The organism is Vibrio sp. NC2 (genome assembly GCF_025195005.1).
GTDB lineage: Bacteria > Pseudomonadota > Gammaproteobacteria > Enterobacterales > Vibrionaceae > Vibrio > Vibrio splendidus.
This window is the reverse complement of record NZ_JANVFC010000003.1, coordinates 1-57,671: the sequence shown is the minus strand read 5'-3', so window position 1 is coordinate 57,671 and position 57,671 is coordinate 1. Positions and strand designations below refer to the sequence as shown.

Genomic DNA, 57,671 nt, shown 5'->3' with positions numbered 1-57,671 from the left:
TGTCGGTTGGCCAAATCATGCGCCCGAAGTTGCTGCAAGCAGGGTACAAAGACAGCTTTGTGATGGCGCTGATCATCAATGCCAGTGACATCGCGTTTCTTATTCCGCCAAGTATTGGTTTGATTCTTTACGGCACCTTAGCCAACGCCAGTGTGGGCGAATTGTTCATTGCTGGTATTGGCCCAGGTTTAGTGCTCGCGAGCCTGTTCTCGTTATACAGCTATGCCTACAGTGTGAAGCACAGCGATACCATCACTTTGGTTGAAAAAGCCAACACAGCAGAACGCATTGAAGCGATCAAGAAAGCGATTCTTCCTCTCGGTTTCCCTGCTTTAATTATCGGCGGTATCTACTCTGGGGTCGTGACGCCAACAGAAGCCGCTTCGTTTGCGGTGCTGTATGCGATCATCGTTGAGTGCATTTTCTATCGCAAACTTGGCGTTAAAGACATCTGCGATGCGGCGTTAAATACTGGCTTGATTACCGCAGTTGTATTTGTGCTGGTGGGTGTTGGTCAGGCTTTTTCTTGGTACATATCTTTCGAACAAATCCCTCAAGAACTGTTAGCACCTTTGGACTTAGAGAGTGCCTCTCCAGAGTACATCTTGTTTGTCATCGCACTGACTTTCTTTGTCGGCTGTATGTTTGTGGATTCGTTAGTGGTTTTGCTGATCTTGACGCCGATTTTCATGCCGATTGTTGATGCAGCAGGCATCGACCCGATATTGGTGGGTGTGATGGTGACATTGCAAATGGCTATTGGCTCAGCGACGCCACCTTTTGGGTGCGACATCTTTACTGCTATCGCCATCTTTGAAAAGCCTTATATGGAAGTGATTCGCGGGACGCTGCCGTTCTTCCTGATTTTGGTGTTGATGTCTGCGTTGCTGATTTTCTTCCCAAGCATCGCTCTGTTACCAAGAGACATTTTATTCAATTAATCCGTCGAGTTACCCTTATTCAATCAAGGATAGAGATATGAGTATATTGCCATTAACACCTCCGCAGAGAGGGTTTGAATCAGCAGAACTAGAGCAACGTACTGTCGAGTTGCAACAACGTCTTCGCGCTCAAAACATCGATGCTGCGTTTTTCACAACGGAGCCTGAATTCCGTTATTTCAGTGGCTTTAAATCGCAGTTTTGGGAAAGCCCAACGCGTCCGTGGTTTTTGGTGGTGCCAGCGGTTGGTAAGCCCATAGCGGTAGTACCAGAGATCGGTGTGGCTGGTTTCGACGATACATGGATTGAAGATGTGCGCAGTTGGCCGTCGCCAAGGCCAGAAGATGACGGTATCTCTTTGTTAGCTTCTACGCTATCTGAAGTCTCCAAAGGTTCTCGCAGAATCGGTTCGATGATTGGCCCGGAAACACATCTGCGTATGCCTGCCACTAACTATGCGTTGTTACAGCAGAAGTTGAGCCAACATAGTGTGGTTGATGTGTCATTTATGGTTCGCGATCTGCGCAGTGTTAAGTCTCAAGCGGAGATCGATAAAGTACGCTTCGCTTGCCAAGTCACGGCGGCGGGCTTTGAGTATCTTCGCCAAAATTTAGCAATAGGCATGACAGAGCGACAGGCGTGTAAAGCCATGCATTTAGAAATGCTGCGTTTGGGTGCCGATGCGTGTCCTTACTTGATTTCGGCATCCGGCCAAGGTGGCTATGACAACATCATCATGGGGCCAACCGATCGTGTGCTCTCTGAAGGAGATGTGTTGATCATCGATACTGGCGCTAACTTTGATGGCTACTTCAGTGACTTTGACCGGAATTATGCGTTTGGGCATGCGCAGCCAGATACGATAGCGGCTTATGACGCGGTATATCAATCGACAGAGGCAGGGCTCGCGATTGCTGAACCGGGACGAACAACCGGAGATGTGTGGCAAGCCATGTGGTCGGTACTGGAGAAGAGTGGTGCGCTTGGCAACGATGTGGGTCGTATGGGGCATGGTTTAGGTATGCAGCTAACAGAGTGGCCATCACATGTGCCTAACGGTGATGTGATCTTAAAACCGGGTATGGTGTTAACGCTTGAGCCGGGTATGGCGTTTGCGAAAAACCGCATGATGGTACACGAGGAAAACATCGTCATCACCGAATCTGGCTGCGAAATGCTGCATCAAAGAGCTTGGCAGTCGATGCCGATTATTGGCTAATTGCGCTTAGAATCTAGTCATAATGTTGAATCCTGGTAGAGGAGGGCGTTCAAGCACTTTGTTGGACGCTCGGTTTTCTTTTTCCTTCGCTATACCTCGTCATCTTTTACACCCAAAGACCTCTAATTGCCGAATTCCTCTTTGTTTCAAGAATCTCTTTTTCTGTTCAAATATTGTCCTTGTTGAGCAAAAACATTTGACCAATAACTATCACACCTCAAATCTTTAATTGTTTTCGTTAGTGCTCTAAATGATATTTAAGCTGTTGTTCCATAATGATTTTTGTTGTTTTGAATGCTGTATTGTTACGAGTTTGTTTTAAATAATCATTTGAACCCTAACTAAATTTCTGTCATTTTATATTTAACTGAACGTTCAATATAAAATAAAAGGACTGAGAAATGCCGAAGGTTGGGATGCCTGATATACGTAAACCACAGCTTGTTCAAGCCACCATGACGGTGATTGATCGAGTGGGTTTGCATGCCGCGAGTATTGCGTTGATCAGCAAAGAAGCGGGAGTCTCCACTGGCATTATTAATCACTATTTTGGTGGAAAGCATGGGCTGCTCGAAGAGACCATGCGTGAAATCCTTCGCCAACTTTCCAATACCATCACCACGTCACTAAAAGCACTTCCTGTTGATGCTCACCAACAGAGAATTAACGCGATCATCGATGGTAACTTCGAAGGTTACCAAGCAGAAAATAAGGTCGCGAAGGCGTGGTTGGCATTTTGGTCATATTCAATGCATGACGAGCAGCTGAAAAGACTGCAACGTGTGAATGAAAAACGTTTGATTTCACACTTACGTCTTGAGTTGAAAGGTATTTTGAATCATGAACAAGCGGATCTCGTTGCTCACGGGATTGCGTCTCTGATTGATGGTTTGTGGCTGAGAGGCACACTAAACCCAGATGGTATCGATGCTCAAAAGGCGCGTGCCATTATCAATGATTATCTAGATAAACAACTTACGTTCTACTCGTGTCATAGCAAATAGATCGCAGTGGTAGCGTTAGACCTTGAGCTAGACCTAGAGCAAGAGCTAGAACGACCAATACTTACACCCAAAATTCAAACTAGACCAGTAGAGTCTAATAACAATAATTAAGTCAGAATCTCAAATGGAAATGAACTCGTTATACATCGATGGCGCAGCGGTTAAAGCAACCTCTGGTGAAACCTTTGATAGCATTAACCCTGCCAACGGTGAACCTATCGCGACCTTAGGCCAAGCATCTTCAGCAGATGTCGACAGTGCTATTGAATCTGCGAAACGCGGGTTTGCGGTATGGTCTGCAATGACCGCTGTGGAACGCAGCCGCATTCTGTTGAAGGCAGTGGAAATACTTAGAGCTCGAAATGATGACCTTGCAAACCTTGAGGTTGTCGACACGGGCAAGCCGTTACAAGAAGCGATCGAAGTCGATGTGGCTTCTGGTGCCGACGTTATTGAGTATTTCGCAGGGCTAGCGCCTACGCTGCAAGGCGATCAACAACCTCTTAGTGATTCCCAATTTTTCTACACACGCCGCGAACCGCTAGGTATTTGTGCGGGCATTGGCGCGTGGAATTACCCTATCCAAATCGCAATGTGGAAATCGGCTCCAGCACTCGCTGCGGGTAACGCGATGATTTTCAAGCCTTCAGAAGAAACGCCGCTAACGGCACTGAAACTTGCTGAGATCTTCACAGAAGCTGGCCTTCCTGATGGAGTATTCAACGTAGTTCAAGGTGATTACCGAGTGGGCCAAATGCTAACGGCGCACCCAGACATCGCTAAAGTGTCGTTCACGGGTGAAACCGGTACCGGTAAAGCGGTAATGGCAGACAGCGCTAAGACGCTGAAATCAGTCACCATGGAACTTGGCGGCAAGTCACCGATGATCGTGTTTGATGATGCGAAATTGGATGATGCAGTTTCCGCTTCGATGGTTGCTAACTTCTACACCCAAGGCGAAGTGTGTACTAACGGTACCCGTGTTTATGTACACGAAAACATCTACAACGCATTCATCGACCAACTTAAAACACGCACTGAGAAGCTGATCATTGGTGATCCAATGGACATGGAGACTCAGATCGGCGCGTTGATTTCTAAAGAACACCTTTCAAAAGTCCTTGAAGCCATTGAGCTAGCTAAGCAGTCGGGCGCAACTCTGCTGACGGGCGGCTATCAAGTGACAGACAACGGCCTCGAAAACGGCAACTTTGTTATCCCTACCGTGTTTGTGGATTGCGAAGACAACATGCCTCACGTTCAACAAGAGATCTTCGGCCCTGTAATGTCAGTGTTGAAGTTTACGGACGAAGACGACGTGATTCGCCGCGCTAACGACACCAAATATGGCCTAGCGGCTGGTGTGTTCACGCAAAACCTTTCTCGTGCGCACCGTGTTATTCACCAAATGCAGGCAGGTATTTGTTGGGTGAACACGTGGGGCGACTCACCAGCAGAAATGCCTGTTGGTGGTTACAAGCTTTCGGGTGTTGGCCGTGAAAATGGACCAGAAACCCTACTTCACTATACGCAGACTAAGAGCATTCTTATTGAACTTGGCGACTACGCCAGCCCTTATGCCTAACGCGTAACACTCAATTTTATGGGCTAGTTTAACAGAGCTAGCCCCACTGACTTATCTCAGGGAAATCAAAACATGGAACAACGCTACGATTATATTATCGTCGGCGCGGGTTCGGCCGGCTGTGTGTTAGCGGATAGGCTAACGGAAAGCGGTGAACATAGCGTTTTATTACTGGAAGCTGGTGGTACGGACAAGAGTATTTTTATCCAAATGCCAACCGCGCTTTCTTACCCAATGAATACTGAAAAGTACGCTTGGCAATTTGAAACAGAGCAAGAACCGGGCCTTGATGGACGTGAACTGCACTGCCCACGTGGCAAAGTGTTAGGCGGCAGCTCATCGATCAACGGTATGGTTTATGTTCGTGGCCACGCGTGTGATTTTGACCAATGGGAAGAAGAGGGCGCTGCGGGTTGGAACTACCAAGCATGTCTGCCTTATTTCCGCCGTGCTGAATCATGGAACAAAGGCGGTGATGAATACCGTGGAGACAATGGCCCTGTCGGCACTTGTAATGGTAACGATATGGAGCTTAACCCACTTTACCAAGCGTTTATCGATGCGGGTAAAGACGCCGGTTACCCAGAAACCAACGACTACAACGGCTACCAGCAAGAAGGCTTCGGCACTATGCATATGACGGTAGACAAGGGTGTTAGAGCCTCAACCTCTAACGCTTATCTACGTCGAGCATTGAAGCGTTCAAACCTGACCTTGAAGAAAGGTATCGTGGCGCGTCGTTTCTTACTTGAAGCACAAGACGCACAAGACACAAAAGGCCAATCAGGCCTGAAAGCCGTCGGTGTCGAGTTTGAAAAGTCAGGCAATACTCAAGTGGCTGTGGCGAACAAAGAAGTGATCTCTTCTGCGGGTTCTATCGGTTCTGTTCAACTGCTGCAGCTTTCTGGTATCGGCCCGAAAGCCGTGCTTGAAAAGGCAGGCGTTGAGCTTAAACACGAGCTGAATGGCGTAGGTGAAAACCTTCAAGATCACCTAGAAGTGTACTTCCAATATCACTGCAACGAACCCATCACGCTCAACAGCAAGCTTGGTTTAGTCAGCAAAGGCATGATTGGCGCAGAATGGATTCTGACTCGTAAAGGCCTTGGTGCCACTAACCACTTTGAATCGTGCGCGTTCATTCGTTCTCGCAAAGGATTAAAGTGGCCAAACATTCAATATCACTTCCTGCCAGCAGCGATGCGTTACGACGGGCAAGCGGCCTTTGATGGTCACGGTTTCCAAGTACACGTTGGGCCTAACAAGCCAGAGAGTCGCGGTACGGTAGCGATCACTTCTGCTGATCCGCATGCCAAGCCAGAGATCATTTTCAACTACATCTCGACTGAACAAGATCGCCAAGATTGGCGCGATTGTATTCGTCTGACGCGTGAGATTTTGTCTCAACCTGCGATGGATGTGTACCGAGGCAAAGAGATTCAGCCGGGTCTAAATATTACTTCCGATGAAGCGATTGATGAATGGGTTAAGCAGAACGTTGAAAGTGCTTATCACCCTTCATGTGGCTGCAAAATGGGTTCAGATGATGATCCAATGGCAGTGCTTGATGAAGAGTGTCGCGTTCGCGGTGTCGATAATTTACGTGTTGTCGACTCATCGGTTTTCCCAATCATTCCAAACGGTAATTTGAACGCCCCGACCATTATGGTTGCCGAGCGTGCTTCCGATTTGATTTTGGGTAAGCCAATGCTCAAAGCGCAGGACGTTCCAGTGTGGATTGCACCTGAGTGGCAAGAGAAGCAAAGAATAAATAAACCAGTAAGAGAAGCGTAAGCCTCTGTTATTAGTTTAAAAAATAGAAAGTAGTTCAAAAATAGAAAAAGCAAAAAGTAACAACAAAAATTAGTCAAAAGTCAGAAGAACTGCTCTCTATCGGTGTTGATATCGAGCAGAAAAAGGAAAGATAAAAAGGAACCATTATGACGACTCTAAATATTCAGAACATGACCACGAAAACGTTAACAGCACTAGCCATTAGTTCATTTGCATTTGGTGCTAACGCTTCTATTGAACCACAGCAATGTGAAAACGTTCGCTTCGCTGATGTAGGCTGGACTGACATTACCGCAACAACCGCCGTTACTTCTGAACTATTAAAAGGCCTTGGTTACAAAACCAAAACCGACCTACTTTCAGTACCGGTGACTTACTCTTCAATGGCGAACGGCGATATTGATGTATTCCTAGGTAACTGGATGCCAACCATGGAAGGCGATATTGCTAAGTACCGTGAAGCGGGCACGGTTGAAACCGTTCGTGCCAACCTTGAAGGCGCAAAATACACACTAGCTGTACCAAAATATGTGTACGACTCTGGCGTAAAAAGCTTCGCAGACCTAGCAAAACATGCCGACAAATTTAAAGACCGCATCTACGGCATCGAACCGGGTAACGACGGTAACCGACTAATCCAATCAATGATTGATTCAGACGCGTTTGGCTTGAAAGATTTCAGCCTAGTGGAATCAAGTGAAGCGGGCATGGTATCGCAAGTATCACGTGCAGCACGTCGTAGCCAATGGATTGTTTACCTTGGTTGGGCTCCGCACCCAATGAACAGCAATGTTGAAATGGAATACCTTTCTGGCGGTGACGACTTCTTCGGCCCTAACTACGGCGGCGCGAATGTTTACACCAACGTTCGTTCAAACTACCTGTCTGAGTGTGCAAACGTCGGTCAACTTCTACAAAACCTAGAATTTACTCTAGAGATGGAAAACCAGTTGATGGAAGAGATTCTTAACCAAAAAGTGAAGCCAGAAAAAGCGGCTCAACAATGGTTGAACAAGAACCCTCAACAAGTTGAAGCTTGGTTAGACAACGTAAAAACGCATAAAGGTGAATCAGCGACTCAAGCCGTTACTGAATACCTAAAGCAAGTTAAAGCTTAGTTCTACCTATCTCAACAGCTACATAAATAATAAAGGTGGGCTTGCCAATTTATCGATTGGTTTGAAGTAGCCCACCCATAATAAAAGGCAATATTGTGAATTTTATTACGGAAAACAAAATCCCTGTCGGACAATGGATGGAAGCGGGTGTTGATTGGCTAACAATCAATGCAGCAGGATTCTTTGACGCTATTTCGATTTTTCTAGAAACCGTCATTATGTTTTTAGTCGATGTATTTAAGTGGATGCCGCCTGCACTGCCAATCGTGATGACTGCTGCGATTGCATGGTACTTACACCGTAAACCTTCGCTAGTGATCTTTGTGGTCGCGGCACTGCTGACTATTCTTAACCTCGGCTATTGGCAAGAAATGCTGGAAACCTTTGTTCTCGTCTTTGCGGCGACAACGATTTCCGTATTAATTGGCGTACCGGTTGGCATCATGGCTGCCCACCGTCCTTGGCTCTATACAGTTTTGCGTCCAATCCTTGATTTGATGCAGACAGTCCCAACTTTCGTTTATCTGATTCCAACTCTGGTTCTATTCGGCTTGGGTATTGTTCCTGGCTTAATCTCTACCATTATTTTCGCGATAGCTGCACCGATTCGTTTAACCTACTTAGGGGTAACTAAAGTGCCTGAAGAGTTGATTGAAGCGGGTAAAGCGTTTGGTGCAAGCCGCATGAAATTGCTGATGAAGGTCGAATTACCGGCGGCTCTACCAAGCATCATGGCGGGTGTAACCCAATGTATTATGTTGTCGCTTTCGATGGTGGTTATCGCCGCTCTTGTCGGTGCTGACGGACTTGGTAAACCTGTTGTTCGTGCATTGAACACAGTGAACATCTCACAAGGTTTTGAAGCTGGATTAGCGATTGTATTAGTCGCAATCATCCTTGACCGCTTGTGCAAAACACCAAACCAGAAGGAAGCTTAATCATGTCTAACTCTCAGGAAAAAAAGACAATGGACGCGATTACCATTAAGAATCTCGATGTTGTGTTTGGTAATAAATCGAAACAAGCGCTTGAGCTACTCGACCAAGGTAAAACTCGCCAAGAGATCATTGATGAGACTGGCCAAGTGGTTGGCGTAGATAATGTGTCGCTGACCGTTGAAGAAGGCGAGATTTGTGTGCTGATGGGGTTGTCTGGTTCTGGTAAATCATCTTTGCTTCGCGCAGTTAACGGCCTGAATGAGATCAGCCGTGGCTCATTGGCGATCAAAGATGGAGACAAGCAGGTTGATTTAGGTGAACAGTGCGACGAAGCGACCTTGCGTCATCTTCGTACTCACCGCGTTTCTATGGTGTTCCAAAAATTTGCCCTAATGCCTTGGTTAAACGTGTTAGATAACGTGGCGTTTGGTCTAGAAATGCAAGGCGTAGCCAAAGATGTTCGTCGTGCTAAAGCGCGTGAACAACTTGAAATGGTGGGTTTGGCAGAGTGGGAAACCAAATTTCCACATGAGCTTTCTGGCGGCATGCAGCAACGTGTTGGTTTGGCGCGTGCGTTTGCAATGGACACCGACATTCTGTTGATGGATGAACCGTTTTCGGCGCTTGATCCACTGATTCGTGCTCAGCTGCAAGATGAACTGATCACGCTGCAAAACAAACTCAATAAAACAATTCTGTTCGTGAGCCACGACCTAGATGAAGCTTTGAAGATTGGTAATAACATTGCGATCATGGAGTCAGGCAAACTGATTCAACACGGTAAGCCTGAAGAGATCGTGTTGACGCCAAAAACCGAATACGTAAAAGATTTCGTTGCTCACACCAATCCATTGAATGTGCTAAAAGGTCGCTCTTTAATGCAGCCTCTTGATTCACTGACGCAAGAAAATGAAAGCTGGAAGATCTGCGATTCTAAAGATCTCTGGATTGAACAGAGTGAAGGTGCTTTATCAGTGAAAGGTGAATCTACTTTGGCGCTTGTTGAGTGGAGCGAGTCTGACGACCTAACCGCGATTAACGCGTCGAGTGTGGTAGTGGCAAGCCCAGAGATTGGTATGCGTGATGCGATTAAGCTTAAGCAGATCAGTAACCACCCAATTCTGTTGGTTGAAAACAATCAATTGGTAGGGATTTTGGATAACAGCGAGTTTTACAACGCGCTAACGGGTAACTTTCAGATGAATACCGCTGCGTAAAATTTCGTTTTTCAGCTTAGCTATTGAGGCTGGTTTTTTATTGGGTGGAGAGGATTAAATCTCTCTACCTCTATGATTACTAAAATATATTATTCTTTGAGTTTGTATTCTCTGGTTCATTATTTTTGTCTTCATTGAAGCTTTCATTCCCCCTTCATTAAGCAAAAGTGCCGCACCACGCAAGTTTAGTGGTATAGAAAAGATTGAGAATAGTATGAACATCAGTACAATGCGGAAAAATCAATGAAGTAATTTATCAATTTACAGTGTAATTCGAGCGCGCGTGACGTAATCACTCGAGATATTTCATCGCTTCGACGCTGTAAAACCATTCACAGTATATTAGTACAAAGGTCTGCATCTTGGACAAACATGACGAAATCCTGGTCGCTATTCGCCAAATTATTCGCGCTATCGATTTACACTCGAAGAAGCTGAGTAAAGAGTATGGTTTGACTGGCCCTCAATTAATCTTAATGAGAGCAATCCAAGAAATGGGTAATGTGACGATCAAAGAATTGTCTAATCAGACCAATGTAAGCCAAGCAACGACGACGACGATCATCGACCGTCTTGAGTTAAATGGCTATGTACAACGAGTACGCAGTTCATCGGACCGCCGCAAAGTACACGCGAACCTGACTGAAAAAGGTCAAGAGTTGCTAAACAATGCGCCCCCGCCGCTGCAAGATAACTTCGTGCAAAAATTCCAAAACCTAGAGACGTGGGAGCAAAGCTTACTGCTTTCTTCGATGCAGCGTGTATCAGCAATGATGAACGCAGAAGACATCGACGCTGCTCCAGTGCTTCAGCTTGAAGGCATTGCAAACGTAGCCAAAAGCTAACGTTAGTTTTAAATTATCTATTTAAAACAAAAACTTAAAGAGTTATCAAATGGTCGCATTAAGCGGCCATTTTTGATCTCACCATGTGAGATTTCTCGTTATACCGCCTGTTCGTTACACCCTCCTATTTCAAATCGCCCTGGGTTTTAACCCTACGTTGTAATCACCCTATTTATTTGTATTCAAAAATGCACTGACGATTCTCTGACAATAAAGATGTAGACCGACCGGTCTGATTTGTATTATTGTGTGCTCATCTTAACCACGAGGTGATGTATGAAATACGAATTGACGCCAACACAAATGACCATGACGTTGAACAACATGCAGGGAGCTTTTGCACAGAACCCGATGCCAGCGGTATCGGTGAGAATTGAGCAGTTGCTTGCACTTAAATCTGCGCTTATCGACTACACAGATCGTTTGTGTTCAGCCGTGAGTGAGGACTATGGTCACCGCAGTCGACAAGACACTTTGATGGCTGACATATTGCCTTGCATCGGAAATATTGATCACAGCATTGAGTGTTTACCTCATTGGTCGACATCTTCGATTCGTCATTCCGGCCCTTTACTTTCAACCTCTCGTGTTGAAGTGGTTTATCAACCCAAAGGCGTTGTCGGGATCATTGCTCCGTGGAACTTCCCGATCATGTTATCCGTCGGCCCGCTTATTTCGGCGTTGGCAGCGGGCAATCGTGCCATGATCAAGATGAGTGAATTTACCCCAGCGACGAACCAAGTATTAAGATCGCTATTGGCGGAAGTCTTCCAATCTGATGAGGTGTGCTTGGTTGAAGGTGAGGTAGAGATCGCAGCCGCATTTTCGGCGTTGCCGTTTGATCATCTTCTGTTTACGGGGTCAACCCAAGTAGGTCGCCAAGTGATGAGGTCAGCGGCTGACACGCTAACTCCAGTTACGCTAGAGCTAGGCGGTAAGTCACCGGTTATCGTTGCAGAAGACATGCCAATTGATATCGCGGTTGAGCGAATCATTTATGGTAAGAGCCTCAATAACGGGCAGGTGTGTGTGGCTCCTGACTATGTATTGCTACCTGAAGGGAAAGTTGAATCTTTCATTCAAGAGTATAAAAAACAGTACCAATTGCTGTTCGATGAAGGGGTCTATTCCGAGAGTTTGACGTCCCTAATCAATCCTCGTCAATGCGATCGTATTGTCGGCTTGTTGAATGAAGAGCAACAAGCAGGAACGCGAACCGTCGCTTGCCATGACGAAGCGATGGACTTAGATAACCATCGTTTGGTGACGCACCTAATTGTTGAACCAAGCCTGTCATCCAAGGTGATGAACGAAGAGATTTTCGGCCCACTATTACCCTTGATTACGTATCGCAATATCGAAGAGGCGTTCCAAGTCATCAATAGCAAACCAAGGCCGTTAGCGCTCTATCTAATGAGCTTTGATTTGAGCTTACAAGCTCAGGTTAAACACCAAGTTCATTCCGGCGGAATGTGTATCAATGACTGTGTTTTCCATTTAGCGGTTGATGACGCGCCGTTTGGTGGCATTGGTGAATCTGGTCAGGGCAACTATCACGGCAAAGAAGGTTTCCTTACTTTCTCCCATGCCAAAACCGTCTTGGAAACAGGCTTAGATCATCGAGTTAAGCATCTGTTTTCAAAAGAAGACAACGAATTAAAGACCGCAGTGATGAGCATGCTTGGCAAGTAAATCATTTCTGTCATTACTCAATTTATCTACAAGAAGCTATTTATAAGAAATTATTTTTACGACGTTATTTTAAGAGGTTATTTTTATGTTGGAACGATTTTTTGAACGAACGATGAAAGCGTATTTGATGGTTACAGGATTCTTAACCGCAACCGCTTTCTCTACTTTCCTTGCGCCTGATTGGAGTATGCAAACGCTGTTCTCGTACAACGATACGATGATGGTGAACAAAGAGTATCTTATGGGTACCTATCAACACTGGGGAGTCATGGTTGGCTGTATTGGTGTGTTGTTGATGTTCTCGGCGAAGTACAAATCGCTGCGTACTTCGACCATGATTTACAGTGCATTTGAGAAGTCGATGTTTGTGGGCATATTCTTATACAACGTGTGTATCAACGATTATGAGTGGTTTTATGGTTGGAGCGGTGTATTTGCGCTCGATGGATTTGTGACTGTCTACTCTTTAGTTTACCTGTATTACTACCTCACTAGAGACAAAAGCAAGGTGCCAGCTCATCTTCGTTAATAGTTAATGAGTTGCTCATGGTGAATCAATGACACTTATTCAATGATCACTCACTAGCTTACTTATCACTACAGCCCGCATTTGCGGGCTTTTTTCGTTTTGGGGCAATGATCCATAAAGATCTTAATTGACATATCTTTGACATTAACACTCTAGACCGACCGGTTTGTATTGGTTATTGTTTAGTCATCAACTAGAAATGAGGTAAATACCATGACAACCAATAATTTTAATTTTCAACTTAAAACCATTGTTCATGCTCAAGAGAATGGCATTGAAAATATCCCTTCTCTTTTTGGTCGCTTAGGTGCGCAAAGAGTCGTGCTCTTTTCTGATAAAGGCTTGGAGTCTCTTGGTTTTGTTGAGCAGTTCTCGGCGTTGTTTGTAAACGAAAAGGTGAACCAGCCAGGCAATGAACAAGCGGTTCAGCTTGTTGGTGTGTACACCGATATCGCGCCAGACGCGACTTGCGACAACATCAACGCTGCCATTGAGTTTGCAAACAGCGTCAATGCTGATGCGATCTTGTCTGTTGGCGGCGGCAGCGTAATTGATGCTTCTAAAGGTGTGAAATACGCATTTCATAAGAAGATAGATGACATTCGCACCGTGATTGCGGGTGGCGGTCATATGGATGTGTGGCCAAACAATGAAGATATTCGAGTGCCCCACATTGCGGTTCCGACAACGGCTGGTACGGGCGCAGAAGCCTCTCCGATTGCTGTTTTTTACAATGAACATGAAAACATCAAAGCAAGTCTAGTCGCGTCTGGATTGGAAGCCGATATCGCGATCCTTGATCCAACGGTGACCACTAAGCTGCCTGCTCACCTTACTCGTTCTACAGCCATGGATGCGTTAACACACGCTGTTGAAGCGATTGTGTCACCGATGAGTAATGCATTCACTGACGCTTACGGCATTCAGGCAGCAAAACTGATTATTGAAAACTTACCCTTGGCATTGAAAGAGCCAGAAAACCTAACCGCACGTGGCAATCTTCTTCAAGCAAGCACCATGGCGATCTCTGCATTTTATTCGTCTTTGGGCGGTATTCCGATTCACAACTGTGCTCATGCCTTTGGTGCGATTAGCCACATTCCACATGGCGATGCCAACACGGTGCTGATGCCGGTTGTGATTGAAGCGCTGCCTGAATTCTATATGCCGAATGCGGCGAAGTTAGCTCAAGCTTTCTCTGTCGACACTACGGGAACCGATGAGATGGTTTACCAGAGAGTGTTGGATTTCTTAAACAACTTCCAAACCAGTGTGGGTGCGATGAAGCGTTTCAACAGCTGGGACTTTGATGCGCAAGAGAAGAGCAACATTGCAGAAGCGATTGAAAAAGACATCTGTTTTCAGTTCTACCCAATCTCGAAACAGACGATTGAAACCATCATAGAGAAAGCGATTTAGGTCTTTGTCTTAATCGACTGAATTTTATGACCATTTAGTTCAGTCCCTGATTCACTCACAACTATTACTCGAGAGCCAATTATGAAAATTGAAAACGTATTGCTATCAAGCTTGTGCATCATCGCGCCATTCCTACTTTTCACCTAACTCATTCAACAGGGACGTTGTGACCTTTATTCCCGAGGAGGAAATAAATGATCAATAAACGTTTAACTACCGTGATTCTGACTGGTGTTTTAGCTGCACTGTTTTTTGCTAAAGCAAGCGTTGGAAGCGAAAGCTCTAAGAACCACACCACCATGGACCAATCGCAGCAGCATCAAGATGTCGTGCAATTGTTGGATGAGGCTTACCAAGGGCAATTGGATGCCCAACTCTCTGTCGCTTACTTATATCTGAGCGGAGATGGCGTAGATCAGAATGATGAAAAAGCCGCGGAGTGGTTCGTCACCGCAGCCAATAACGGTAGCCCTGAAGCTCAAACACAGCTTGGGTTGATGTATATCTCTGGAAGTGGCGTTCAAGCCAGCCAAGCGGAAGCTGTCACCTGGATCGGCATGGCAGCAGCTCAAGAGTATGACCCTGCGCTCGACTTATTACATTGGATGTCGCAAGCCGCGCACTAATTCAGATTCTAACCAAAGTTAGTCACAGAAAAGGTTAATCACAGAGAAAGTTACTCGCAGAAAAGTTAATTACTGAAAAAGTTAATCACAGAAATTGGAGAACGTCTTATGCAGACATTCAAGAAATCTTTAGTCTTCACTGCAATGGCCGCGGCAAGCAGTGCTGCTCTGGCCGCAGAATCAGAAAAACCGAATATTGTTGTCATTGTTGGCGATGATGTGGGCTTTGCCGATACTCAGCCTTATGGCTCAGAAGCCAATACACCAAACCTAATGGCGCTGGCTGAAGAGGGGGTTAAGTTTACTAACTTTCACGCGTCACCAACCTCATCGGTAACGCGCTCTATGATGTTAACCGGAGCAAATAGCCACGAGGTTGGGCTAGGCACCTTCGACTATGCCGTCTATCCGGGTGCGATTGGCAAGCCGGGTTATGAAGGTTACCTCACCAAGAAAGGGGTTACGGTCGCAACGCTGCTTAAAGAGAGTGGCTATAACACTTACCTCTCTGGTAAATGGCACTTGGGGCACGAGGATGGCTTCTTACCTGACGATCGAGGTTTTGAAGAGAGTTACGGTATATTAGCGGGCGGCTCTAATCACTTTAATCGAGATATGATGTTCCCGGCCAAAAATGCCGCGACAGCGGATGCGCTGCAAAAAGGGGATATTCCCGGTGTTGAAGTTGAGCCAACTTACCGCAACGGTGAAGTGGTTGAGGATAAGTACAAAGGCGAGTACTCAGACCAAGTTTACACCAACGAGATCATCAAGATGATCGACAGCAAGAAAGACGACGGCAAGCCTTTCTTTGCCTACGTCCCATTCACCGGTATTCATCTACCACTGCAAGCGCCTGAGTCTGCCTATCAAGATAAAGTCGATTACTACGTTGAACATGGTTGGGACTCGGTTCGAGAAGATCGTTTCCAACGCATGAAAGAGATGGGCGTGATTCCAAAAGACGCCGATATTTCAGATCGTAACGCATTAAGCCGCCCTTGGGACTCGCTCTCTGAAAAAGAACAAAAGTGGTACGGCAAGAAAATGGCTGTCGCGATGGGCATGATGGAAATGCAGGACCAACAAGTCGGTCAGATAGTCGATTACCTGAAAGAAATCGGGGAATACGATAATACTTACATCATGTACCTAGCGGATAACGGCCCAGAAGCGGCGGATATTACCGGTGAAAATATCAGTGATTTGATCCGAACATGGACTGCTCATCATTTCGATAATTCGACTGAAAATTTGGGTAAGGCGAACTCCAGTGTGTCACTTGGACCTGAGTGGGCAAGCGCTTCAACCGGTGGCCTATCTTGGTACAAAGCTTACACAGCAGAGGGTGGTATCCGTGTGCCATTTATCGTTAAGCCAGCCAAAGCACTTTTAGACGGTGAAGATGCGTTGCAACCGGGAACTCAGACAGACGACTTATCCCAAGTGAAGGACATTGCAGCCACGATTCTTGAGATTGCAGAGGTTGATCATCCAGGAACCGAATATCAAGGTCGAGAAGTGGCGCCGATGAGTGGTGTGAGCTTGTTGCCTTACTTCAAAGGGGAAACGGCAGACGTGCACAGTGCCAACAATGCGATTCCATTTGAATTGTTTGGTAGCGGAATTCTGCTTAAAGGTGATCATAAGATCATCCGAATTTCTACGGGAATGGGCGGCGACAGTGAGTGGCACTTATACAACACCAAGAAAGATCCAGCTGAGCAACATGACTTGAGAAACCAAATGCCAGATCTGTTCCTTGAAATGGTCGCTGAATATCAAGAATACGAAAAAGCGCAAAATATCGTCCCAGTTGACGAAGCGTGGAACCCGTTTGAAAACGTGAAATAGAGGAAAAAAACCACTCGGCCAACCTAATGCCATCAAGCTTGGTTGGCCGATGAACACCGTGTAAAGGAATTACGAATTGTTTTGGCTAATACAATAACTTTTACATCGAGGCACTCTTCATGACGACATTATCGCTATCAAATTTGAGTTCAGTTCCGCAGTTCAATGGCAAAGCACACAGCAAACTTCAGGCGTTAGCAAAACCAATTGGGGCGGTGTGTAATATCAGTTGCACCTACTGTTATTATTTAGAAAAACAACAGCTGCTTGATTACCCAAAAGGCTCTCAATATACGATGGATGAAGTTCTGTTAGAGCGTTATATCAAGCAATATATAGAAGGGCAGAATACGCCTGAAATCATCTTTTCTTGGCATGGTGGAGAGCCTACCTTGTTGGGGATTGAGTACTTTCAAAAGGTCGTCGAGCTGCAGAAAAAATATTGTCCTAGCTACAGTAAGATCAGCAATGACCTTCAAACCAACGGCACGTTACTGAATGATGCGTGGTGTGAGTTCTTCAAAAAGAATGACTTTATCATTGGTGTGAGCATTGATGGCCCAGAGCACTTACATAATCACTACCGAACTAACCGTGCAGGCAAAGGCACTTTTTCTCAAACAATGCGTGGCATTCGCTACTTGAAGCAACATAACGTCGAGTTCGCGACCCTAAGCTGCGTGAATGATGTGACAGGTAAATATCCACTAGAGGTTTATCGCTTTCTACGCGATGAAGTGGGTTCGAAGCAATTGCAGTTTATTCCTGTGGTCGATAAGCGCGAAGCTCACACCAACAATAAATGGTTGAGCAACCAACAAGCGATCATTCCCGTATCAGGCGAGGTTGAAGCTTGGAGTGTCGATTCAGTGCAATGGGGAGAATTCCTCACTACCATTTTTGACGAGTGGATTGAGCACGATTTTGGTCGGGTATTAGTGCCGTACTTTGAAAATTTTGTCGGAGTGTGGATGGGCAGAGAAAGCACCATGTGCACTTTGAGTGAAATCTGCGGCAAAGGGTTAGCGGTTGAGCCCAATGGCGATGTGTATTCATGTGACCATTATGTCTTTCCTGAATTTCAGCTGGGTAATATTCAGGAACAAGCACTTTCAACTTTAGCCTTCTCGCCAAAGCAGCAGCGTTTTGGGTTCGCCAAACAGAAGTCTCTGCCGAAACAATGCCAAGCCTGTGAGTTTAAATTTGCATGCCATGGCGAGTGCCCTAAAAACCGCATCATCAAAAGCCGAGATGGTGAGGCTGGGTTAAATTATCTCTGTGAAGGATGGCTAAGCTTCTTCAAGCATGTCGACCCTGTTATTAAGGGCTTACTCAAAGCCAATAATATTCCGTCTCGTCTGGGGTAACGGAGTAGGCGTGAGTCAATTTAATCAAAATTTACAGTAAGATAGAAGGCTCGCTAAATTGTGCGAGCCTCTTGGTATTTGGTTTTTGGTAACGGGTATATCTAGTCAGCCGATTCTTGTGCCGAGCTCATGGCAAGAATAGTTTCATCCATGGCATTGTTTAGAATCGAACGGTTACGCTGCATAGCGGCCATGAGCGTTGAGCCAAGCCATAAACCATAAAGCGTTCGAGACAGCGATTCTGGCTCTGCGATAGTGAAATCACCGGCCTCATTACCTTCTTCAAACAGTTTTGCCATACGCAGGATGATCTTTTCAGCGCCTTCTGCCATAGTCGATTGCAACGGGTTTTCAGACCCAGCTACTTCTCCCGCCAGTTTTACGACAAGACATTGAATATTGAAGTCTTCAGTCAGTTTCGATGCACACCAAAACTCGAAATAGGCTTTAACGCGATCACGACGAGAAAGCGACTCATCACTTAAAAAGTCGTCTAGCTTAGCGAGATGCTCATCAAAGTAGTTAGTAAGAAGGATCTCACCAAAGTGTTCTTTGGATTTGAAGTAATGGTAAAAAGAACCCTTCGTGCCTTCCGCTTGGTTGATGATTTTCATCAGGCCAACACCAGCAAACCCGTGTTCATTAATAAGGCTAAACCCTGCATCGAGCATAGCTTGTCGCATGTCTTTCATTGTTCTTACTCTTTATGCTGAGAATGAGGAATAGTGTAACGAGCAACATACCAACCGTCCAGTCTAGCGCGTTAGGACGCGGTCAATAATTGACTCGTTTCGTCAAAGTGACTTTTTCTCTTATTGGCACTTCTAAGCGACAAAACTTTTTTCAAGATAAGCACATCCTATAAATCGAAAGTAACAACCTTAAAGGGCTTGTTTGGTGCCTTAAAATGGCTAAATTAGGGTGTTTTAAGTTACTGTTTTTGTTGGTTTTTAATTTGGTGTTTTCTTAAGATCGCAATGGTAGTCTTAGCTTAATTTCTTTAGGGGGCTAAATGGACACCAATAACAGCACTTATCATCACCACAGTTTTGCTCAGCAAGACTTATCAGAGCTTACATTTACAGCCTGCACGTTTATCCGTTGTGATTTCAGACGTTCGAACTTACGTGATGCAACGTTTGTTAACTGTAAGTTTATCGAACAAGGCGATATTGAGGGATGCCACTTTGATATTGCCGACTTACGAGATGCAAGCTTCCAGAATTGCCAGTTGGCGATGGCGAATTTTAGTAACGCGAATTGCTATGGTATTGAGCTACGTGAATGCGACTTGAAAGGGGCGAACTTCACTCGTGCTAACTTTGCCAATCAGGTGAGCAATCGCATGTATTTTTGCTCGGCATACATCACGGGTTGCAACCTGTCTTACGCTAATTTTGAACAGGCTTGTTTAGAGAAGTGCGAACTGTTTGAGAACCGTTGGATAGGCACTTACCTTGGCGGCGCATCACTGAAAGAGTCTGATCTCAGCCGAGGTGTGTTCTCGGAGGAAGTATGGGGGCAATTCAGTATGCAAGGTGCTAATTTATGTCATGCTGAATTAGAAGGGTTAGACCCTCGCAAGGTAGACACGTCGGGGATTAAAATTGTCGCTTGGCAACAAGAGCAACTGCTTGAAACCATGGGTATTGTGGTCATGCCCGATTGAGAGCTGTAATTTCCAACGGCAGGCTATTTGGAATATGTAAGATTTCGCTGTAGAAGAAAAGCCCAAAGCTAATAACTTTGGGCTTTTCCGTATTTGGTCGCATGCATTTTATAATGAAGTTTAGAAAAGAGAATGCTTGGCGAATATTGATCTAATTAGTGCATACCTGAGCGCATTTTATCGGCAAGCGCAAAGAAGACAAACAGCACAAAACATACTAGAGCAATACCCAGTGAGACTAAGATTGTTGTTGCATCTTTTGACATCAATGGGATAACGATAGAGGCTAATGCTACTAGCATAACAAGGATATGAACGATTCGTCCGACGATTGGATTCTTATGACAAAATGAAGCCCATAGGTAACGCATTTTTAACACCAGTATAAAATTAGTGGTTTTATTCTATTTTCTTAATGAGTGTTTTGTAAATAAGTTTTGATTGCAGGTGACTGTAAATATGATCTAGGTCGTTCTAGTATAAAACTGATTAAATAACAGAGATTTATTTGTATTTTATAGAATTTTCGCATCTAAATGACAATCATAGTATTCCGTATTCTTTGGAATGATAAGTCAAAAATTGTTCGACTTTTGGTTTCTTGACTGAAGATCTCATTTACTGAGTGTTCTATTAAGAGACCGTTTGCTTATCATTATTTGTCTCGTCAATGTCTATATAATTAGAATCAGTTTTTAGTCTGTGATGCGTTTTATGTTATTTATCAAAGAGATTTTTTGATTTGAGATCGCGGTAATCTTGTTCGCAAATCTGTTTGATATACTCATCATTCGTTCGAAAAAAATGATGGAGATGATATGTCGAAAACCGCGAAGATCATTAATGAAGATAAGCTGGTAAAAAAAGCAGTTGAGGTCGGTTTTAAGATGGCAAAACTACAAGGTTTTGATTTGCCACATTCATCCCAACCGATAAAGGTTAAAGCGGTGTATTTGTTCCTTGTAGAGGTAAATCAGATCACACCGTTACCTGATGATAAGCTTGATGGTGCCAACATTAAAAAGCGTTTGGCGCTATGGATTCACAAAGCACTGCCTGATAATGACCCATTGAAGTAAACCTTTTCCAAGTGAATATTTCTGATCTCGTTTCATCTGAGTTCATTATTCATCGATATGTTAGATAAGAAACCTAGCGAGCTCTCGCTAGGTTTTTTGTTTTTGGATACGTCATTTTTAGTTTTAGTGTATTCAATAAAGCAGAAATAGCCCTTGATACCCCCCAAGCTTAACTTCTTTCACATACTCACCAACCTTGCCATTCATATTGACGGGCCTCATTGGCTTGTTTAATGGAATACTGAGTTTCGGTGCCGAATAGAAGTCACGATTTTTACCATAGAAATCGGTTCGATAAAGTACGCGCCCATGCTCAAACTCTCTTGCGAGCACCATCTCTTGTGGGCCTCCCTCTACGATGTTTGTTTCCGAACGATAAAGAAAATAGGTATAGGTTGGTAACAGCTGAACCTTACCGTTTGGCAGATCAGCATGCACAACTTGATGCTTGGTTGAATCGCCGACAATAGTGTAGTCACTGGGTGTCGAGTGTGTGGTCGAAAGCATCAACGGAATGGGCTCTAATTTATTCGGAATCCGGTTGGCTGGAAAGCCTAGGTCGACCTTGAGCAGTTGTGTCGGTCGGTAAGCCATGTTTTTCGGCACACCACTCTTCCAAAAATTCTCTTCGGTAGTATTGCCGCTGCCATACACATAACTGCTATTCCACTGGTTAAAATAACTATGTTGTGGTTGGTAGCTGAGGTAATAAATAGCGAGAGTTGAATACTGATCTTGTTGCCAGTTATCTTGGCTGTTACCTAGGTATTGAACGCGCCCATAGCGAGTAGTGGCTTGGAATATAACGTTTGAATCAGTGTTAGCTAACGCTGAGTTATCCCAAAACTTAGACAATCCGGCATAACCACTAAAGCCTGTAGAGGGAAATAAGTAGTGCTCCCTAAAGTACAGGTTTCCTGAGTCAGTTAAGTGTGACTGCCCGTTTCGGCCATAAAGGTTGGCCGTTCCAATATTAAGGCCAATTGAAAGAGTATCGTCGTTAGCTGATAACTGTTTGAGAAAGGCTGCGAAGTGCGTCTTGTATTGCTTATCCGCTTCATCAGACCCTACGACAAGACCAAGCTCTTGAATAGTTCCTCCTGAATGAACCTCAAATTGATTGCTGCCAAGGAGTTTGTTGGTATCGTCGTTGTAGGCGCCATTGAGCTCTTGTTGCCCCCAATGTTTGGAATAGTAGTTTCGCATCAACATCAGTAGATCTGGGTTAGCAAGGTTGGTCAATGACCATGATGAGTTTTGGTTCCACATTCGGCCGAAAGGAATGACGCGAGATTCCCAACGAAAGCGCGCCGTAGCCAATTTTTTGCTCCTATTTTCATATTCAACTGGTGATAAATAGTTGTCTTGGTCGAGATCGGCTGATTGGTCAAAACCACGGATCTTGCGCCAATGCTTGGTTTCGTTTGGTGGTTGTGAATCTGTCTTTGAAGTCTGCAGATCTTTGAGTGCGATTTTCGGGAAATGGTCCTTCAATTGAACTTGATTTAAGCGAGGGCGGATATCATTTTGGTACCCTTGCCAGCGTACCCTAACAACGTATAAACGCCCGCCATCTCGAATAAACGTAGAACCAAAATACTGACCCCCACCATAACTCTGACCACTTCCATCGTGAGTGCTTGCTCTTACCCAGTTAGATGGGACTCGCCAGTTTACGGCTTGGTTTCGGGTCATGTTGCTTGTGTTATCTTCCGTTATAACGACGTTAGACCATGCCGTGACTTTGCCCTCAATATTCATCGATGATGGATACTCAATCTGAAACTCTCCGCCCTGTGCAAAGTGTGAAAATTCGAATGCTAAGTGATTGAATTTCTCAGAGTGATAAACGTAGAGAGCGCCACCTTTGTCGAAATATTCAAACACATCAGCATCCCAAGGTGGTGGTTGATAAAGAGCAAAGCCCGCGTGCTTTTCATCAGCGGTATAGCCGATAATCATAGGTTTGCGATTTAAAGTGGTATTGGAACCGTGACTCGTATCAGGCTCTGCCAGAATCGTGTCTTCTGAAAAATGTAGGAAGAAATCTTCGTAATCAATGCCATTTCGCTCTGCGGCGTTTCTAATTTCGTTTTCTAATTCTCCTGAATTCAGATCCAATTTTTGGTTGTACATATAACCAATCGCGCTGACGCTTTCGTTATCATTTTTATCGGCGTAAGCCCCAAACACCAAGTCACTATTGTTGACCTCCCAATCGATCACCTCTCTGGCTGATAAGGAGGAGCCATGTAAGTTGAACCCATTCTCATGTTGGCTTGGTAGCACAATGGTATAGCTTGCCAAGCTGGTGTTTGAAGACACAAGGCATGTAAAGGGAAGGGCCAATAGTAGTCGAGTACGGTGTTTTTTCATCAAGCTTCCTAGTCACAATGGGAGCGATTTAATATCAGCCAAATTAAGCATCTCACGCTATGTCAGTGTAGCAAAGTACGGTATTGGGGTTCGGTGTACATCGGGAGGTTAGCTCGAATAGATATCAGCATATAGCTTCTAACTTGACAGTTTGGAGGTTACTAACAACTATTAAGTTGATGATTTTAAATCCGTAATCCATTGGTTCACCTAAGGTGAATGACTAAGGAAGTAGGTGCGGGTGTTTTATGATGTTCAATATGACTGAACTCGATAAATAAGGAGGGGATGCCCCTTATGATGTCTTTACTGTTTTTGTTATTACTTGTAGCGATGATATGTGCTTTTTTTGGTACAAAGACCGCTGCGTATGGCTTTTTCGCTAGCTCAGTGATCCTTGGTTTGTATTGGTTCAATCATCATGCGACTGATCCACTCTCGATCTTATTGTAAGGAGCTAGCATGAATCGAAATCAGTTAACTCTCTTGAATACGCTTGGCCTGCTAGGCATGACAGCCGTTTTATTGATCGGCTTTGTTCTGCAGTTCGTGTTAAATGAACTTCCTTGTCCTTTGTGTTTGTTGCAGCGCATTGGTTTTGTGATGGTGGCATTCGGCTTCATGCTGAATGTGGTTTATGGGCCTCAATCTCGTCACTATGGCGTCATTCTGATTGGCGCTTTGTATGGTGTGGCCACATCGCTAAGACAAGTCTCTTTGCACGTTATTCCGGGCACTCCTGGCTATGGCAGTCCTATTTTGGGAATGCACTATTACACATGGGCATTTGTACTGTTTGTGGCGACGATTCTTGCTGTGTCGGTTATTTTGATGCTGACCAATAAGACCGAATCTCATGAACCTTACAAGATGGGCAATTTCGGGCGGATTGTGTGTCTACTGGCAATCGCGGTGGTGGCATTGAATGCTATTGCTACGTTTGTAGAGTGTGGGCCATATCAGTGTCCGGATAACCCGGTGAGCTATTGGTTACTCAATCAAGGCGCGAGTTAGAAAAATGGTGCTTTGAGAGAGCGATTAAAGAACAACTGGCAAAAGAAAAGCCACAGCGTTCGCTGTGGCTTTGTCGTTAGTGTTGTGGAGTTTATTACCGTCAGCAATTAGCTAGAGTGGTACAATCCATTCCAAACGATGTCGCGGTAACGTGTTTGGTTGGTGTCGCCTTCCGTGCTGAAGAGCATGATGGTTGCGTCTTCATTTAAGCCTAGAGTGTCACGCGTTGCTTGGTCTGCGCCCTCTCGGCAAAGTTGGTAAAGAAGACCTAGTGTAATCGCACCTGACTCACCGCTGATGATTTGGCTGTCACCTTGTAGTGGGTTACCTAGAACACGCATCCCGTTTGCTGAAATACTGTCATCAACCGAGATAAAGTAGTTACTGCAATCACGTAATACTGGCCATGTCACTGGGTTTGGTTCACCGCACGCAAGGCCCGCCATTATTGAGTTCAACTCACCAGTTACGTTGACCATTTCGCCTTTCTCGCCTGAGCGGAAAATACAATCTGCGGCTGCTGGCTCTGCAATGATGGTTTCAAATGTATCTGCGCCTAGCTTGTCTGCAAGGTAGCCTAATATGCCGCCTGCCATTGCACCTACGCCAGCTTGTAAGAATACGTGAGTTGGAGCGCTAAATTCTTGCTCTTGAACTTGCTCGACGGCTTCGTCTGCCATGGTCATGTAACCTTGAGAGATCCATGTTGGGATCTCTTCATAGCCATCCCATGCTGTGTCTTGAACTAGCATCCAACCGTTGTCTTGAGCGGTTTGGTTCGCCATGCGTACCGTGTCGTCGTAGTTAACTTCCGTCACGATACACTCTGCACCTAAACCTTGAATGCGGTTAACACTGGCTTGAGACGAGCCTTTTGGCATATAAACCACAGCTTTTTGGCCCATTTCACGAGCCGCCCACGCGACACCAGTGCCATGGTTACCCGCTGTTGCTGTCGTAAATACAAGTGGCTTATCCAGTTTTGAAGCAACGGTTTTAAGGTTGATCTCAGAAATATCAATGCCAAGGTGTTTTGCCAATTGGCGACCCAGAGCGTAAGAACCGCCGAGTACCTTGAATGCATTCAAACCGAAGCGTTTTGATTCGTCTTTTACTAGGATCGCTTTAACACCAAGGTGATTAGCAAGATTAGGAAGAGAGACAAGTGGCGTTGGTTGGTAACCTTCGATCTGACGGTGAAACTCACGCGCTTGTTGCGCTTGAGATGCAGTGAATAGCTCGCAAACTTGTCCAGTGTAGAATGAATTTTTTGATAGTTTTAACATAGGGCACACTTAGATACAGGCAGAGGAATTAAAGGCCATCAAGCGATGTTCAATGACCTTACTTTGTCGTTAATAACATTACATAGTTATTTTTTGCTATACGCAGTCACTAAAAGCAATACGTGATTACTTGATGTAAGCGATCGCTTCAACTTCGACTAGTGCGTCTTTTGGCAAACGAGCGGCTTCAACACAAGAGCGTGCTGGCGCGTTCTCTGTACCAAATACTTCCGTGTACACCTCGTTAAATGCAACGAAGTTTTCCATATCAGATAGGAAACATGTGGTTTTAATAACGGTATCCAGTGAACCACCACTTTGTTCCAAAACTGCTTTTAGATTTTCTAGTGACATACGAGCTTGCTCTTTGATGCCACCTTCAACAAACGCCATTGTTTTTGCATCAAGCGGTAATTGACCTGAAGTGAAGATTAGGTCTTTGAATGCCATACCTTGAGAGTAAGGGCCGATTGCTGCTGGTGCTAGATCTGTATGGATTTTTGTTTTCATTTCGTTTCTCTTTATAGGATTTCTATGCTCTAAACTCGCGGATGTATTTGTAAATAGCGTGGCGAGTAATACCAAGACGCTCAGATACGAATGCTGTCGCCTCTTTTAATTCGAAAATACCGTTCTCAAGCAACTGCTTGGTAATGGCTTTGTTTCGACCTTTTAAGTTGACTGACTCATCGTTGTCGACTTCAAAAATAGCGTGCTCAAGCGCTTGCTCAATCACTTCTGTTGTTGAAGCTCCAAAGTTCTCATGCACACCCACAGGGGCATGAGCCATGTCTGGCATTAAAGTTTTTATGATCTCAGGAAACGGGTGAGACAAGTTCATATTGATACAGAACAGCCCAATTGGTTTGCCATTTTCTCCAGCTAGTACACAGGTCGTAGACTTAAGTAACGATCCATCTTTGCTGGTGGTGAAGTAACTCTTTGGCGTGACCTCACCAGTGCTCTCAAACACACTCAGCATCTTCAGCCCCAGATCGGTGATAGGTGACCCTACTTCTCGACCCGTGTGGTGTCCGTTCACTATCTTCACTACCGACTTTTCAAAGCTCTCGAATGAATGAATCACAACCTCACAGTGCGGACCAATAAAGTCGGCAATGGTTTCGGCTAAGCGAAAGTTCAGTGCGAGATGCTCTCTGTCATTGTCGGTGAATTCTACGTTAAACGATTTATATGCTGATGCGTTCATTTTAGACCACTGTTGTTAACTTTAATTGCCTTTCATTATCTTTGGTTACTCGATGTATTTCAAGTTGCCAATTAACTTTATGTAACTATAAGACTATATATCCGCTTCCTACACAAGTCTAAAGTTACAAATAAGTACCTAAAATTGATCGTAATCAACAATATTTCCAGTTTTAGATGCTTTCTGGTCACTATAGTTAACCCTAAGATCTTGGTCACATTATTTAACTTAAATGTCAGTAAGATGCTCACCGTAACGTAAACAAAATTGAACTATAGGGTTGGTTACTGGTTGTGAAGAGCAGCAGAAGTGCCTACCTAAATACAATAATTAGAGGTTCCAATGACTAACTACCTAAACCGCGGCTTTGAACAAGCTGAGTTTGAACACAGAACATCACGCGCTCAAAAAGTCATGCATGAGATGAATCTGGATGCGATGATTTTCACAACCGAACCAAACGTTCGCTACTTCACTGGCTTCCACACTCAGTTTTGGCACAGCCCAACTCGTCCATGGTTTGTTATCGTTCCTGCAGAAGGAAAGCCGATTGCGATTGTTCCTGAAATAGGAGCAAGTGGTATGGCGGGAACATGGGTCGATAACATTATTACTTGGCCTTCTCCTCGTCCTGAAGATGATGGCATTAGCTTAGTAGCTAGCGCATTGAACTCTCTGCCTTGTCGTCATGGCCGAGTAGGCGCAACGCTGGGCATTGAATCTCACCTACGTATGCCTGTGAACAATTACTTGAAATTAACCACCATGGTTAAGAAAGACTTTGTTGATGTGTCTTTAGCAATGCATGAACTTCGTCAGATCAAGTCACAAGCTGAAATCGAGAAAACACGTGAAATCTGCCGCATTACCAATGTTGGGTTTAGCAAGATCCCTCAATACGCCAAAGCCGGCATGACCGAGCGTGAAATCTGTAAACAGTTCCGTATCGATATGTTGTTAGAAGGTGCGGACGAATGCCCTTACATCATCGCAGGCTCAGGGCCAGATGGTTATGACAGCATCATCATGGGCCCAACTGATCGCATCATTGAGCCAGGAGATGTGTTGATCATCGATACCGGTGCTGTACGTGATGGTTATTTCTCTGATTTCGACCGTAACTGGGCATTTGGTCATGCAAGTGAGCAAACCAAAGCGGCATACCGCGCTACTTACGAAGCGACCACGAAAGGCTTTGAGGCTGCGAAACCGGGCGCAACCACGACTGACATCTACAACGCGATGTGGGGAGTATTAGAAGCCAATGGTGCATTGGGCAACGACGTTGGTCGTCTTGGTCATGGTTTAGGTATGGAGCTGACAGAGCGCCCGTCTAACACAGCTACCGACAACACAGTACTTAAGCCGGGTATGGTGATGACATTAGAACCGGGCATGGTTTACGCACCGGGTAAGTCAATGGTTCACGAAGAGAATATCGTGATTACTGAAGACGGCGCTGAATGGTTAAGCAAACGCGCAGAGCCAGAACTGATCATTATTTAGCTCAAAACTTAACACCTTACAAATTTAACACCCTACAAAAGCTGGCTCTGGACTCCAGAGTCAGCACATAAAAATTATAAAAATACGAGTTTCTCATGCAAACAATAGAACAGTTTCGTCAATTTGAAATCCCATTACAGCACGTTCAGGCCCCAAGAATTGGTCGAGTTCATATCGGTTTAGTACAACTAAGTACTGACCACTCTTTAGAGATGGACTGGGCAAAGTTACTGGGTACACAAGCGGGTGTGTTTAGCTCCCGCGTTTATTACAGCAGCGAGATGACACCAGAAGCGCTCGACCAAATTGCGGTTGGGATCAGTGAAGCATCAGATTTGATTGCTACGGGCTTACCGATGGATGTTATGGCGTTTGGTTGCACTTCAGCTTCTATCATTATTGGTGAAGAAAAAGTAGCAAACCTTCTTACACAAAATCGCGGTGATATTCCCGCAACGAATCCATGGACAGCCGCTCAAGCTGCATTTAAGCACTTGGGTGCAAAGAAAGTTGCCGTGTTTTCCCCTTATCCAACAGAAGTGAATTTCCCTCTTTATCAACAACTGACTGCCGCTGGCTTTGAAGTTCCTGTTTTAGGTTCACTTGGCATTGAGAAAGACACTGACATTACCACGGTTTCAAAGGAATCAATGATGGAAGCATTAAGCGAAATGCTGCCTGATTCTAGTGCCGATGTTGTATTTATGTCTTGCACTAACCTTCGTGTTCTTGACCACATTCAAGAGATTGAAGATCGATTTGGTATCCCTGTCGTGTGCAGCAACTCTGCGATGTTCTGGCATTGCATGCACCTAGTCGGCAAGACAGCTCAGTGTCCAGGTTACGGACAATTGCTAAATCAATAGCAACCAATGAAAGGAATTTAAAGATGAGTAATACAGTAAAAGGTTGGATCGCGGCCATTTTCATTGGCCTGCTATGGGGTATTCCATGGATCGTTGGAACACCAATTCTAGAAGTAATGGATGCACAGGTCTTGGTATGGGTTCGCTATACCGTAGCCTTCATTACCTTATTTGTGATTATCCAAGTCAGTAATGCGATGGGTAAACCACAGAAAAAAGTCGACTTTAAGCTTAATTGGGCAAATCGACACGACATTTTCTGGGCAGCATGTTGCGGCATTATTGGTCAAGGCGCTTTCAGTTTTTTATCGTTCCTGTCTCTTGACTACATCACTGCTTCAGAAAACGGCGTAATCCAAGGGCTTATTCCAATCATTATCTTGTGTGTTGGTTTCCTTCGTCATGGTGAACGTTTTACTCCAATGCAAATTTTGGCGGCGGTTGGTGCGTTCGCTGGTGTCGCTATCTTGGTAATGGATCCATCTGTTGAAGGCAGTGGTTTCAACATTGGTCACTTGATCTGTCTTGGTAGCGCGGCGAGTTTCTCTACGATGGCTTACGCTCGTGCGAAACTTGCTGAGAAATATGGCTCAGTGGCGACGATGTACCACCAGTTCATTTTTGCGGCAATCGGCTTTGGTCTTTATCTACTCGTTATGGGGGCGGATTTCTCTACAGCACTCGGTATTTTCAGTTCTCCACTTCGTATGGCTTGTATTGCAATTCTGGGTGTGGGTATTTCAGGTATCAGCTACCTAATCTACATCTATGCAATGGAACGAGTCGGCGTAGACGGAACGGGTATGGCACTTAACTTGATGCCTCTGTCTTCTTTCGTACTGGCTGTATTTGCCCTCGGTGAAGCGGTAACGCCAATGCGACTACTAGCGATTGCGGTCGTTATTGGCTCAATGATGCTGTTCATGAAGTTTGGTAAGGCGAAGAAAAAAGCGCCTCAGATGAAAACAGCGACAAACGCTAACTAACCGTCAACCACGATACAAATTACAAGTAATAAGGCGGTGTGCCGCACCGCCATTATCGAAAAATTATGGAAGATAGAAAGATGAACACAACAAACAGAGACACATTTTTAGGATGGACTGCCGCCATTGCCGTTGCCTGTATCTGGGGCGTAACAGGGGTGGTCTCTAAGCCGCTTTCTATGGCTGTTGATCCGATGACATTGGTATTTTTCCGCTACGTTACCGCGGTAATTGGCCTATCAATCATTTTCTTTTTTACATCACGTAGCAAAAACTTAAGTGCAGACTTAGGTTCTTCATTAAAGATCGATACCAAAGATATTGGACGTATTGCGCTTTGCGGCATCGTGGGACAAGGGGTTTTCTCACTTTTTAATTTCCTTTCTCTTTCTCATATTGGTGCGACTGAAAACGGTGTTATCCAAGGTATGCAGCCGTTCGCGACAGTCTTCTTCGGTATGATGTTTATGAACTTCCGTATGAACAAGATTCAGTGGGGCGCTTTCATCGCATCTGCAGTTTGTATTTACGCAATGAGTGTCGGGCCAACAAACACCATTGAAGGCGGTACTCCGCTGCTGGGTTATGTTTACGTGACATGCTCGATGCTGGCTTTAGCGTGGACGGCACATTTACGTGCTAGCTTAGCGGACAAATACGGCTCAGTGGTTTCCATGCTGTACCAATACATTTCGGTTGCTGTGATGGGCATTATCGTTGTGTTGACCATGGGCTTGGACTTGTCTCAGATTTACATTATTTTCTCTAGCCCGCTGTTGATTGCACTGCTTATTTTCTTAGGTACAGGCATTTCTGGTGGTAGCTACTTGATTCAATTGTATTCTTTCAAGCGTATCGGTGTAGAAAAGGCAACGATGGCATTAAACCTCATGCCTTTGGTTGGCTACTTAGTGGCAGTTGTGACACTTGGTGAGCAGATGGCCATGGGGAAAACCATTGTCGTTTCATTGATTGTCGTAGCACTTTACGTGTTCACTAAGTTTGAAACGAAGCAAGAAGAACAGACAGCAGAAAACTTAGCTTGCGATAAGAAAGCAACGCCAGAAGCGAGCTAAGTGATGAAATCAGTGACTAAAGGTTGGATTGCAGCAATTAGCGTTGGTTTGCTATGGGGCTCTGAGGCTGCTTTAGCTACCTTGCCACTGCAAACCATTGATGCGCGATTGTTAGTGTGGCTGCGCTACATGATGGCATTCTCGGTTTTATCTTTAGTCCTGATTTTTGGATCAATACGTCAAACCAATACTCAAACTAAACCGAAACTTTCGTTCAGTTGGGCTAATCGAAGCGATTTATTTAAGTTATTAGTGTGTGGTGTAGTAGGCCAAGGTTTATTTAGCTTCTTGTCATTTCTATCACTCGATTATATTTCGCTATCGGAAAACGGAGTCATTCAAGGTCTTGTACCGATTGCAATCTTGGCTATTGGGCAAGTTTTCTATGGTGCACGCTTTACGCGTATGCAAATTGCGTCAAGTGGGATTGCTTTGATTGGAGTGAGCATATTGGTTCTTGCTCCGCCGTTTACTTCGGAAGATAGCGGTGTGAACATTGGCCATCTGATTTGCTTATTGAGTGTGTTGAGCTTTGCATCTGTCACCCACTTACGGGCTCATTTGGCAGAGAAATACGGTGCAACTCGCACCATGCATTATCAGTTTGGTTTCGCAGCTGTTGGTTTTTTCATTTATTTATTGGTGTCAGGTATAGATGTACCCAGCCTGCTACTGGTGATGCGCCATTCTTGGTCACTTCTATGCATTATGGTGCTAGGAGGTTTGGTATCAGGTCTGGGCTATATCGCGTATATCTACGGCATAGAACGTGTGGGAGTTGAAGGCAGCAGCATGGCTTTAAACCTCATCCCTATGTCAGCATTTTTCATTGCTGTTTTGGTGTTCGGAGAGCCTATCACCCCCTTGAGGGCGATGGCGGTTGGCTTAATCATCGTTGCTATGATGCTATTTGCAACCTCCAACAAATCTCGCGAAATGACATCCAAAACAGTATCAACAAATTAATTTTAAGTATTTTATTTATTGGAGTTTCCATGACTAACACTGCCACTGTCACAGAATGGCGTCGCCATCTACATCAGTACCCTGAGTTTGGTACTGAAGAGTTCAAAACCTCTGAATTTGTTGCGAATAAACTCGAAGAGTTCGGCATTGAAGTTCACCGTGGTATTGGTGGAACCGGTGTTCTGGGAATTTTAAAAAATGGTACAAGCGATCGCTCGATTGGGTTGCGTGCTGACATGGATGCCCTGCGTATTCATGAAGAGAATACGTTTTGTCATGTTTCTAAACATGATGGCGCGATGCATGCTTGTGGTCATGACGGGCATACAGCTATGTTGTTGGGTGCCGCGCAAGAGCTAGCAAAAAGCAAGCAATTTGATGGCACCGTTTACTTCATTTTCCAACCCGATGAAGAGCGTGGTACAGGCGCTAAAGCGATGATCGAAGACGGCCTGTTTACTCGTTGGAATATGGATGCGATTTACGCAATGCATAACCTACCGGGTATTCCTGAAGGTAAGTTTGTGACTCGCCCCAATTCATTAATGGCGAGTGAAAGTAGCTTTGAAATTGTTATCAAGGCTACGGGTGGTCATGCCGCTATGCCACACATGGGAACCGACCCGATTGTAGTTGGAGCTCAGGTTGTGACCGCCTTACAAACCATTGTTTCACGTAATTTGAGTGCAATTGATGAGACGGCGGTTATCTCAGTGACTAACTTTGTTACCAATGGCACCGTTAACGTGATTCCTTCGCAAGTGACCATTTCAGGTGATACTCGTAGCTTCACGGATCAAGCGTTACACAAGATTGAGAAAGCGATCGAGCGTGTCGTTGCGGGTCAGTGCATGTCAGCAGGCGTTGATTATCAATATCATTTTAACAATAGCTTTCTATCAACAATCAACACGCCGGAAGAGACTACTCACGCAATCAAAGCAGCACAAGCGGTTGTTGGTGAAGAGAATGTGAATGGAGCTTGTGAACGCTTCACCATCAGTGAGGATTTCTCGTTCATGTTACGCGAAGTAAAAGGGTGCTATGTGCTAGTTGGGAATGGTGTTGGTGAATGTGGAGGCACTGCGCTTCATAACCCACACTACGATTTCAACGACAATATTCTGGAACATGGCGTTGGGTTCTGGAAGACGCTTGTAGAGCAACAATTGTCACAATAGATAGATGAAAAAAGAGCGAGAGGCAAGCTTCTCGCTCTTTTTGTATGCGTTGTATTATCAAATCCCGCTAACGCTTTGGGCTAGCGACTGATCTGCTTAATGATTTACTTGCTTAACAATCTCTCGCGTTAGGCGGGCAATCTCATCCCACTCTCCGTTTTCAACGAGCTTTTTGTCCACCATCCACGTACCACCGCAGGCTAATACTTGAGGCACGGCTAAGTAGCTATCGATGTTTGATGGCGTGATACCGCCTGTCGGCATGAGTCTAATGTCGCTATAGGGTCCGACTAACGACTTCACCATACTGATACCGCCAGAAGCTTCTGCTGGGAAGAACTTCAAGGTTGTTAAGCCCATCTCTAATGCAGCTTCAACGGTGCTTGGATTATTCACACCCGGAATGATATCGATACCGATCTCTTGGCATGCTTTAACTGTGTTTGGATTGAACCCCGGTGATACCACAAACGTTGCGCCTGCTTCTTTCGCGGCCAGTGCTTGCTCACGGTTCAAGATGGTGCCCGCGCCGATCAGCATTTGTGGCTGTGCTTGGCGAAGCAGTCGGATAGCTTCAACAGCGGCGTCTGAACGGAACGTAATTTCAGCGGCGGGAAGCCCATTCTCAGCCAATACTTTGCCTAGAGGGATAATATCCTCTGCGTTATCAATGGCGATAACAGGGATAACTTTAAGTGCTTTTAGCTGTTCGTTAATTGTAGACATGTGTACTTCTTAATATCAGTTTGAAAGAGTGTCGGTGATGGATTTTGGGATGATTGCGCCATGATGTTGAATCACCAATTTGGCTAATGCATTACCTTGGTGGCAAGCTTCTTCAATAGAACCTCCAGCGAGATAGCAAGACAAGAAACCACCGTTAAAAGAGTCGCCAGCAGAGGTGCTATCAACCACAGTTTCGACAGGTGTCGTTGTGATTTTTACTGGCTCATTTGCGGGATTTTCGCTGATCAAGCAGCCTTCAGCACCAAGCTTTACAAAAACGGTTTTGACGCCGAGTGCATGCAGTCTTTTTATGGTGTCTTGTGGCGTTTGATCACTCCACAACAGTTGTTCATCATCGAACGTGACTAGGGCTATATCGGTCGTTTTATAGCCCAATAGATAGCACTCTTTTTTACTGTGACTTTTGAACCTGACTTGAAGAGGTTTAAGCGGTTGCAGATGCTAGGGGGTATCTGCAACGCCTAATACTTGGGAAGTGTGGCTGCTATTTACCCACGAAACCGTTGTACAACATGTAAAGGTGCGCTGCACTCCAAGAGAAGTTATTCGCGCCCTGAACCTCACCCGTTTCTGGGTTGTAGTTTTCCTGAATCGGGGTAGCTTCTGTTAGGCCTTGCGCATTTTGGAATAGCTTGTCGACCATTTGACGCGCTTCCACACCGTATCCATAGTTGTCCATACCGCGTACACCAAAGTAGAACTGATCCAGCCACACGCGACCACGCCAGTAAATGTCAGGGCCGTAAGCGGGGTTGTCCATTGATGCCGTACCTAGCGGAATCTTAGGTGAGTTAAACTTGCTGGTATTTAGCATGTTCTCTACGACTTTATCCGCATGTTCTTGCGTCGCTGCGTTGTTGAATAGTGGTGACCAACCTTCAGGCCCCATACCGCGCTTCACCAGTACCGGACCTGCACATTGGTTAGGGAGCCCATTTGGTACCACTTCGATATCGTAGTAGAAGCCTGTTGACTCATCGTACATACAACGGTTGATGTACTCTTTGGTGTCGGATGCTTTTTCTGCAAACTCAGCGGCTTTGTCGGCTTTACCCAATACGTCGGCAATTTGTGACAGGTATAGGTTGTCTGAGTACCAGTAAGAGGCTTGATCTACCGACTCTTGCATCAGTGAATAACCTGATAAGTTGTTTGAATCGTCAGTGTTCTCGTTGAACTTCACTTCCCAATCTTTCTTCGCCTGAGCCAGTTTGTTCATGTTCCCAACCGAGTCATCAAGGTAAGTCACCACTGAACCGTCTGTACCCATAGCCATGTCATACGTATTGTCGAAACCATTAGTGTCATGAGCGTAGCGACCCATTTGGTCTATCACTTCTGCTTCTTTTTGCGTTGGTTGCTCTGCCATGCTTTGTAGGTTGTCGATGGTGTCGATAAAACCGAACACGCCTGCGTTATCACGCCCCGACTCCCAACCTGCTGCGACTTTCGCTGGGATACTCATCGCTGTGTAATCACCAGAAGTCAGCAATTCATTGTACTTCTCTATGCTAGTTTCTTTGATCCACTGGTCGCCATTAGCTTCGTCTTTGTATTGGAACTTCATATCGTCAACAAACGCATCTGATCCCCAAGAACCGTCATTCACGTCACCTGAAAAAACCGTGTGGATTGGGTCTTTTGCCGCGCCATATTCCGGTATTCCGTTCTTGTTGGTATCACGAGCACGTAACCACCAATCGTGGAACGCAACTAGCTTCGGATACATTTCTTCCAGCCATCTTTGCGCTTCTTCTGGACGATTATGTTCGTCTTTCAGAGCGGTATACACTTCCCATACCGCCCATGCTGCCAGTGATGGTTTGGTATTTCGTTCATTCCAGTTCAGGCCATCGGTCGCTTGAGGGAACACTTTTTTGTATTCCGCTGACATGCCTTCCCAACGTTCTGCTGGTAGGTTGTATGTCACAACATCAAGCAGGTAACCTTCATCCCAAGGGCGGACTGGATCATCAGACTGCACTTGGTACTGGAATACAGTACGAATATTTTCCATCGCGACGTCTGGGTTGAAGTGTGACATTGCGTAAGCTTGTTTCCATGTATCCCACGGCCATGTCATGTTGCCCGAGAAGTAAGGGGCCGTAACGGAAGGTGTAACGGTGTCGTGATCAATTGCACCCGCAGCACCACGCCAGTTCGCGTTTAATGTTTCCATTGCTTTTACTGCAACAAACTCATGTTCTTTTGAAGCCGCATCGTTGGTGAGACCGTTTTCTAGGTATTCTTCCCAACGCATGGCTGAATCGTGCATGTAACCTTTTGGATCGGCCATCACCTTATTCAGTTTTCCAAACTCAGACGCTTGCTCTTTGGTGTTTTGAACGTGAGTGTAAGCCGTGTATAACGTGATCTCTTCGCCATTTCCTAGAGAGGCCGTTTGCACGAAACCTTTCTTGTCATCATTGATGGTAGAAGTTTCTGGTTTGATAGAGCGCGTTACTTCGAACTTTGAATCGCCAGAAGTCAGCAACGACCAGGAATCGCGAACTGCGCCAAAAGACACCTCTACGCCATTTTCTGTCGCCGCGATTTCACGTGAGTAAGTAGGGTATGCATCTTCAACACTGCGAACGGTGCTGTCGTCATTCTTGTATGCTGTGCCATCATCCGCACGATAGTTTTGCATCAACTCACCATCCCATTCGCCTTGAACATCCAGCTTATTTGGGTTCTTTATGGTGGTTTTCACAAGAGAAGTTCGATTAGTCACAAAACGCATTTCTAGCTCGGCTTCAATACCGTTCTCGCCAGTATACTTTTGGATCAACGCGCCAGGTTGTGAGTATGCGTCTGTCAGTTTAAGTGGCATAAGCTTACCATCGACAGTCAGAGCCAAACGGTCAAAACGTGCAGCCATGAATGACACGTATTCTTCGGTCAGCAGTGCTGTACCACCAAGAGTGATTTCACCGCCTTTGGTGTCTAATGTGTGGCCGTGCCATGAACCGTTATCGAACATTGGAATGTAGCGCAGGTGACCGCCGTGTAAATCACGTAATGCCACTGGTACCCCAGCGCGATCGATGGTGTTGTGGAATTCGGCCGCTTTAAGTGGAGCATCTATATTCGAGCTATTATCACTACTGTTGCATCCGCTTAGCGTTAGAGCAACTCCGACAGCAATCGCACATAGAGACGTTTTAAACTGCATGTTGTATCCTTAATTTATTGATTTTTGAACCTGATCAGGCGAAAAAAGGTCGAGACATGCCCTGCCGAGTTTCGTGATGAAGATTCAGCCTTATTTATTTCACTTATTGGTATCAGAAAAGACCGCTTATTTACGTCTGTTCTTTATTTATTCAACTTGTTTAAATAACAAGTAATTAATTATTTTTCGTTTGCCATCGATATGGATTTTAATAATTCACCATCAATATTTGGAATCGTATCAGAAAGAAATATCTGATTGCCTGGTGTGTAGGTCATCAATACATTTCTGAGTCGTTCGCTACCTTCACCATTCTTGTTTTGTACATCAAACTCAATCAGTTTGTTGTATACTTCGTTCGCCAGTTTCTCTTCTTGTTCTTCAGTAATAGCAATGCTTCCCATACAGATAGGGGGACGTACATCATGGCTGAAAACTTCATTTCGAAAACGTTTAGCGAATAAAGTATCAAGCTTAGAACCTTCTTCAAAAATAAAACGACCTTGATCTTTGAATCGGTATTGGTCATTACCTTTTAATTCAACATAATCCATCATTTCTAATGCGCGAAAATATATGGCGACTGACGTATGGCTCAGTCGGTATTTACTGGAAATATCTTGTGGTGACCATTCTTTTCGTCGTAATAGATACAAAAAGTCAAACAAATATGGGTACTGGTTAAATATTTCACTGTTGATATCGGTGATGAATTGTTCGTTATCTTGCTGTAACTGTTTGCCTCGCATAGATAATTCTACCAAGTCAGTATCTAAATGAGTGGCATACGAAAGTATTTTGTCTAGCCCCAAAGACGTATTGTGCAGTTGCCTTTTAATAGTTGATAGAGGAATTGCCATCCCAACAGAGAGGTCGGAATAACAAATCCCTTTCTCTTTGATTTTTTCTCGTAAAGCAGCAAGTAAATACGTTGCGGAATTATTCATCTAACAATGCCTGTTTTATTTTTGTCAGCATCCCTGATAATAAATTCAAGAGAATCCTACTCTTGTGATTCTGGTTCCAAACATTTACAACATTTACTATGAGTTAAATAACTACCAAGCTTGAGATTTTTACTTGTTGCTATCTGTACAAGTTTTACTCAATATTATTAGTTTTTATCTCTTTGTCAGTATGCGATGAGTATAATTGTTTTGATGCATAAAATTAAGTTAACGATGGTTTTTAGTAAAAGTTTTCTTTAGAGAGGTTAATTTATTAGGTGGGAAGTATCAAAAAGCTGTACTTAGGAATTTAGTCTAGCTTGATATCACAAAATATTCGCGAGTGACTGGTATTTCATTGAGTTGGTGACCAGTGAAAACCTTGTTATAAGGAGTGAGGAGGTTAGTTAAATAGAGAGTGGAATTATTGAAGCGTAATCATATTATATAATTATGTTCTAAATTTTTATGTATTTATTCTATTTATTGTTAGACCTGAAAACTATTTGATGCCTCACCATTCTCTTTCTTTCTTGATTAGAGAGGAGGAAGGATGAGGTTACATACAATTAGCTAATAAAAAAGCACGCCTAATAGGACGTGCTTCGAATGTTTGAGCCTTCTTAGTAGCGAGCTACATAGCTAAGTTTTCGTTTCTTAACTTGGTGAGCGCTTTTAGACGCTTTGTATACTCTTTTTGGAACTCGTCAGGGTCTGCACCTTCAGATACTTGAGCGTACACTCGCATCTTGTTACCACCGTAGATCTTAGCTAGATCATCGTTGCTGTAACCGCGTTTCCACAGTTCATCAGTAATCGCCGCTAGGATCTTCGACAGTTCACCATTACCGGTAGCGCCTTTGTTGAACGCCTCAATCATGTAGCCGCCATCGTCGTACATTTTCGCGTTCTTGGTTGCGAAATCCACAACCATTGCGGTAGAGAACATATCATCAGTTGCGATACCTACGTGGTCAACGCCTACCAATTTCACGTAGTAATCGATCATATCAGCAGCTTGCACTGGAGAAATATCTTCAGGCCAAACGCCGTCCATCATCCATTCAGTGAAGGTTGGAGCAACGTAGCCACCTGATTTAGCTGCGCGTATCGCTTCATCGTCAGGAATAGCACGGTAGCAACCTTTTGGCGTTGCATCTGGCTCACTCTTATAAAGCCCTGCTGGCACAGAGTGCGTGTAGACAAATGGGGTCCCAGGATACTTTTCTTCCATGTAATCCATTGCGTCATTTGCTGTCTTTGAGCCTGTGTGGCTGAGATCGAGAATGACCTGATACTCGACCATCGAATCAATAACAGATTCTCCCCAAGGTGTTAAGCCTATATCTCTACCGTTAAATGCTGCTAATTGCCCCGAACCTGTTCTGAAAATGTCGTTATACGCCAAGATCATACTTTTTAAGCCCATGTCTTTTAGAATCGCCATTTTGGTCACATCTTCTTCCAAAATAGTGGCGGTTTGGCTGTTCCAAAGTACGGCGGTTTTGCCTTCGGTGTGCGCTTTCTCAATGTCATTATTGGAATGCGCGATGATGAAATTGTCAGGTTGTTTTGCCATCGCAGAGCGGTGTTTATGATGGTGAAACAAGAAGTCATCAAAGTTGTGATCAGCAGCGGTAATGGTGTATTCATGCCCTGTAATACCTGCATCACGAGCATCTTGGAAGTAATCCAACAGTTGTTGCTCGTCCTGCCAACCTGCACCATAAGGGCTCGCGAGCATACCAATGACAATGGTGTCTTGAACAAATGTTTTAGCCTTATCTGATGCAGGCCAGGTCTTACTCTCAACACTTGCCTGTGCAACACCAACACTCATTGCAATGCTTGCTGCTACTAACGTTATCTTTTTAAACATGAAAACCTCTCAATTACTGGCTTAAGTCCATTTATATTTATGCCTAGATTTAATAGTAGACCCTGACGGTATCGTCGAGTTATTTAAAATTGATAACCCTGTCATCCTTTGTAATCAAAGCGTTACGTCCTGAATTGTGATTTCGCCTTAATGCTAAAAACTTAAAGCGCCTCTTGTTAACTTGAGGTAATAGTAGCTAAGCTAGAAAAGTAAAATGTGCATTTTGTGCCACTGAACTTAGACTGGTATTGATGAAGATATTGATGCCGATAGTTGGGTTGAGTTGTGGATTTAACCTGTTTGAACAAGACAAAGGAATCGTGTACTGATGCTTGAATTACCATTGATTGCGAAGAGTGCTGTGAGTCATTTCCAGCAGTGCGTCCGAGAAGATAAGTCATTAACTCCATATCACGCCGCGATAGAAGCGCTCGCAGTTCAAGTGAGCATGCCATTCTCAATGGATACTTCACCAGCTCAATATGTCTCGTTTAATGTGTTTACGCAGTTCTTAGAGGGGTTGAGGAAGGTATTGCCATCTGAGGTGTTTGTTTCTTCGTTATTAGGCAGTGCTCAACGTGCCGCTATCGAACTCGATTTTTCCAACCTTTCAGCTCAAGGTTTTCTCTCCCTTTTTCCGTTTGAACAATGGTCAGTCGAATCGTCTTCACAGTCATTAAAGCTTTCATTTCTAGTATCTAATAGCTCGCTCAATGGCATTGAAGCCGAGCTGTTTTTGATCGTTTATAGCCACGCCTACTTTAAATCTCAACAGACTGATATTGATAAGCCGGTTCGTTACGACTTAGTTTCGGTGTCGGCGAGTGCGCTAAGTGAGTTGAGAATACAAACGGAAACGCCACAGTACCTAGGTCAATCTAAGACGTGCATTTCGTATAACCCCATTGAACGAGATTGCTCAATCAAAGCGGTATCAACGGCTACTACTTCTACCTACAAGGTGACACAAGCATTGCTTCCTTATATCGGTCGAGTAGACGTAGATTTGGTGATGTTTGGTCAGATAAACCGAATGAGTAAGCGCACAATCCAAAGAGCGCTTAGTGAAGAAGGGACAACTTTTCGAACCATTAAAGAGACCCTGTCTTTTGAATTCGCTAAGCGCGTTATGACTATTCAAGATTATTCGATCTCAGATATCGCGCTTCACTTGGGATACGCAGATGCCTCACAATTTATAAGAGCGTTTAAGCGAGCAAATGGGATTACACCTTATCAATGGAAGAAAGGCCATGTTGAGTGATAAACATGGCCTTTCTTAGATTGCTTCTGAACTAGTCGCTTTGTTGCTCAGTATTCAAATGTCGAATCAGCTTGGCTGGCGTGCCACCGTATAAGCAGTCTGGTGGTACATCACTGTTAACCACTGAGTTCGCTGCGATAACAGAGCGTGCGCCAATCGTAACGCCTTGGTTGATGACCGAGTTTCCGCCAATCCAAACATCATCTTCGACTGTAATAGGTAGACAGAAAGTCTCCCACTTACGACGACTGAGGTGATCCAGTGAGTGAGAGGCTGTGTAAAATTGGGCACTTGGCCCCACCAATACATTGTTGCCAATTTTGATATTCGCGCCATCAAGCATCACCACGTTCATGTTGATAAAGGTGTCGTCACCGATTTCGATGGTTTTGCCAAACTCACAATGAAAAGGCGGACGGACAACGCTGCTTCCTACTTTACCAAACAGATTAGCCTGAAGACCTGGTAGCTGAGTATCGTCTGAACATTGATTCAAGTCTGATAGCGCCTTGCTGGCGTGAGTGCGCATGTGGTCTATCTCATGGTCTGCGCCATCAAAAATCTCGCCGGACAGCATTTTCTCGAGTTCTGTTTTCGTTTTCATCCCTTGCACCTCACTAGTCAACATGGGTATTAGAATACGGATAATTGGACATAAAAAAAGAGAAAAGCCTACGCCTTTCTCTTCCTGTTTTGTGCTTTAAGCACTAATGCTAAGTGAGCCCTGCTATTTCAGCAAAAGGCGCGCTTTGCCAAATTAGATTTGCTCAACGAAACCCATTAGGTGCTTCTTCACTTCGTCTGAAGCAAAAGCGCTCTCCACAGAGTATTTGTAGATCTCTGCGTAGTCTTCTTGTGTTAGACCGAACGTTTCACACACACGCTTCACTTCGTTGGTCATGGTTGTGTTCGACACAGTACGGTTGTCTGTGTTGATAGTCACAACGATGCCGTCTTTCTTGAATTCAGCAATTGGGTGGTCGCTGAATTTGTGAATACACTTAGTTTGCACGTTACTTGTTGGGCAAGTCTCAAGCGCAACTTGCTTCTCTTTAACGATGTTGTACGCGTCTTCGTTACCTTGGATGTGAACACCGTGGCCGATACGCTCAGCGTCAAGCAGTGTTACTGCATCGTAAACGTTTTGACCGTGCCATTGTTCACCAGCATGAACTGTAATGCGGTAGCCTTTTTCAAGAGCGTATTGCGTGTACTCAGGGAATTCAGCGCAGAAGCCCGGCTTTTCACCGCCAGCAATATCAAACGCAACCACACCTTTACCTAGGTAAGGTTGGCCTGCGTCGATCACGTCTTTGATAGAATCTTTCGGGAACATACGAAGCACAGACATAATGTAGTTGCCCTTGATGTCGTATTTCTCTTCTGCGCGCTTCATGCCTTTTACTGCACTTGCAATGATCGTATCAAGAGACAAGCCCTTGTTTACGTGCAGGATTGGTGCGAAACGAACTTCTAGGTACTTAACGTTTTCTAGTGCAGCATCTTCGTAAAGCTCGAAAGAGATACGCTCAATCGCTTCTTCAGTTTGCATCACTTGTAGCGGCAGGCTGAAACAAGCCAGATACTCATCTAGGTTTTTGCAATCTTCTGGCACCGTTAGAGATTGAACAACCGCGTCGCGATCTTCAGGTAGTTCGATATTGTACTGTTTTGCTAGGTCAATAATCGTATCTGGGCGAACACTTCCGTCTAGGTGGCAGTGTAAATCAATCTTTGGTAGTGCTAGAAAATCCATGAGTATTCCTTAATTCTATTATTATTTGAGCGTGTTAACTCACATGCGCTAAATTTACCAAGACCATGATATGATTTAAAGTGACAATTAATCATCATTAACCTGAATTTAGGGAATATCATGGTAGATGTTAAAAGCTTACTTAAATGCGACATGAATTTGCTACTTTGCCTACATGTTCTTATTGAAGAACGAAGTGTGAGTAAAACAGCAGAGCGACTCTTTTTGAGCCAGTCAGCGGTAAGTAAACAGCTCACTAAGCTGAGAGCTTTGTTTGATGATCCGCTATTTGAGCGTGAATCCAAAGGGCTATTTCCCACACCCAAAGCACTCGCGTTAGCGCCTAAGATCCATCAAATCCTACTGCAAATCGAAAAGCTAACCGTTCCCGAAGTTTTCGACCCTAAAGACAGTGAGCGTACCTTCACTATAGACCTTGTCGAAACCGCCTACACGGCGATTTATCCGCACTTTATGCCGACTGCACTCGCCGATGCGCCTCATATTACCGTTAACAGTTCAACGTGGAGCAGCGATAGCTTCAAGCGATTATTAAAGCGTGAAGTGGATTTTGGGATCGGTATTTTTGAGCTAGATGAGCGCGCTTCTACCCACGTGCAGTGTATTCCTGATGCACTTGACTACGTCGAGCTGTGCTTGGATTACTCGGTGTGTTTGATGCGTAATGACCATCCTGCTTTGCAAGAGGAGTGGAATCTCGACACCTTTTTGAAATATCGACATATACAGTTGGTGACAGGTGGTGCGGGTGACTGGCTATTGATGGAAGTGCTTAACTCAAAGCAGCTTGAAATCAACAAAGCCGCGAATGTTTCAGACATCACCAGTGCCATTAAGCTGTGTAAGCAGAGTGATTTACTTATGTGTTACCCATACAACTCAGTACGCGATTACATTGATAGCGGAGAGTTGGTGATGAAGCCCGTTCCGGTTGATTTGGTACCGGGAGGTTTGTTCCTATTGTGGCATAAATACTTCGATTCAGAACCGAGCCACAAATGGTTGCGTGATTTGATCGTCAATAAGACCCAAGACACTCAGATGTGAGTCATTAACTGAAGTATTCAAAGAAGTGAAAGATTTTTCGCTTTGTTTTCGTCTTTTTAGAATGGGCATCGTCTTAGTAGAGCGCTTAATCCCAGTTAATAGTGAGAGACCAAAATGAATCCAATGCTGACGTCATTGATTCCGCAACAAATTATTGAAGACGCGTGTGAGTGGGCACTCATGCATGGCGTCGCGTTTCGCCAGTCAGATAATACCGCTAGGCATTGCCCGTTCAGCATTGCTCCTATGACTATGGAGCGCGAGGTGTATGAACACTTGTTGAAGGTAACACCGCTGATCACCAAGTTAATCAGCAATGTTTCGGAAGACCACGGTTTTCTGCAATCATCTTTGAGTGATATGGCGCAAGCTGATCCATTTTTTGGTCGCTTGATGGAGTTGCATCAACAAGCCCATGGCAGTGCAGGTGAGCGCTTGAATCCAGCGCGACAACCTTTGTTGTTGATGCGCACTGATTTCATGGACGATCGCCAACACGGTGCAAAAGTGATTGAGTTTAATGGTATTGCTGCAGGAATGGCGCCTTTTGGTCAACGCGCAACAGAATTCCACTCATTCATGCAAAACCAATGGCCAGAAACGTACAAGAACTGGCTAGAAGACCAGTCAGCAACACCAGCTGAAAACCAAGGCTTAACCCAGTTGGCTTATGGTATCGCTAATGCTGCAAGGCAAGTGAAAATCGACTTTAAAGAGCAAGATAAACCGGTTTTCTTGATGGTGGTGCAGAAGAACGAAGACAACGTTTATGACCAACACTTGCTTGAAGTCGAGCTACAAAAACAGGGAGTTCGTACGGTTCGTCGTACCTTTGAACAATTGAGCTGTCAGCTTTCATCAGGTGATAATCAACGCTTGTTACTGAAAGATGTCGGCGCTGTCGATGTGGTGTACCTAAGAGCCGGCTATCAGTATTCAGATTACTGGGCTCCAGAACTCAATGAATCGGTTTGTTGCCACACGCTAAGTCAGACTCGCTTGTTTATGGAGCAACACCATGTCGCAATGAACGCGACCATCAGCCAGCAATTAGCGACCAGTAAAACCATGCAAATGTTGCTGACCATGATGCCTGCAGCAGAATACGCACGTTGGGGTTTAACGCGAGAAGAAGCCGAACTGGTCAAGAGTGTTCTGGCTTATATGAAGCCTATCACCAGTAAATCGATTGAATGGTTTAACACCCAAGCTGATAAGCAAGAGTGGGTGTTGAAAAACCAAGGCGAGGGCGGTGGTCATTGTGTTTTTGGTGACGACATCAGCGAACAACTGAGCCAGCTTAAACCAGAAGAGTACGACGCGTGGGCATTGATGCAGCGCTTGTATCCACATGAACGTGACGTGCCGACCATTGCTGTACGTGACACCCAACAAACGCTAGTGACAGATTTAGTCAGCGAAGTCGGTTTGTTTACCGCTTACTACAAAGGTGAACCAGTAACAGAGTTAGGCGGCTACGCAGGCTATTTGATTCGCAGCAAACCCGCTAGCGAAAATGAAGGTGGAATCCACAGTGGTAAAGGGATTTTGGATTCTTTAACACTGATTGAATCCTAATTTCACTAAGCATTAATCTAGTGGTTTTGATAATTTAAATCCCGCATCTAATAATTGGATCCGGGATTTTTTGTTTTATAGGACGACAAAAAGATCTCATTGACACGGGTAGAATGATCGTTCTACTCTGTGGGTAGAGCAACCATTCTACCTGTTGTTATACCTATCACTGTTACTTACTACGATTGGTATTCAGTATTAAGAGAGCATTATGTTGAGAGAACAGATTGCAGCAAGCCTTGAAGTGGCGTTTAGCCAGCAAGGTTTTGCGGAACCGAGCGTTGCACAGCTGAAAACCGCGTGCAACGTGAGCCTGAGAACCTTGTATAAACATTTTCCTTCAAAAGAAGCGATGATCGTCGGGGCGTTAGAACATCGTCATCAGCGCTACTTGAGTCTGCTGTTGGAAGATTCCCCTAGCTCGGGCTACCAAGCGATTACTCATATCTTCAACAAGCTTCAACTGTGGATGGAAGAGTACGCGCCGCACGGTTGTTTATCTATGAACGCACTGGCTGCTTTTCCTGACAACGAACTGATTAATCAAGCCGTAATCGAGCATAAGAAAGAAGTTCAGATGTTAATGACTAAGCAAAGCCAAAGAGAAGACCTCGCTTCAGAGCTCTTTCTACTTCATGAAGGCGTATCAAGCGCGTGGCCAGTATTGGGCGAAGAAGCAGTGGCATCGGCACAGAATATGGTGACAAAATTACTCAAGGAAACAGTATGAATTTTGAAGTGCCAAAAACAATGAAAGGCGCAGAGATGTTAGGGCACGGCGGGGCAGAAATGCTGGGTTACCGTGAAGATATCGCTGTTCCTCAAATTGAACCTAATGAAGTGCTGATCAAGGTGATGGCCGCAGGCGTGAACAACACCGACATCAACACACGAATCGGTTGGTATTCTAAAAGTGATGATTCAGACGATGCAAGTTGGTCTGGCGAAGCGTTGAAATTCCCTCGCATCCAAGGTGCTGATGTGTGCGGTTTTATCGTAGCCGTTGGTAACGAAGTTTCGGCTGACCGTATTGGTGAGCGTGTTCTGATTGAGCCTTGTTTGACCGAGGTTTATGGGCAAGATCTACCACAGCCATGGTATTTCGGTTCTGAGTGCGATGGCGGTTTTGCTGAATACACCAAAGTAGCAGCTAAGCACGCTTACGCGGTGAACAGCACAATGTCGGATGTTGAGCTGGCGTCTTTCCCATGCTCTTACTCGACCGCAGAAAACATGCTGACGCGTGCCAATGTAGCTGAAGCTGATCGCGTGCTTATCTCTGGCGCATCGGGCGGTGTGGGCTCGGCAGCGATTCAGCTAGCAAAAGCTCGTGGCGCGTATGTGATTGCGATTACCAGCCCAAGCAAGAACCAACAGTTACTTGAACTTGGTGCTGATGAAGTGATTGCTCGTGATGCGGATTTGGTTAAAGCGCTAGGCGAAAGCAGTGTGAATGTAGTTATCGACTTAGTCGCTGGTGATAAGTGGCCGGAGTTCCTTGAAGTGCTGAAACCACATGGTCGCTATGCCGTATCTGGCGCAATTGGTGGTGCGATGGTTGAGCTTGATGTCCGAACTCTGTATCTCAAAGATCTCAGCTTTTTTGGTTGCACGGTTTTAGAACCACAGGTATTCCAGAATCTAGTCGACCGTATCGAGAAGCAGCAGATTGGCGCTATCGTCGCAGAGTCTTATCCGCTAGCCGATATTCATAAAGCGCAAGGTGAGTTCCTAAAGAAAAAACACGTTGGTAAGATCGTGTTGGAAGTCGCTCAGAGCTAACTTTAGACAGTGTCACGCATCTAATCTATGTAAGAGCGAGCAAGCATTATGTGTTCGCTCTTTTTGTTTCTGGCGAATACAGGAGGCCTAGTCTCGCAGGCTGTTGAGTAACAGATCTTATACAGTTGAAAAGTTAATGATTCATTTGTCACTGTGTGGTTTATTAATTAACTGTGCGATAATCACCGCCGTTATATATCCCTATCTATGTTGTATTCATCTAGGAGCCGTATTGATGTTTAAAAGGGTATTGCAGGCACTATTCTCGCCTTTTGTTGATTCAAAAAACAAACCCTCTGCAGAGCCTGTCCAAAAAGAGCAACCACAAACCGTTGCTACTGATTCTGTTCGGTCTTCAATCTTTGTTCCGCCTTCGTCAGCTCAACCATCATCATTAATCGTCGATAATACGCTTAGCCTTCACGATGGTGAGTTCCTTGATTATTTGTTTGGAGAGTCTCGCCTTCGAACGGAGTCAGATCCATTTAGCGATTTTGTCGCTTGTCAGATCGAACGCTTGATTCGTTCTCCAAAAGCTTTGCTTAATGAATTGCCAGTGATGCCAGCCTCTGTAACCACGTTAATGGCCGAATTACAGAGCGATGAGTTTGATGTCGATGCTTTGTTAAGAGTGATTGAGCGCGAGCCGAGTATGGCTGCCGATGTGATTAAGTTGGCAAATAGCGCCTTTTACAAACGCAATGAAAAACAGGTTACTGACCTAAAAGCAGCATTCCTAAATATGGGTTCTCAAGGGCTTGTTGAAGGAGTTGTGAATAGTTACATGAAGAACTTCACGCCGGGCAACAATATTTACTGGCGTCACTTCGGTGAGAAAATTTGGAACCACAGTGTTCAGACCGCGTCTTTTTCTAAGGAGTTGATGAAAGACTCTTCATCTCAAGAAGATCAAGCGGCGGCATACTTTGTTGGGTTGATTCGCAACTTAGGCAAGATGATCATTTTCCAGATGATGGTAGAAGCCTTCAAACATGTAGATCCTTCTGTTCCGCCTAACTCGTTGGCATTGAAGCGCCTGATGAACAGCTACTCTATTCGCCTGACTTACACCATTGCTAAGTTCTGGGAGCTGCCAGAGTCTGTGTTGACCGCAATTGGCTACCAAGAGTCGAGCCGATACGAATGCACACCACTTGGTCAAGCTGTGTTTGAAGCTAACTACTTGAGTGAGTTGTACTATTTATTGGAAGAACAAACGATTGAAGTCGAGCAGTTTAAGCGCAGATGCAAAGAGACACTGATGTCTCCGGCGGCATACAAAGTGGCTAACCGGATTTATAAAGAGTCTGAATTGGCGCTAGTAGGATAATAACGGCTGGCGTTGGCTAGGTTGATTCTGAAGTCGTCATAAAGCTGTATTTTCTAAATGGTCTTACTAAGCAGTAAGACCATTTTGTTTCAATTATCGATTAAGGGATCTTAGCCAGTTCTTGCTTTAATTTATCGATTTTACGCAGTTCTTTTTCGATCTTACCCTCATACTTTCGGATTTTATCCGCTCTTTCATCTCTTTTTGCTTCTTCTAAGTCGGCTTGGTATTCAGCCAAATCTTGTTCATTGGATTCAATCTTCTCACGGAGATCATCCTTCAAGCCTTCATTGGTGCAGTTTTCTTTCGCCGCTTCCAACGCTGTGGTTAATCGCTCTACTTTGTACTGATTGTCGTACTGTTCCGCTTTCTTTATCTGATATTCAATCTCACAGAACTTCTTTTCACAGCCTGTAAGTGCGTCGCATTGGGTGCTCGCCATGCTGTTAAAAGAGAATGCGCAAAGAAACAGTAATGAGCCTTTTAGGTGTCGAGTCATGGTTTACCTTCTTATTGGGTCTATTTAGTTTGTGCTTATATTTGTTGAGTCTCACTTCGAGAGTACATTAGCACTCCATTTCTTTGCTATTGGCAGGGGAGTGTTAAAGATAAGCCGCTGTGCCTAATGACTTATTGTTGAACATGGCTAGATTTACAAATGGCTAATCCACAACTTGTCGAGCTCACACCAACCGAAACCATTCACTTGCGCGCCGTGTATCTTCTCTGAAACCTCTAAGTTGAACGCCTCTTGCTTGAGCTCAATTACAACCCCAGAGTCATGCAACCAATGCCGAAGCACCAACAGTGCATTCATTGCTAACTCAAAGTTGGGCTGGCTTGTTATTGAGGCTAAGCCTTGTTCGATTTTCTCTAGCATCTCAGCAGGCAAAGTTAAGTCCTCAAATGGGAAGCGAGTGAAAAAGCTTAACCACGAAGAGAAGGTGTCGTTCTCATCAATAATGCTGCACAACACGACGTCTTTGGTAGTTAGGAAGTTAGTTAGGTAGTGGCCATATTCCACGTTGGTTTTGTGGTCGCCAGACACTGACAACTGCTCGAAAAGGGCTTGGCATTCAGAGGTGTCTTCAACGGTGAATTCGCGAACGGTTTTCGACAACATCGGGCTTTGAATCTTAAAGAAGGTTGAGCCGAAATCCGGTTGAGAAGAATGGTCATCGCCACGCACGGTGGTCGTCTTTTCGGGCAGTTTCACGCACACCTGATTTTGAGCGCAGGCTTTGCTCTGTGCCCATTCTGGATAGACCCACAACTCGACTCGATTGAGAATCGGCGTGCTGTGTGAATAGGCGCTATTACGGCTCAATCTCAACATCTTGCTTGAGAATATGTCTAATGAGAACGCGCCAGATCCAATCAGCCTATCAGTTGGTGATGAGTGATCAAATACGGAAGCTTCAGCTCTGGCAAGTAGGCGTGGTAAATGCCAATCAGGTTGATTCAGTTTTACGACAACCACATTGCCTGCCGCGATAGAGACCTCATCAATATGCTGATAACAACGACGCCATATTTTGCTTTGGCAGAGCGAGTTAAGGTTGCGTGCTATGTCTTGAGGTTCGAGTGTACGACTGTTATGAAAGTTAACACCATTGCGAATTTGAAAGTACCACTGTGTAGCATCTAGATTAGGCTGCCAATGATAAGCCAGATCGCCGCTGAGTTTGCCGTGCTGAACGGTGGTAAGGCGTTGGCAAACTTGCATCACTAGGAAGCGTTCGGTGCGTCTAAGTACTCGTTGAGGGTGAAGAGCCTCGAGCTCTCGGTGAAACGGGATATACGCGATATTCTGCGCCGACGGATTGGTGCTGCTTAGAAAGGCTTGTAACTCAGCGCCAGCATTGCGGCCATTGAAGCTCAAGGTGCTAAACACCTGTTCTATGTTGCCTGCGTCAGCTTGGGTTTGCGCGTATTGGTAACACGCCTCAATGGGCTCAACCAGACACGTCAGCTGTGCCTTCTTGCTGCGGCCTGAGCTAGCTTGCCACTCAATCCAACCTTGCGTTGTCATCGCTTTGAGTAAGGTCTGAACGTGACGTTCACTCACGTGCAGGAGTGTGGCCAGTTGGTTGACCTGACAATGTGATACTCCAGGCCCAAAAGCCTGAAATATCTTTTCATACAGTTCAAGCTTGCGCTTAAGGTTGCCCAATTTGCTTTTCCTAACGACGAGGTTGAGTTAAGTGTTGATAGCCAGAGTCAATGAGTGCTTTTTCCATCGTGTCGAGAACACGAGAGGTTATCTCTGAGTTTAGGATATTCGAATCAGTTTTGCCTTGAAGCACCAAATATGAAAAATGGTCGATTTCAAATTCGAACCCATTGCCCGTCACTCGTTTGTTGATGGTCGACTTTTTGCCTTGATGTTCAATCTCAATAAAGGCCGGATTCCACCATTTTTCATGAATGGTGATCTTAGTATCAGGCCCACTCAAGTGCGCTGATCGGGGAAGGTTTTGCACTGTTGATGCCGATATCTTACCGTGCATATCACCAGAGAAGGTAAAGCACGCATCGGTATCAACATTTGCCCCCTCATAAAGACACGACATCTTTACCTGAGGTTTTGAAGGGTTCACACCCAGCGTTCGGCATAGATCGTAAAAGAACCAAAGTCCATAAACCCCAACATCGAGCGTTGATCCGCCTGACAAATCCGGATTGAAGATAAACAAATCGGGCTCATAGTCGTGATGGTTACCAAAGCTGGCTTCGATTGAATCTATCTGAATGTTGTTGTCGACCAAAAATGATTGAAGCTCACGATACGCGGGAAACACCACGGTTTTCATCGCTTCTAACAGCATCACGCCATTTTGCTTGGCGAGGGCTTTCATCTCAAGCCAGTCAGCAAGGTTGGTAAAAGCCGGCTTCTCGACCAATACGTGCTTATTGCTCTTTAGAAACAGTTCGGCGAGTGGCTGGTGGTATGGGTGAACCGTAGCGATGTAAACTGCTTCAACACTTGGGTCATTCGCCATCTCTTCATAAGAACCATAAGCCTTGTCGCAACCAAACTTGTTGGCGAATGTGGCTGCGCGTGTATGGTCTCTCGCGGCAACCGCATAAAGCTCACCATGCAGACAGTGTTCTGTGACTGCCGTTGCGAATCGATTGGCGATATTACCTAGCCCTGCGATGCCCCATTTAATTTTGCGTTGCGTGTCGCTCATCTGTTGCTCCAAATCGTTGTTTTGTATCAGTGTACTCAGAGACGTCACATACAAATAGAGAACAGATTTCTCAACCTGTTCTCTATTTATTTTATTCTAGTTGAAGCTCAGGATTAGCTCTGTAGGGAGCGTTTCCAATCGGCTAGAGCTTGAATGTGTTTTGGCCCGATGCCACAACAGCCACCGACGATATTCGCGCCCAGTGCGTGCCAACGTTTAGCGTAAGTTAAGTAACCTTGACCATCCAGCTCACGCATCTCCTGAAACATATCATTCGCTTCATGTTCGTTGCTGATAGGCGCAAAATTGTTGGCGTAGACACCAATTTCTAAATCACGGCCTAGCTCATCGATCACTTTCTTAGCATCGATAATGGCTTGATCCATCACTTCAGGCACTGAGCAGTTAAACATAATGCCTGTTGCGTTTGATTGACAGGCAAGTTTGATTGAGTCTGTTACGCTCTCGCCAGAACGAATATTGGCAAAATCGCCCTTCGTATCTTCTAAACTGAATGCGTAGTAACACGGCTTATCTGACTGCTTAAGTACCGCATGAATGGAATCGAATTCTTGCAGGCTACAGATGGTTTCTGCTATCCAAAGGTCGATGTTTGGGGCCTGGGCATCGTAAAGCGTTTGAATGATTGGCGCGGCTTCTTCTACCTTAAATAAGTCTGGTCGGTAGCTGCCAAATGGCGGTGGAATCGCGCCCGCCACTTTCACTGTGTGGGTAGAATTGTCAGCAACTGCTTTAGCCAGCTCACCAGACAGTGCGGCTAGTTCAAAGCCTCGTTGTTCGAAGAGTTCTTCACCCAAATGAAAAGGCACACAGGCGTAGCTATTGGTGATCAAGATTTCAGCACCTGCATCGACAAAGTTTTGATGCGCTTGGCTGACAAATTCGGGTGCTTCAATCAGCGCTTGAGCACTCCAAAGCGGTTGAGAAAATGGCGCGCCAATTTCTTTGAGTTCTCGGCCCATGCCGCCATCAAGTATGGTTAGTGTTTTCATATTCAATACTATCTAAACAATTGCTGAAGTTCTGCCGCCACCATATCAGACAACCTTGTCAGACAGAAGCCATCAAGCCAGGTTCAACTATCGATGAGGGAGTTTCGTTATAGGTGGTCTAGCGGGCTAGTCGTGCCGCTAAAGTGTTGCCCAATAACGTGAGTGTATATCTGAGTTGTCTTAACATCACTGTGCCCCAGTAACTCTTGAACCGTTCTGATATCGGAGCCTGACTTTAGAAGTTGCGTAGCAAAACTGTGCCTGAAAGTATGACAACTAATTCGCTTGTGGCGCAATTTGTTAGAGTTAGTCGCCTTCTTCAGCGTTTTTCGGAGTGCCGAATCATGTAGGTGGTGTCGGCATACTATCCCCGACTCTGGGTGTTGAGTGACGGATTTTGATGGGAATAGGTACATCCAAGCAAGTTGTCGATAGGCACTCGGGTATTTTTTGCCTAATCGGTGAGGCAAAGATGGCCCAAACCCATTCAAGTTATCTTTAGCAAGCAGAACTGCAACTTGTGCAATTTTGTCTTGTATAGCTTCAGTGAGTGAAAAACTTAAAATTGTCACTCGGTCTTTATTTCCTTTCCCATCGTGAACAGTGAGAGACCCTTGTTTTAGGTCTATATCTTGTACTCGAAGCCTCAGGCATTCCGATACTCTCAAACCTGAACCATACAACAAGCGAAAAAACAGTTGACATTTAGGATCTATTTCATTGATCACCGAGATAGCTTCCGAATGATTGAGTACGCTAGGAATTTTTCGAGACCGAGTCGCATAGCTAAACCCTAAGTCTCCTAGAGGTTGCTTAATAAATTGATTGTATAAATAGGCTAGAGCATTGAGCGCTACCTTCTGAGTATTGATGGCGACTTTTTGATGATTAGCTAAATGAGAAAGAAAGGAGACAACTTCAGCGGCATGCATCTGTTCAGGGTGTTTCATTTTATGAAAATGAATGTAGTACTTAATCCAATAACAGTAGGCTTTGATTGTCCTGCGACTATAGCCCCGCATCGTCATATGTTCGCAAATTGCCTGCATGAATTGACTCGCCATATATCCCCCTCACAAAATCTGTACATACAGACAGTTTATTGCTTGTTGAATAATTAATGACTTAAAAAAGAGTGGTTTTTAACTCTGATTGAGCACGAATTTAACGAGAGATTGAATTTAAGTTATTGATTAATATATAGATTGGTGAGTGATTAAGAATGAAGGCGAGCGTTATATAGGCGGCAATGTGTGCTTGCACGTTTTCACACTTAATGTTTAAACCCACTTTTATATTAAATGCATAGCATTCAGTTGGTTATGAGCGACCTTTTTGATATGTTAAGCGGATGGATTCGTGATTGCACGATATTAAAATGTTATGTGTCTCAACGAGGGTTCTGAGAAAATGAATAATCTCGCACTTACAATAGGTGGTGAATCGGGAGATACGCCAAGAAGTTCAGAAGAAATTGCAAAGCGTGCATTATGTCTATTTGTGTTAATAGAGCACGTAATGACAGGTCATGAAAATGCAATCGAACGAAGATTATGGCTAGAAGATAAAGGGTTAAGTAATAGCTTAACCAAGACCGAAAGAGAATACTTATATTCAGATAACCCAACTAAGCAACAAGATATAAATGCTAGCTGGCTTTCAGAGTGCTTATGTATATTGTTGTGGAGTATAGGCTACCATACAACAATTCCATCAGATTCAACCAAATATGACGCTGAGTCTTGTATGGATTTTATGCCTGAATATAGCGAAGTAACCGTAGATGAATTTATAAGTAAATCTCTTCGGAAACCCTTACCTGAACTATATGAAATGGCTTTAGATATTCAAAATACCCATAGTGAAGTGAGGGAACTTTCTGGAGAGTCAGAAATAATACAAGAAAGGCATTTAGCTATTAACTGGGTGGTAGGTTATTGTGGCTTACCATGGGAACTAGTGACTACAGACACATAACAAGGCAATTAAACGGAACTAAAACAGTGGGTTACGTTCCGCTTCGCTACACAGTATAACCCACAATTTTAGTCCGCTTATTGCGGCGTTAAAAGTATTTATACAAAAGTGAAGAAATCGAAATGTTCAGTGATATAAAATACCTATGTGATGTTGAAAGAATAAATAATTGGCATTTAAGAGCTAAAGTTGACTTAGATAGCAATGAGCCTGCAATGAGCTTTATCTCAAGTTGGATTGCGTTAAATCATATATATGGTGTGTATGCGAATCATCCAGATTCGACGATAGGCAAAAAGCCTGGTGATAAACAACAAGTGATCTACTTTTCTAAATCAGAAGAAGCACATGGTTTACTTGAGGAGGTGAAAGCGAAAGAGCATATTTCGAGTTTACTCGTGAACTTGCCGGTTAAAAGCGTATTAACAGGGACAAAAGTTCCTAATTGTGATGCCGTTAAATGTAAGTTGATTGATATTGAATGCTTGGATTTATTTTTAATTATTTATCAAGTTAGGAATAACCTGTTCCACGGTTCAAAAGATCCACTGAAGTCAAAGAGAGATGAGGAATTGTGTAAGTGCTTTTCAGTTTTCTTACTTGAGTTAAACGAGCAGTTCATCAAAAAATACTTTTAACAAAGCAATCAAGGTGATGCGTTACACTCGGCGGTTTTGGTGCTGAGTTAGGTTCGCTTTGATGGTTCGGTGGGGCACACCTTATTGCAAGCGTTATGTACCAAAAAGGAGTCCGGAGGATAAATGCAGAATCAGAAAGAGTTTCCAGAGGAATTAAAAGGATGGAATTGGGGGGCGTTTGTCTTCAATTGGATCTGGGGTATCCGCTTTAGAACTTATAGAGCGTTATGGGTATTAGTACCTTTCGTTAACTTAGTAATGCCGTTCATCTTAGGTTTTAAAGGTAATGAGTGGGCTTGGAATCATAACCAATGGAACAGTGTAGAAGAATTTAAAAAATCACAAAAGAAGTGGTCAGTTGCTTCTTTAATACTCTTAGTTTCAGGTGTGGTTTTCGCAATAGGTTTTTCTATGAGAGTTAATAATTCTTTTGAAGAATCAGGTTCCACTCAATTGGCGCTTAGTACTTTAGAACAATCTGATCATTTTCAAGAGAATATCGGTGCGCCGTACTCTATCGACTTGACGCAAGGTACACTTCGTGGTTATGAAGTATCCGGCTCCGCAGAAATGCAATTTGAAGTTGAAGGATTACACGGTGATGGCGTATTCGATGTCAAAGCAGAACTAAATGACAGTGTTTGGCGTTTAACTTGCTTAGAAATCAGATATTTACCTAGTGAGCAGGTAGAGGTGCTAGTGTCTTGTGAAAATGGTACATAACAAATGCTTTAAATCTGATTCGTAAACGCGTGCCGAACTCGCTAACGCTCAAACATGGCACACGCCCACTCACAGTTTAAGCAGGCGTTATAAGCTTTTTTTAGTTCAAGGGGTTACAATGGATTGTCGGTTTGAACCAATAGATTTAGATGCCAATTTTACAGATTGTGTTCAGTTTCGTGAAGACTCTTATTTTTGTAGTTTTGGTACTTCGGAAGGCTACCTCGAAACTATTGGTCAAAATGGTGAGGTTTACTATTCCAAACTATTTTCTAGACTTGGCTCACCAGAATGGGGTTATTTCCATTTATGGATTGGAGATGAATTGATAGGGCAACTGGAGTTTAAGTCTCATTCTGAAATTGCAGGTTTTGGGTACATTCACCTGATTTATTTAGTTCCAAATTATCGAGGTTTAGGTCTTTCTAAAACCATCCATAAATTCCTAATCGAGCAATTGAAATTAATGGGTTGTAACGGTGCGGTATTATCAGTTAGCCGAGAAAATAAACGAGCAGTTAGCTTTTACCAAAAAAATGGTTGGCAGTATTGGAAACCCAATCACAATCATCAACTAACTGATTTCTTTAGCATTGAATTCTGCTTATAACAAAGCCATCAACACGATTTATTACATTCGGCATTGTAGGTTTGTCTTTAGTTTCGGTGTTTAAGGCGTTAACATTCAAGTAAGTCGTCATCGTAATAAACGTGTTATGGCGGCGTTAAATGGCATTCGGTGATTAACATGATATCTGAACTAGCAAAAATGGTAACTGAGTGGAATGAAGATGGATACTTTGAAGGTGAGTTATTAAGTGAGCCTGAATGGTACGTACTCTGGAATCCTGATGATTTAGAAGAAATTAATAATGATTACCTACTTTCCAAGTATGCGCCTGGTTTTACTAGTTTTGGCGGAAATGGAGGTGGTGAATTACTAGTTGTAAATACTTGTGGTGAAGTGTTTTATTTACCTGAAATTGGAATGTCACCTGAAGTGGCAGTAAAAATAGCTCCTAACCTTAATAAATTTAAAGAATTAATGAAAAAGTAGATTGCTAAGTTAGCCATTTAACAAGGCGTTTAAACGGAACAAAAACAGTGGGTTACGTTTCGCTTCGCTACACATTATAACCCACAATTTTTGTCCGCTTAACGCGGCTACATGGATTCCCCCGGTTGTCAAACATCCGCTAAACTTATGTTGATGGGTTTTGGACTGCCGCTCTACATT

The 57,671-nt window shown here is 44.4% G+C and carries 53 protein-coding genes and 1 pseudogene (1 of these 54 running past the window's edge); 36 read left to right on the top strand and 18 right to left on the bottom strand.

Annotated features, from left to right (window positions below):
* From NX845_RS05700 to NX845_RS05630, 15 genes are all read left to right on the top strand, one after another.
* Positions 1–941 carry the 3' portion of a TRAP transporter large permease gene (locus NX845_RS05700; RefSeq protein WP_061021025.1) on the top strand. It extends 403 nt beyond the left edge of the window, so only the last 941 of its 1,344 coding nucleotides appear in the window; its start codon lies off the left edge, out of view; its stop codon occupies positions 939–941.
* 37 nt (positions 942–978) lie between these two features.
* Positions 979–2,160 carry a Xaa-Pro peptidase family protein gene (locus tag NX845_RS05695; protein ID WP_260256636.1) on the top strand — a complete coding sequence of 394 codons (1,182 nt, stop codon included), beginning with the start codon at positions 979–981 and terminating at the stop codon, positions 2,158–2,160.
* A 401-nt stretch (positions 2,161–2,561) separates the two neighbouring features.
* Entirely contained in the window at positions 2,562–3,164 is a 603-nt protein-coding gene (gene betI, locus NX845_RS05690; RefSeq protein ID WP_004732441.1) for a transcriptional regulator BetI, read from the top strand.
* 124 nt (positions 3,165–3,288) lie between these two features.
* Positions 3,289–4,749, top strand: coding sequence for a betaine-aldehyde dehydrogenase (betB, locus tag NX845_RS05685; RefSeq protein ID WP_260256635.1), 1,461 nt, complete (start codon positions 3,289–3,291; stop codon positions 4,747–4,749).
* A gap of 72 nt (positions 4,750–4,821) precedes the next feature.
* On the top strand, positions 4,822–6,543 hold the full coding sequence (gene betA / locus NX845_RS05680; protein ID WP_065607384.1) for a choline dehydrogenase: 1,722 nt from the start codon (positions 4,822–4,824) through the stop codon (positions 6,541–6,543).
* Between the two features lie 146 nt (positions 6,544–6,689).
* The gene (locus tag NX845_RS05675) at positions 6,690–7,661 is read left to right on the top strand and encodes a choline ABC transporter substrate-binding protein (protein ID WP_004732435.1); all 972 of its coding nucleotides are present in this window, start codon (positions 6,690–6,692) and stop codon (positions 7,659–7,661) included.
* A 95-nt stretch (positions 7,662–7,756) separates the two neighbouring features.
* A complete protein-coding gene (choW, locus tag NX845_RS05670) occupies positions 7,757–8,599 on the top strand; it encodes a choline ABC transporter permease subunit (protein ID WP_009845976.1) in 843 nt (280 codons plus the stop codon).
* A 2-nt stretch (positions 8,600–8,601) separates the two neighbouring features.
* On the top strand, positions 8,602–9,816 hold the full coding sequence (choV, locus tag NX845_RS05665; RefSeq protein ID WP_260256634.1) for a choline ABC transporter ATP-binding protein: 1,215 nt from the start codon (positions 8,602–8,604) through the stop codon (positions 9,814–9,816).
* Between the two features lie 362 nt (positions 9,817–10,178).
* Complete coding sequence (locus NX845_RS05660) at positions 10,179–10,661, top strand: MarR family winged helix-turn-helix transcriptional regulator (RefSeq protein ID WP_260256633.1); 483 nt, start codon at positions 10,179–10,181, stop codon at positions 10,659–10,661.
* 276 nt (positions 10,662–10,937) lie between these two features.
* Positions 10,938–12,353, top strand: a complete 1,416-nt coding sequence (locus NX845_RS05655) for a coniferyl aldehyde dehydrogenase (protein ID WP_260256632.1) — start codon at positions 10,938–10,940, stop codon at positions 12,351–12,353.
* Positions 12,354–12,438: 85 nt separating this feature from the next.
* Positions 12,439–12,882: a hypothetical protein gene (locus NX845_RS05650; RefSeq protein ID WP_004732424.1), complete on the top strand. Its 444-nt coding sequence runs from the start codon at positions 12,439–12,441 to the stop codon at positions 12,880–12,882.
* 213 nt (positions 12,883–13,095) lie between these two features.
* The gene (locus tag NX845_RS05645; RefSeq protein ID WP_260256631.1) at positions 13,096–14,301 is read left to right on the top strand and encodes an iron-containing alcohol dehydrogenase; all 1,206 of its coding nucleotides are present in this window, start codon (positions 13,096–13,098) and stop codon (positions 14,299–14,301) included.
* Between the two features lie 194 nt (positions 14,302–14,495).
* Positions 14,496–14,927, top strand: coding sequence for a tetratricopeptide repeat protein (locus NX845_RS05640; protein WP_102441078.1), 432 nt, complete (start codon positions 14,496–14,498; stop codon positions 14,925–14,927).
* Positions 14,928–15,035: 108 nt separating this feature from the next.
* Positions 15,036–16,781: an arylsulfatase gene (locus NX845_RS05635; RefSeq protein WP_102447285.1), complete on the top strand. Its 1,746-nt coding sequence runs from the start codon at positions 15,036–15,038 to the stop codon at positions 16,779–16,781.
* 119 nt (positions 16,782–16,900) lie between these two features.
* Positions 16,901–18,148 carry an anaerobic sulfatase maturase gene (locus NX845_RS05630; RefSeq protein ID WP_260256630.1) on the top strand — a complete coding sequence of 416 codons (1,248 nt, stop codon included), beginning with the start codon at positions 16,901–16,903 and terminating at the stop codon, positions 18,146–18,148.
* Positions 18,149–18,249: 101 nt separating this feature from the next.
* Here the strand turns inward: NX845_RS05630 and NX845_RS05625 are convergent, their stop codons facing one another.
* Positions 18,250–18,840, bottom strand: a complete 591-nt coding sequence (locus NX845_RS05625; protein WP_017088820.1) for a TetR/AcrR family transcriptional regulator — start codon at positions 18,838–18,840, stop codon at positions 18,250–18,252.
* A 320-nt stretch (positions 18,841–19,160) separates the two neighbouring features.
* On the opposite strand from NX845_RS05625, the gene NX845_RS05620 reads away from it, so the two are divergent.
* Positions 19,161–19,817: a Qnr family pentapeptide repeat protein gene (locus NX845_RS05620; protein ID WP_260256628.1), complete on the top strand. Its 657-nt coding sequence runs from the start codon at positions 19,161–19,163 to the stop codon at positions 19,815–19,817.
* 155 nt (positions 19,818–19,972) lie between these two features.
* On the opposite strand, the gene NX845_RS05615 is transcribed toward NX845_RS05620, so the two are convergent.
* Positions 19,973–20,188, bottom strand: coding sequence for a hypothetical protein (locus tag NX845_RS05615; RefSeq protein ID WP_029221911.1), 216 nt, complete (start codon positions 20,186–20,188; stop codon positions 19,973–19,975).
* 447 nt (positions 20,189–20,635) lie between these two features.
* Here NX845_RS05615 and NX845_RS05610 point away from each other — a divergent pair, with 447 nt between their 5' ends.
* Positions 20,636–20,896 (top strand): DUF5062 family protein, encoded by a 261-nt coding sequence (locus tag NX845_RS05610; protein WP_004732406.1) that lies wholly within the window; start codon positions 20,636–20,638, stop codon positions 20,894–20,896.
* 132 nt (positions 20,897–21,028) lie between these two features.
* Here the strand turns inward: NX845_RS05610 and NX845_RS05605 are convergent, their stop codons facing one another.
* On the bottom strand, positions 21,029–23,272 hold the full coding sequence (locus NX845_RS05605; RefSeq protein WP_260256627.1) for a hypothetical protein: 2,244 nt from the start codon (positions 23,270–23,272) through the stop codon (positions 21,029–21,031).
* 297 nt (positions 23,273–23,569) lie between these two features.
* Here NX845_RS05605 and NX845_RS05600 point away from each other — a divergent pair, with 297 nt between their 5' ends.
* Both NX845_RS05600 and NX845_RS05595 read left to right on the top strand, forming a co-directional pair.
* Positions 23,570–23,725 (top strand): DUF5993 family protein, encoded by a 156-nt coding sequence (locus NX845_RS05600; RefSeq protein WP_004732395.1) that lies wholly within the window; start codon positions 23,570–23,572, stop codon positions 23,723–23,725.
* Positions 23,726–23,734: 9 nt separating this feature from the next.
* Positions 23,735–24,286 carry a disulfide bond formation protein B gene (locus NX845_RS05595; protein ID WP_004732394.1) on the top strand — a complete coding sequence of 184 codons (552 nt, stop codon included), beginning with the start codon at positions 23,735–23,737 and terminating at the stop codon, positions 24,284–24,286.
* A 107-nt stretch (positions 24,287–24,393) separates the two neighbouring features.
* Here NX845_RS05595 and dpaL read toward each other — a convergent pair whose 3' ends face one another.
* The 3 genes from dpaL to NX845_RS05580 all read right to left on the bottom strand — a co-directional run bounded on the left by dpaL (position 24,394) and on the right by NX845_RS05580 (position 26,782).
* A complete protein-coding gene (dpaL, locus tag NX845_RS05590; protein ID WP_102458081.1) occupies positions 24,394–25,572 on the bottom strand; it encodes a diaminopropionate ammonia-lyase in 1,179 nt (392 codons plus the stop codon).
* Positions 25,573–25,698: 126 nt separating this feature from the next.
* Positions 25,699–26,082, bottom strand: coding sequence for a RidA family protein (locus NX845_RS05585; protein WP_004732389.1), 384 nt, complete (start codon positions 26,080–26,082; stop codon positions 25,699–25,701).
* 22 nt (positions 26,083–26,104) lie between these two features.
* On the bottom strand, positions 26,105–26,782 hold the full coding sequence (locus NX845_RS05580; protein ID WP_004732387.1) for a transcriptional regulator: 678 nt from the start codon (positions 26,780–26,782) through the stop codon (positions 26,105–26,107).
* Positions 26,783–27,124: 342 nt separating this feature from the next.
* On the opposite strand from NX845_RS05580, the gene NX845_RS05575 reads away from it, so the two are divergent.
* The 6 genes from NX845_RS05575 to NX845_RS05550 all read left to right on the top strand — a co-directional run bounded on the left by NX845_RS05575 (position 27,125) and on the right by NX845_RS05550 (position 33,363).
* A complete protein-coding gene (locus NX845_RS05575; RefSeq protein ID WP_004732383.1) occupies positions 27,125–28,288 on the top strand; it encodes a Xaa-Pro peptidase family protein in 1,164 nt (387 codons plus the stop codon).
* A 95-nt stretch (positions 28,289–28,383) separates the two neighbouring features.
* Positions 28,384–29,154 (top strand): aspartate/glutamate racemase family protein, encoded by a 771-nt coding sequence (locus NX845_RS05570; protein WP_017082838.1) that lies wholly within the window; start codon positions 28,384–28,386, stop codon positions 29,152–29,154.
* Between the two features lie 23 nt (positions 29,155–29,177).
* Complete coding sequence (locus NX845_RS05565) at positions 29,178–30,140, top strand: DMT family transporter (protein ID WP_260256626.1); 963 nt, start codon at positions 29,178–29,180, stop codon at positions 30,138–30,140.
* An 80-nt stretch (positions 30,141–30,220) separates the two neighbouring features.
* Positions 30,221–31,216, top strand: a complete 996-nt coding sequence (locus NX845_RS05560; RefSeq protein WP_017082836.1) for a DMT family transporter — start codon at positions 30,221–30,223, stop codon at positions 31,214–31,216.
* Between the two features lie 3 nt (positions 31,217–31,219).
* Positions 31,220–32,182, top strand: coding sequence for a DMT family transporter (locus tag NX845_RS05555; protein WP_102447278.1), 963 nt, complete (start codon positions 31,220–31,222; stop codon positions 32,180–32,182).
* Between the two features lie 29 nt (positions 32,183–32,211).
* The gene (locus NX845_RS05550) at positions 32,212–33,363 is read left to right on the top strand and encodes a M20 aminoacylase family protein (protein ID WP_260256625.1); all 1,152 of its coding nucleotides are present in this window, start codon (positions 32,212–32,214) and stop codon (positions 33,361–33,363) included.
* Positions 33,364–33,459: 96 nt separating this feature from the next.
* Here the strand turns inward: NX845_RS05550 and NX845_RS05545 are convergent, their stop codons facing one another.
* The 5 genes and pseudogenes from NX845_RS05545 to NX845_RS05525 form a co-directional block, all read right to left on the bottom strand.
* On the bottom strand, positions 33,460–34,089 hold the full coding sequence (locus tag NX845_RS05545) for a bifunctional 4-hydroxy-2-oxoglutarate aldolase/2-dehydro-3-deoxy-phosphogluconate aldolase (RefSeq protein WP_260256623.1): 630 nt from the start codon (positions 34,087–34,089) through the stop codon (positions 33,460–33,462).
* A 15-nt stretch (positions 34,090–34,104) separates the two neighbouring features.
* Positions 34,105–34,500, bottom strand: a pseudogene (locus NX845_RS05540) (PfkB family carbohydrate kinase); the annotation flags it as partial.
* A 94-nt stretch (positions 34,501–34,594) separates the two neighbouring features.
* Complete coding sequence (gene ygjK, locus NX845_RS05535) at positions 34,595–37,285, bottom strand: alpha-glucosidase (protein ID WP_260256622.1); 2,691 nt, start codon at positions 37,283–37,285, stop codon at positions 34,595–34,597.
* A 179-nt stretch (positions 37,286–37,464) separates the two neighbouring features.
* Positions 37,465–38,232 (bottom strand): transcriptional regulator, encoded by a 768-nt coding sequence (locus NX845_RS05530; protein ID WP_260256621.1) that lies wholly within the window; start codon positions 38,230–38,232, stop codon positions 37,465–37,467.
* Between the two features lie 634 nt (positions 38,233–38,866).
* The gene (locus NX845_RS05525; protein WP_017093329.1) at positions 38,867–40,111 is read right to left on the bottom strand and encodes a membrane dipeptidase; all 1,245 of its coding nucleotides are present in this window, start codon (positions 40,109–40,111) and stop codon (positions 38,867–38,869) included.
* Positions 40,112–40,439: 328 nt separating this feature from the next.
* On the opposite strand from NX845_RS05525, the gene NX845_RS05520 reads away from it, so the two are divergent.
* Positions 40,440–41,375: an AraC family transcriptional regulator gene (locus NX845_RS05520; protein ID WP_260256620.1), complete on the top strand. Its 936-nt coding sequence runs from the start codon at positions 40,440–40,442 to the stop codon at positions 41,373–41,375.
* Positions 41,376–41,406: 31 nt separating this feature from the next.
* Here the strand turns inward: NX845_RS05520 and NX845_RS05515 are convergent, their stop codons facing one another.
* Both NX845_RS05515 and add read right to left on the bottom strand, forming a co-directional pair.
* On the bottom strand, positions 41,407–41,979 hold the full coding sequence (locus NX845_RS05515) for a sugar O-acetyltransferase (protein WP_017088835.1): 573 nt from the start codon (positions 41,977–41,979) through the stop codon (positions 41,407–41,409).
* Between the two features lie 153 nt (positions 41,980–42,132).
* Positions 42,133–43,131 carry an adenosine deaminase gene (gene add / locus NX845_RS05510; RefSeq protein ID WP_243584411.1) on the bottom strand — a complete coding sequence of 333 codons (999 nt, stop codon included), beginning with the start codon at positions 43,129–43,131 and terminating at the stop codon, positions 42,133–42,135.
* A gap of 120 nt (positions 43,132–43,251) precedes the next feature.
* Between add and NX845_RS05505 the strand changes: the two genes are divergently transcribed.
* From NX845_RS05505 to NX845_RS05485, 5 genes are all read left to right on the top strand, one after another.
* Positions 43,252–44,199 (top strand): LysR substrate-binding domain-containing protein, encoded by a 948-nt coding sequence (locus NX845_RS05505; RefSeq protein WP_017082825.1) that lies wholly within the window; start codon positions 43,252–43,254, stop codon positions 44,197–44,199.
* A 123-nt stretch (positions 44,200–44,322) separates the two neighbouring features.
* Positions 44,323–45,777: a glutathione synthase gene (locus tag NX845_RS05500; RefSeq protein WP_260256733.1), complete on the top strand. Its 1,455-nt coding sequence runs from the start codon at positions 44,323–44,325 to the stop codon at positions 45,775–45,777.
* A gap of 211 nt (positions 45,778–45,988) precedes the next feature.
* Positions 45,989–46,507, top strand: coding sequence for a TetR/AcrR family transcriptional regulator (locus NX845_RS05495; protein ID WP_260256619.1), 519 nt, complete (start codon positions 45,989–45,991; stop codon positions 46,505–46,507).
* Positions 46,504–47,559, top strand: coding sequence for an alcohol dehydrogenase family protein (locus tag NX845_RS05490; RefSeq protein WP_260256618.1), 1,056 nt, complete (start codon positions 46,504–46,506; stop codon positions 47,557–47,559). Before NX845_RS05495 ends, NX845_RS05490 begins: the two co-directional genes overlap by 4 nt.
* A 235-nt stretch (positions 47,560–47,794) precedes the next feature.
* Positions 47,795–48,889 (top strand): HDOD domain-containing protein, encoded by a 1,095-nt coding sequence (locus NX845_RS05485; protein ID WP_260256617.1) that lies wholly within the window; start codon positions 47,795–47,797, stop codon positions 48,887–48,889.
* A gap of 100 nt (positions 48,890–48,989) precedes the next feature.
* Here the strand turns inward: NX845_RS05485 and NX845_RS05480 are convergent, their stop codons facing one another.
* The 5 genes from NX845_RS05480 to NX845_RS05460 form a co-directional block, all read right to left on the bottom strand.
* Positions 48,990–49,388: a DUF1090 domain-containing protein gene (locus NX845_RS05480; RefSeq protein ID WP_260256616.1), complete on the bottom strand. Its 399-nt coding sequence runs from the start codon at positions 49,386–49,388 to the stop codon at positions 48,990–48,992.
* A gap of 153 nt (positions 49,389–49,541) precedes the next feature.
* Positions 49,542–51,062, bottom strand: coding sequence for an SgrR family transcriptional regulator (locus tag NX845_RS05475; RefSeq protein ID WP_260256614.1), 1,521 nt, complete (start codon positions 51,060–51,062; stop codon positions 49,542–49,544).
* Positions 51,063–51,072: 10 nt separating this feature from the next.
* Positions 51,073–52,083: a Gfo/Idh/MocA family protein gene (locus NX845_RS05470; protein WP_102487565.1), complete on the bottom strand. Its 1,011-nt coding sequence runs from the start codon at positions 52,081–52,083 to the stop codon at positions 51,073–51,075.
* 113 nt (positions 52,084–52,196) lie between these two features.
* A complete protein-coding gene (locus NX845_RS05465) occupies positions 52,197–53,096 on the bottom strand; it encodes a homocysteine S-methyltransferase family protein (protein ID WP_151417467.1) in 900 nt (299 codons plus the stop codon).
* 107 nt (positions 53,097–53,203) lie between these two features.
* A complete protein-coding gene (locus tag NX845_RS05460) occupies positions 53,204–54,160 on the bottom strand; it encodes an integron integrase (RefSeq protein ID WP_260256611.1) in 957 nt (318 codons plus the stop codon).
* 346 nt (positions 54,161–54,506) lie between these two features.
* Between NX845_RS05460 and NX845_RS05455 the strand changes: the two genes are divergently transcribed.
* The 5 genes from NX845_RS05455 (at position 54,507) to NX845_RS05435 (ending at position 57,491) form a co-directional block, all read left to right on the top strand.
* Positions 54,507–55,073 carry a DUF4272 domain-containing protein gene (locus NX845_RS05455; protein WP_175400128.1) on the top strand — a complete coding sequence of 189 codons (567 nt, stop codon included), beginning with the start codon at positions 54,507–54,509 and terminating at the stop codon, positions 55,071–55,073.
* A gap of 122 nt (positions 55,074–55,195) precedes the next feature.
* Positions 55,196–55,711, top strand: coding sequence for a hypothetical protein (locus NX845_RS05450; RefSeq protein WP_102307987.1), 516 nt, complete (start codon positions 55,196–55,198; stop codon positions 55,709–55,711).
* 123 nt (positions 55,712–55,834) lie between these two features.
* Positions 55,835–56,434: a cytochrome c oxidase assembly factor Coa1 family protein gene (locus NX845_RS05445; RefSeq protein ID WP_065680885.1), complete on the top strand. Its 600-nt coding sequence runs from the start codon at positions 55,835–55,837 to the stop codon at positions 56,432–56,434.
* 118 nt (positions 56,435–56,552) lie between these two features.
* On the top strand, positions 56,553–57,044 hold the full coding sequence (locus NX845_RS05440; protein ID WP_065680884.1) for a GNAT family N-acetyltransferase: 492 nt from the start codon (positions 56,553–56,555) through the stop codon (positions 57,042–57,044).
* Positions 57,045–57,182: 138 nt separating this feature from the next.
* Complete coding sequence (locus tag NX845_RS05435; protein ID WP_175400127.1) at positions 57,183–57,491, top strand: hypothetical protein; 309 nt, start codon at positions 57,183–57,185, stop codon at positions 57,489–57,491.
* The last annotated feature ends 180 nt before the right edge of the window (positions 57,492–57,671 follow it).

What these genes read in the sequence shown, in the direction of transcription:
- NX845_RS05640 (WP_102441078.1), top strand. Translation starts at nt 14,496, where the DNA reads ATGATCAATAAACGTTTAACTACCGTGATTCTGACTGGTGTTTTAGCT.
- NX845_RS05560 (WP_017082836.1), top strand. Translation starts at nt 30,221, where the DNA reads ATGAACACAACAAACAGAGACACATTTTTAGGATGGACTGCCGCCATT.
- NX845_RS05515 (WP_017088835.1), bottom strand. Translation starts at nt 41,979, where the DNA reads ATGAAAACGAAAACAGAACTCGAGAAAATGCTGTCCGGCGAGATTTTT.
- NX845_RS05630 (WP_260256630.1), top strand. Translation starts at nt 16,901, where the DNA reads ATGACGACATTATCGCTATCAAATTTGAGTTCAGTTCCGCAGTTCAAT.
- NX845_RS05500 (WP_260256733.1), top strand. Translation starts at nt 44,323, where the DNA reads ATGCTGACGTCATTGATTCCGCAACAAATTATTGAAGACGCGTGTGAG.
- NX845_RS05465 (WP_151417467.1), bottom strand. Translation starts at nt 53,096, where the DNA reads ATGAAAACACTAACCATACTTGATGGCGGCATGGGCCGAGAACTCAAA.
- NX845_RS05585 (WP_004732389.1), bottom strand. Translation starts at nt 26,082, where the DNA reads ATGAAAACAAAAATCCATACAGATCTAGCACCAGCAGCAATCGGCCCT.
- betB (WP_260256635.1), top strand. Translation starts at nt 3,289, where the DNA reads ATGGAAATGAACTCGTTATACATCGATGGCGCAGCGGTTAAAGCAACC.
- choV (WP_260256634.1), top strand. Translation starts at nt 8,602, where the DNA reads ATGTCTAACTCTCAGGAAAAAAAGACAATGGACGCGATTACCATTAAG.
- NX845_RS05480 (WP_260256616.1), bottom strand. Translation starts at nt 49,388, where the DNA reads ATGACTCGACACCTAAAAGGCTCATTACTGTTTCTTTGCGCATTCTCT.
- NX845_RS05520 (WP_260256620.1), top strand. Translation starts at nt 40,440, where the DNA reads ATGCTTGAATTACCATTGATTGCGAAGAGTGCTGTGAGTCATTTCCAG.
- betA (WP_065607384.1), top strand. Translation starts at nt 4,822, where the DNA reads ATGGAACAACGCTACGATTATATTATCGTCGGCGCGGGTTCGGCCGGC.
- NX845_RS05495 (WP_260256619.1), top strand. Translation starts at nt 45,989, where the DNA reads ATGTTGAGAGAACAGATTGCAGCAAGCCTTGAAGTGGCGTTTAGCCAG.
- NX845_RS05695 (WP_260256636.1), top strand. Translation starts at nt 979, where the DNA reads ATGAGTATATTGCCATTAACACCTCCGCAGAGAGGGTTTGAATCAGCA.
- NX845_RS05565 (WP_260256626.1), top strand. Translation starts at nt 29,178, where the DNA reads ATGAGTAATACAGTAAAAGGTTGGATCGCGGCCATTTTCATTGGCCTG.
- NX845_RS05655 (WP_260256632.1), top strand. Translation starts at nt 10,938, where the DNA reads ATGAAATACGAATTGACGCCAACACAAATGACCATGACGTTGAACAAC.
- NX845_RS05600 (WP_004732395.1), top strand. Translation starts at nt 23,570, where the DNA reads ATGATGTCTTTACTGTTTTTGTTATTACTTGTAGCGATGATATGTGCT.
- NX845_RS05490 (WP_260256618.1), top strand. Translation starts at nt 46,504, where the DNA reads ATGAATTTTGAAGTGCCAAAAACAATGAAAGGCGCAGAGATGTTAGGG.
- add (WP_243584411.1), bottom strand. Translation starts at nt 43,131, where the DNA reads ATGGATTTTCTAGCACTACCAAAGATTGATTTACACTGCCACCTAGAC.
- NX845_RS05445 (WP_065680885.1), top strand. Translation starts at nt 55,835, where the DNA reads ATGCAGAATCAGAAAGAGTTTCCAGAGGAATTAAAAGGATGGAATTGG.
- NX845_RS05455 (WP_175400128.1), top strand. Translation starts at nt 54,507, where the DNA reads ATGAATAATCTCGCACTTACAATAGGTGGTGAATCGGGAGATACGCCA.
- NX845_RS05505 (WP_017082825.1), top strand. Translation starts at nt 43,252, where the DNA reads ATGGTAGATGTTAAAAGCTTACTTAAATGCGACATGAATTTGCTACTT.
- NX845_RS05570 (WP_017082838.1), top strand. Translation starts at nt 28,384, where the DNA reads ATGCAAACAATAGAACAGTTTCGTCAATTTGAAATCCCATTACAGCAC.
- NX845_RS05460 (WP_260256611.1), bottom strand. Translation starts at nt 54,160, where the DNA reads ATGGCGAGTCAATTCATGCAGGCAATTTGCGAACATATGACGATGCGG.
- NX845_RS05580 (WP_004732387.1), bottom strand. Translation starts at nt 26,782, where the DNA reads ATGAACGCATCAGCATATAAATCGTTTAACGTAGAATTCACCGACAAT.
- NX845_RS05555 (WP_102447278.1), top strand. Translation starts at nt 31,220, where the DNA reads ATGAAATCAGTGACTAAAGGTTGGATTGCAGCAATTAGCGTTGGTTTG.
- NX845_RS05620 (WP_260256628.1), top strand. Translation starts at nt 19,161, where the DNA reads ATGGACACCAATAACAGCACTTATCATCACCACAGTTTTGCTCAGCAA.
- NX845_RS05675 (WP_004732435.1), top strand. Translation starts at nt 6,690, where the DNA reads ATGACGACTCTAAATATTCAGAACATGACCACGAAAACGTTAACAGCA.
- NX845_RS05605 (WP_260256627.1), bottom strand. Translation starts at nt 23,272, where the DNA reads ATGAAAAAACACCGTACTCGACTACTATTGGCCCTTCCCTTTACATGC.
- NX845_RS05625 (WP_017088820.1), bottom strand. Translation starts at nt 18,840, where the DNA reads ATGAAAGACATGCGACAAGCTATGCTCGATGCAGGGTTTAGCCTTATT.
- NX845_RS05485 (WP_260256617.1), top strand. Translation starts at nt 47,795, where the DNA reads ATGTTTAAAAGGGTATTGCAGGCACTATTCTCGCCTTTTGTTGATTCA.
- NX845_RS05575 (WP_004732383.1), top strand. Translation starts at nt 27,125, where the DNA reads ATGACTAACTACCTAAACCGCGGCTTTGAACAAGCTGAGTTTGAACAC.
- NX845_RS05450 (WP_102307987.1), top strand. Translation starts at nt 55,196, where the DNA reads ATGTTCAGTGATATAAAATACCTATGTGATGTTGAAAGAATAAATAAT.
- NX845_RS05610 (WP_004732406.1), top strand. Translation starts at nt 20,636, where the DNA reads ATGTCGAAAACCGCGAAGATCATTAATGAAGATAAGCTGGTAAAAAAA.
- NX845_RS05440 (WP_065680884.1), top strand. Translation starts at nt 56,553, where the DNA reads ATGGATTGTCGGTTTGAACCAATAGATTTAGATGCCAATTTTACAGAT.
- NX845_RS05545 (WP_260256623.1), bottom strand. Translation starts at nt 34,089, where the DNA reads ATGTCTACAATTAACGAACAGCTAAAAGCACTTAAAGTTATCCCTGTT.
- betI (WP_004732441.1), top strand. Translation starts at nt 2,562, where the DNA reads ATGCCGAAGGTTGGGATGCCTGATATACGTAAACCACAGCTTGTTCAA.
- NX845_RS05615 (WP_029221911.1), bottom strand. Translation starts at nt 20,188, where the DNA reads ATGCGTTACCTATGGGCTTCATTTTGTCATAAGAATCCAATCGTCGGA.
- NX845_RS05470 (WP_102487565.1), bottom strand. Translation starts at nt 52,083, where the DNA reads ATGAGCGACACGCAACGCAAAATTAAATGGGGCATCGCAGGGCTAGGT.
- NX845_RS05525 (WP_017093329.1), bottom strand. Translation starts at nt 40,111, where the DNA reads ATGTTTAAAAAGATAACGTTAGTAGCAGCAAGCATTGCAATGAGTGTT.
- dpaL (WP_102458081.1), bottom strand. Translation starts at nt 25,572, where the DNA reads ATGTTAAAACTATCAAAAAATTCATTCTACACTGGACAAGTTTGCGAG.
- NX845_RS05550 (WP_260256625.1), top strand. Translation starts at nt 32,212, where the DNA reads ATGACTAACACTGCCACTGTCACAGAATGGCGTCGCCATCTACATCAG.
- NX845_RS05645 (WP_260256631.1), top strand. Translation starts at nt 13,096, where the DNA reads ATGACAACCAATAATTTTAATTTTCAACTTAAAACCATTGTTCATGCT.
- NX845_RS05435 (WP_175400127.1), top strand. Translation starts at nt 57,183, where the DNA reads ATGATATCTGAACTAGCAAAAATGGTAACTGAGTGGAATGAAGATGGA.
- ygjK (WP_260256622.1), bottom strand. Translation starts at nt 37,285, where the DNA reads ATGCAGTTTAAAACGTCTCTATGTGCGATTGCTGTCGGAGTTGCTCTA.
- NX845_RS05530 (WP_260256621.1), bottom strand. Translation starts at nt 38,232, where the DNA reads ATGAATAATTCCGCAACGTATTTACTTGCTGCTTTACGAGAAAAAATC.
- NX845_RS05635 (WP_102447285.1), top strand. Translation starts at nt 15,036, where the DNA reads ATGCAGACATTCAAGAAATCTTTAGTCTTCACTGCAATGGCCGCGGCA.
- NX845_RS05595 (WP_004732394.1), top strand. Translation starts at nt 23,735, where the DNA reads ATGAATCGAAATCAGTTAACTCTCTTGAATACGCTTGGCCTGCTAGGC.
- NX845_RS05650 (WP_004732424.1), top strand. Translation starts at nt 12,439, where the DNA reads ATGTTGGAACGATTTTTTGAACGAACGATGAAAGCGTATTTGATGGTT.